The organism is Coleofasciculus sp. FACHB-1120 (genome assembly GCF_014698845.1).
Taxonomy (GTDB): domain Bacteria; phylum Cyanobacteriota; class Cyanobacteriia; order Cyanobacteriales; family FACHB-T130; genus FACHB-T130.
The window spans coordinates 173,015-230,685 of sequence record NZ_JACJTV010000005.1 but is presented as its reverse complement, the minus strand read 5'-3'; the positions used below and the strand labels follow the sequence as shown (position 1 = coordinate 230,685).

Here is a 57,671-nt window from a genome sequence, read left to right as displayed (position 1 = left end):
GGAAAACCACTATTCTTGGTTGTACTTGCGGCATCATTGAGTGCTGGTTTCTGCTTGCTCGTATCTCACTGACAGAAACTACCGTCACCTGGTCGGATTTCCAGCAGTTTCATCGGGATTGGTGGACATATAACCTTGGTTCCTTTATTTTCGCTCGCCAGGACTATGAGTTGCAGCTTCGTGGAACCTTCTAACATACGCGAAAATGAAAGTGTCGTTTCCTGCTGAGTCATTATGACCCAGGCCGCAACTAAACGTTTTACACTAGCTGAGTATCATCGCCTGATTGAATTGGATTGTCTAAACGAGGGTGATCGCGTGGAGTTGATTCGGGGAGAGCTAGTGCAAATGCTTGCAAAAGGCACGCTTCACTCTGTTTGCAATACCAAGTTAGTACGGGAGTTAGATAGATTGGTTGGCAACCTTGCAGTGGTACGAGGACAGGAACCAATTACACTACCTGCCGACAGCGAACCAGAAACGGATGTTGCGATCGCACAAGGGCAGCCGGATGATTACTTCTCCAATCATCCCTATCCAAACGATATTCGGCTAGTAATTGAAGTATCAAACTTAACCTTGGAATATGACCGGACTGTAAAGCTATCCCTATATGCAGAGAACCAAATTCAGAATTATTGGATTGTCAATTTGGTTGCTAATCAACTAGAACGTTACAGTCAGCCTTATCAAGACACTCAAGGGAATTTCGGCTATCGCCTCAGAGAGATTGCATTACCCAATGAAACGGTTACACTCCCTAATTTTCCTGACTTGTCGCTCGATCTAAATCGTGTATTTCCTGGTTCGTGAACGCGATCGCATGTGGAAACTTGCCACGGGTTGCAGGCTGTGAATTATCCGTGCAGTTTTTAGATAGCCGCCTCTACATCATCATAATTCAGCATTGACTATTCGGGAATTATGTATGTACAATGTGTATATTATAATATCAGACACTAAGCACTATAGAGAAGGTGAGTCGCTATGGCAGTACTTGATAAAACCGAAAAAATTAAGCGATCCGAGGTTGTCAATATGAGAATTGAGCCAAATCAGCTCGACCTCATAGATAGTGCGGCGAGTCTTTCTGGTAAAACTCGGAGTGCTTTCATGCTAGATGCGGCATATCGAGCGGCAGAAGAGGCTTTGCTCGATCGCAGATTGTTTCGTCTTAGTGATGAACAGTGGAAAGCTTTTAACAAGGCTCTTGACACCTCTCCAACGAAAAATGAAAAGTTAATTGAGTTGCTTCAGGCACCAACCCCTTGGGAATAAAATACACCCCACCAGAAACCCTTCAGCAGACACACGATGTAGAGACATTCGATTGTGGTAAGCCATCTCTAAATGACTGGTTGAGGAAACGCGCTCTTGAAAACGAGGCAACCGGAGCGTCTCGTACATACGTTGTCTGCTGTGGAGATCGGGTAGTGGGGTACTACAGTTTAGCGAATGGTAGTGTCATTCATAGTGAGGCTCCTGGCAAAATCAAAAGGAATATGCCCGATCCAATTCCAGTTATGGTATTGGGCAGACTTGCAGTTGATATTAACCACAGAGGGAAGGGAATCGGTAAAGGTTTGGTCAAGGATGCAATATTGCGTACTTTACAAGCATCAGAGATTGCCGGGATTAGAGCTATTATGGTTCACGCACTTGATGAAGAGGCGAAAAGATTCTATGTGGATAAGTGTGGTTTCATGCCCTCTCCGGTTCATCCCTTGACGCTGATGGTGACACTTGCGGATGTGAAAAAGAATCTTGGATAAAAGAACACAGACACTCTTTGCGTACCTCTGCGCTATCCTTTGCGTACCTCTGCGTTAAAAGTTTACTGAACTAACCTACGAATCTTCCCATAAGCGACATAAGATCCGCCATTCTTTGCCTCTTCCACTTCATCAACAACATAGAGAACGTTTTCTTCTCGAATGTCGCGGGGAAAGCGGATGTTGTAGTTAGGATCGTACCCATCGGACACGACTCTCGCTCTCAATTTACTGCCTTCTTTCACGCACTGCACGAGAACTCCATCACCTACAGTATCAATTGTTTCTAAATCAGCAGCAGAAGCAGGTGCATTCAGCTTTTGTCGTTTTGGACTGGAAGAAGACGTACCATTTTGAGATGATGCGGCGCGTTCCTGTCCGGGTTGCACTAAGCGGCGAATGTTACCGGAGACGCGATAAAAGCTACCGTCAGCAGATAGATTGATTTCATCAACGATGTAGGTGACACCTTCTTCCCGAATATTGCGGGGGAATTGCACGTTGAAATTAGGATTGTAACCGTCAGAAATGACGTGAATCCGCAACTTACCACTAACGCGATCGCATTTCACCAAAACTCCCTCATCCACGCTGGAAACAGCTTGTAAGCTGTTGGCACTCGCAGCAAGTCCGCGCAATTTTAAATCGCCGCGATCGCGTGTAAGAGCCTGGTAAGATTGATCTCGCATCTCCTTACGACTGATACTATCAAACTTTTTGCTTTCCAGCCGTTGTGCATAATAATCCAGTTGTTCCATCTCTTCGGCAACTTCAAAGGATTCATGCAATGCTTTGAGCTTGAGATCCTCAATCGTCTTGCGAAGTTTCTGGGATGCGGCGGTATAATCTCCTTTGTCAGCGAGTGCGATCGCTTCATCTTTTACCTTACCAATCCTCAGCTTACTTGCTTGCTCCACAACCGCTGCATCTGGCTGCACCTTGCTGGCTGATTCAGCATCAGCAACCGTTATACTAATTGGGATTTCGTTAGTGAATTGTTGAATGCTGCCATCGACAACCGCTTGATATTTATAAGCAATGGTGGCAATATTTATCACCCCAATATTTGTTTGCGGAGGAATTGGCAATTCTACGGCTAGCTGCTTATTTTCTACCTCATAAACATCGCCGCAGAAAACTTCCAGGTTGTTGCCAATCAGATTGGATCGGTAATTGTTGAGAATCCCGGTTATTTTTACAGAATCTTCTGGTTGCAGCGTCACCGTCAGATTTTGCGCGACAACAGACGTGAGGCTTTCTAGTTCAATTCTGAATACATCAGTAGCATCGTCAGGTGATTGAATGAAATAGAAGTTTCCCCCGGCAGCATTTGCCATACCGATGAGCAAATCTTCATTAAAATAAGTTCCAAACCCTAAAGTTGTTGTAATGATTCCTTGTTCAGCTTGTTGTCTTGCAGTGTTAATTAATACCTGAGAATTGGTAATCCCAACATTCGCCTGTCCATCTGTTAATAATAAAACGCGATTGATGCGTTCTGTGGACTGCTGAGATTTTACATTGTCGCATCCCATTAGCCAACCGCCACTCAAGTTAGTACATCCGCCAGCTTTCACCCTACCAATTAGCGAACGAATGGCAGATTTATCCTGAACCAGTTGGTGCGGAAGAATTGTTTCCGGCGTATCGTCATATATTACAACTGAAAGAAAATCCTCCGGGGTCAAATATTCCACAAGCCTTTGTGCAGCTTGAATAGCATTCTTAAGCGGCGCTCCCGCCATCGAACCCGATCTATCAATTACTACACTCAAATTAAGCGGAAGACGCGGTACTTTGTTGCGCGTTTCTTCTTCAGCCTGGAAACTAACAATCAAGTCTACAGTGGACGGGGTAGCGGCTGCAATAAGCGATTGACTCAGGGAGGAAGTTGCTTTCATTTGTAGCGTCCTCTAGATATTTTGTGCAGTTTCTAGCGTCGAGTCGAGAATGCCGTTTTGGTGATTTGTGACTTAGATAAACTACAAGAGTAGAGATAGAAATTTCGGATTTTTTATGGAGAAAATTGCATACTTTTGAGATTCCAACAAAATCAAAATTTTTAGGGGCATGGCATTGCCATGCCCCTACAGATATATCGCTAACCCGTGATATTTTTTTTTCAGTATTAGCATCTGTATTTATCTCGAATTCGTCGAATTTGCTCTTGAAACTCAACACCCTTTTGCGGATTAACCATAGCGACAAAATTGGCATAACCCTGAATCGAAGACATCACATTATTAGAATTTCCCCAATGCTTACCTTCCAAGCCATCTTTCTCAATTTGGAACAAAGTAGCACGAAAACGTTTTAGCTCTTTTTTAGAAATATTCGGATAATCATTCACCACAACTCCAGTAACTTCCTGTTGCCGATTTTTCCGCAATATTCTAGTCTTCTGTTCGTTAATCGTAAACCCTTCATGAGCCACGATTGACTGAGTGCGTTTGAGAATGTTGCAGATATTTCGGAGACTGTCACCAGAAGCTGAAAAAGTTAAGTCGTCAGCGTAGCGAGTATAAACAAAACCCAATTCGTCAGCCATACTGGTAAGTCGTCTATCTAAGCGGCGACACATTAGATTCGTAATTGCTGGAGAAGCTGGCGAACCTTGGGGTAAATGTCGCTCTGTGAGGGCTACATAATAAGTTTTGCCGTCTAATTCAACCTCCTCGATATCCGGTTGGGTACACAGCAACCCGAAAATTGTTGCCGCAGCTTCCGAATAACCGAATGAGTGAAAAAGTCCTTTAACTCGCTTATAGGAAATAGAGGGAAAGAAATCTTTCAGGTCAAAGTTGATAATTACGTCACGTTTTACGTGAGGTTGAGCGTTGCTGACGATAGAGCGATCGCGTCTAAAACCATGAGCTGCATCGTGCAGTTCTAGCTTTTCCAAAATATTACCCAAAATCCAATGCTGCGCCTGCTTCAAGCGTGGCATCGGTGCCGAAATCAACCGTTCGCCACCCGTTTTTTTAGGAATCTTGAAGCGGATATAGTGAGAAATTGTCGAAGTCTTGCGGGAAAAAGCGAGAAAGCGCAATTGTCCCACAGTAATTCCCATTGCAGCGGCAATTTCGTAGGGTGTACCGCACAAAGGTAATCCATAACTTCGCAACCTTTCCTCATCGCACTCAGTATAGTTGAGTCCGCCTGAGACATCTTCACCGAGATAAAGGATTTCTCGCTCTTTTCTTTGTCGCCAATCTTCCGCTCGTTCTTGCCTTTCCCGTTCCCGCCGTTCTTTCGTCTCCTGTCGCTTTCGCCGCGACTCGGCGAGGCGTTGCTTGAGTAGCTGCTTGCGGAGTTCCTTTTCGTTGTGAAGACGCGAACTCTGCTGTCGCAGTTCATCAAGTTCTCGCCGGATCTCTCCCATCCGCCGAATGTCATCGGCGGGATCTTGGGGTATCTCGCCTTGTGCAGGCCAGAACCCATAACGTATCATCTCTTCGAGGATGAATTCCTCTTTGCCCATTTGTCGGATGCGATCGTAGAGTTCCTGGCGGGTACGAGGCTGATCTGACATATTTGTAGAAGTAGCGATGCGTTTCCGCAATTATAGTACATATGTACTTTATGTCAACAGCACAATAATCCCTGAAACCTTGAACTAATGGAGGCTGGAGCCTCCAAAAAATCATTCCCACGATCGGCTTGGGAACGAGAGAATATAAAAAAATCACGCGCCGCTATCAGTTGGTTGCCCCTTCGTAAACCCCTCAGGACTAGATTGCTCTACTCAGCGGAGCCACCCCCTAACAATTTTGGAGTCATTAGTTGGTGAAACTCACCCACAATGCTCTGGGTAGGCTAGTATTTCACGGAAACCAAACCGTAATACTCCGGGGTGGCTCCGCTTAGTAAAGAGCAGTCTAGTGATGCGTGTCTAAACTAAACGCAAGGACGACGATCCATCGTCCGGATTGCAAGGCTGTTTACCAATTGAGCTAAGGCGCGCGATCGGATTATTCTACCAGTATTTTTGTAAAAACGCTATTAGTAGTGTAGATGTCGCACTATAACGCTATATGTAGCGACTTAGAAGGTGGTTGAAAAGTTTTAACTACTCAGGCAAGTTCAACTCTTCCACTGAAAAAGGAAATCTTCCGGCTAGATGCTGGATATGGGAAAATAAAAATTTGTGACCCCAAGGGAAAGCCTCGCTCACTATTAGAGTAGGCAAAGATTTTCTTACGAGGTCGGCAACCTTGATTAACAAGCTTACTCCAGAGCAAGAAGCTCTGATTCCGGTTTACATAGAAAAATGGATATCCCTGGCACTTTCCACCGAGCCAATCGCTCGTCAAAAAGCTGCTGAAGCCGTAAATGTTGCCTGCACTGTTTGTTGGAATGAAGAACCTAAAATTCTTTTTTTCGATAGCCTTTATAGCTTTTTGAAGGATATTGATGTTTACTTTCCGGACTGGGAAGAGGAAGACCAGATTGACTGGTTGGCTAAGTTAGAAGACGAATTGTTTGAGCAACTGTCCGACCCTGTTACTAGCCAACTTTGCGACCAACTGCTTGAGCCAATGGATGAGCTGTTGAGTAGGCTGTGGAACCCACTATTGGATCGGTTTTACCAGCAACCGGAAATCTCAAGGAGGGCCGTTACCAACTTTACTCACGACGTGAATCCTCAAGACTGGCTTGTTCAATGTATTTTTATTGACTTCTGTTTTTCTGTCTTAAATTGCTCTCTCAATGAAAGCGAGCAGAGAGAATGGGAAGTGTTGCAGTCGCTCGTCAAAAGTTGCGGCTGGATATATATATTTGTTAAACATACTAGCGAAGATAATTGCGAATTTGTTTGCATTGTGTGCGATCGCCCCACAAAACTGCTCTACGATCATCAGCAACTTCTTCACGCTGAAGAAGAACCAGCAATGGAGTTTGCCGATGGTTTCAGTATTTATGCGTATCACGGCGTGGGATTACCTGAGAACTGAAACATCAATTGAGAAAAAAATCACGCGCAGCTGTCAGTTGGTTGCCCCTTCGTAAACATCTCAGGACTAGATTGCTCAACTCAAGCGGTCTCAGGGCTACCCCCTTCTTACACTTCAGGGAAGTCCCACCGGAAAAGGGGGTAGCCCTGAATGACCGCACAGTTAAGAGCAGGCTAGTGGTGCATGGCTAGGCTAAACGCAAGGACGACGATCCATCGTCCGGATTGCAAGGCTGTTTACCAACTGATTAGGTGCGCGTGATTCGTCAATACTGACGGGCGTGTTGCATTCGCAACGCCAGAATGTGTTCGCAAGGGCCTTTGTACAGCTTATTCTGTTGATGCCAGTTGCAAGTACATTCTGCGGCTATTATACGCTCATCTGCGTCAACTGTCAATGAAGGATTCAAGGTTTTATCTTTGTCTGAAACATTACCTTGCAGACTAAACGCTTTCGTGGCATCGCTGGTAACATTAGTCACCTGCACAGCATTGTAAACCAAGAAACGGGTTGCCTTCTCTTCTCGCTCGTTGGCAAAGCGCAGGCGTTCCATCGGTAAAGGTTCTCGCGTCAGTTCCCGCACTCGATAAACTTGCTTGTTTAAGTCGTAAATTGCACGTCCGGCTTGCGTATAAGCACTTAAAGCACCGAGAACTACGGCACGGTTTAAACCAAGGCGTTCCGCAAGCGAGTCTGGACTTTCTACCCAATTCTTCTTCAGCGCCTCGAAAATTTGTTGCTGCGTCCATTTGTCGATGTCGGCGCGGGGTGCCATCAAGTCAAAGTTACCAGATTGCGCCCAGTCGTTTGCCGTCCATCCCGATAAACCGAGGGTAAAAGACATATCGCCTAAGTCAGCGACATAGAAGGAAGGCATACCCGTACCGAGTAGGTGAACGGTAAACTTTTTGGCGACGGGGATGAGACGTTCGAGGATGTGGAGGCGGCGGCGTCCCCAAACGCGGATTTCTTGTGATTGCGATCCAGTGTAGAGCGATCGCGCACAAACGATTTCAATTCCCCACGGATCGAACGTTATCCGCACGGGTTCCCCAGGTTTAAGATGGTAGCGCATACTGCGAGGCCCTTGTTTTTCCTTGTGGCGACGCAGCACAAAGCACATATTGTAAATATCCATCGGATGCAAATCAACTCGCGTTGCTGGTAAAGACATTGCAGAACTAACTTGCAAAAAACCTCTTACCCAACTGTCGGGTAAATCGATTTTGACTTCTTTAAAAGTTTCTTCGTGCGTAGTTTGAACTTCAAAACCCGATGGATCTATTTCAAATTTGGTATTTTTGTAACTGCGGATTTTCTGAAACTCGTCGTAAAGTGCCGCTGAATAATCAATATTAGTCGTACCGCAGGCAAACTCGTTGATGTTTTTAAAAACTTCGTAGCTGGCACCGAGACGACCATAACTTGATTCATCCTGGCTGAAACATTCAAAAAATACTTCATCGGGATGAACTGTAATCACCGGATCGAGAACAAACCAAGCATCGCGGTCTTTTTGAAAAAGGTAATTAAAATAGCGGCGTTGTGCTTTGTAGAAAGATTCCCGCCGCTGGTAACTATGCTGGCTTAATTGATTGAGTTCATCCTGCAAGGGCTTGATTTGATTCGCAACTTCTTGGTGTTGCGCGGCGATGAGTTGCCAGTCTAGATCCTGTTGTTTTGCTGCCCATTCTTTATATGCCGTTTTGTCTTTGGGTTTGAACCGCATATCAGAGACGACAACATCGTGTAAGGCGCTAATCGCTTCCCGAAAAGCGACATTCTGACGCAATTCTCCAATAAAGTACGTGGGTTCGCGTTTAATATCGGGAGAAAAGGACATCTGGGTGTTTGCACCGCTTTCATTAACAGATGTACTTCCGTTGTAGGCGTAGTTAAATTCCATAAGGTTTGACTTCTAGGAAATGGGAGAAAGTAGATTTAAAGAACCGCAGAGGCGCTGAGGGCGCTGAGAGAAGAGATAAGATACTTAATGGTTTTTAGGGATGAGGAATGAAGCGCAAAGACCCGAAGAGAAGAAAGAGAGGAAAAGGTTTGATGGTTAGCTTTAGTTTCTGATTTGGGAGATGGCTTTTACCTGAATCGGTAAGGATATCTGAGGGTAAGCTTTTTGAATTTTCAGCATTATCTGAATTGCTGTGGCTTTGTCGCCGATTGCCATTGTGACAGATTGTCGGGTGAGAATTTCAGTGACAATTTGTGCAGCTTCCTCGCTTTTTTGGGCTTCGGTATCTAGAAAAGCAAATATTCTTTGTTTGGAAACTCTTCCCCGATTGACACCGGACAGGACGCTGATAAAGTATGGCGTTAGGTCTCGCAACCGTTGGGAATTATTTACAGCATGGTTTTCTAGATAGTTAGTAGCAAAGGTCTGCATATCTGTTGAGGGATGTTCGCTGAATTTGAGTAGGTATTCTTGTCCATCGGTTTCTTTGAAGTTGCGAGTTACTAAATCGCGCCCAAAAGAACGAACATCTTCGCGAATGCTGTCACAGACGCTAACCATTACTTCTGGTGTCCAATCTTCATTAGTGAAATCTGTGCTAAAAATTCTAGATGCAAATTCTCGCGAATCATCCCACTTTGACTCTAGTAGCCGCACTGCTGATAACATTTCTTGGGAGTTGGTGCGGATACGGTTTAAGGTTTTTAAAAACATTTCTCTTGCTGCTTCACGCACTGATAAAATTTCGTGATTTGCCAGCTTGACAATCTCACTTGTCTCGAAGTCAGGGAGAAAGCGATCGCTATTTTCTCTCAATACCAAACCACCTAATTCCTGTGCGACTGAAGATTTAGCACGAAGGAGCTGCATCGCGCGTTCTTTGCTGATATTAGACATCCATCCTGGTATGTCTTCTCGCATCAGTTGTACTACATCCTTGTGGACACCTTCGTGTCTCTCTGGCGTAATTAAGACATCAATAAAATCAGATGCTAACTCGGTAGCAAAATTTGGATTATTAGCTGCCAAACGTCGAATCACTGGACGGATTGCGTTACGAATATCAGCGACAGCGTTAATTGCCATTGAGACGATGAGGATGCGATCGCTTAATAATCTCTCATCAGGTAGTTGTCCAAAAATCCTCACCCCAATCCCCCGCACCGACTCATAAGGAGAGGAAAGAAGTAATTCAATTAAATCTGGCGGTAGATCAACAGCACGAATATCATGATTTAATAGAATTCTTGCGCCTAATTCTTGAATCTCCGGCATCGGGTGATTAAGTAAATCAAGGATTACACCCAACCCCAAATTACACAGTTGCGGCGCAAAACAGAGCAACAAAGTTTCACTAATTTCTCTTGACATATCTGTTTGCGTAGGTTCTAGTACCAACACAGCAGCAATGATTCTTCCGATGAGTACCCTGGCGGTTGTATCGGTTAAAATTGATGAACTTAGTAACCTTCGCGCAAAAGAACGGGTATCAGCTTGTTGACTGGTCACTAAACCCGCGATAAAGTCACTGGATTCAAAAAAGAATTCTCGTTGCTGTTCGATCCAGCGATAGGCTTGTGTACGTGCTTCTTGGAATGCACAATTAGCAAGAGCCAAAACTAACTCGCTGTTGGGTTGGGCGGGGTTGTAGCGATCGCGTGCCAGTAAAAATCCGAATTCAGCAGTTATTGCGTAGGGTTTATTCAGGAATTTGATTAATGTGTCTGTGTCAAGGCGATCGCAAAATTCTTTGCAGACGCGCAACGCCTTAACTGCAAAATGATGCACCGGACGGCAATCACTTTCTATTAATAACTGTACAAGTGCTGCTGGGTTTTGCTGCCAAAGTTCGGGAAAAGCTTCTTCTCTAACTTTCGGTTCTGGATCTCCTGGTTTGTAACCGTCTCGACAACGCCACGCTTTATGATGAGAGGCATAGCGGGGACTGTTTTCGTAGAGAATATGATTAAAAATTACATAGCCCGCATAAGTATCCCAACCTCTAGTAAAGCTTTCATAGGAACGGCGTTGTCCGTTCCATCTCCTGAAAGTTGACTGCTTGGCTGGTTGAGCGTCATCATCCGAATACTGTAGGAGAATATTGACTGCAAGATTGATATAGTTAGAATCGCTTTCTTCACCCAAAGTTTTAAGAGTACGCCAAACTCGCCGCCGCAGATATTCACGAGTTTGTTGGCTGTAAACTTTATTTGACTGCGGACTCTTGAGTTCTTCAGTGTAACGACGTTGCCCGGTCCTATAATATTCGCGTCTTGCCGAGTCCCATTGCCAACCTGTACGTTTATTATTAAACGTCCCCGGTTCTTTCTCAAAGGCATAAGCAAGGATGCCAAAAACTTCTGCATCATGGCGATATTCAGCCATTTTGAAAATATGGCGAATTCGCTGGAAGTAGTTAGATTTAAAAGGTGTTTCGCATAAAATATCAAGTAGTGCTGGACGCACGTACTCGTTATCGATTTGATAAATAGTATCGAGGACGGCAAAACGCCTGTAGTCGCTGCTATTTAAATAATCGCGAAGTGTAGTTGCAAATGCTTCTGCTGTTCCATTTCGGGCTAAATCCCGCAACTCTAAGGGCAGTTGTTCTATCTTCTCAGAACGCATCTGCCCTTGTGTCTGTTCATCTGATAATTTAAATAGTGCTTCCCAGGCGATGCGGCGGACGAATTCAGCAACCGATTTATGCTGGGAAAGTTCTCTGACAAAGGGAATGGCACTTTCATCCCCACACCAACCCAACGCCCAAGCGATGCAGTAATCTCTCAAAGGTTCGCCAGTTCTAATGAGTTGAATTAACAACGGCGTAGCTTCCCCGATTTTAAGTTCGCCAGCCCGCCAAATCGCCCGTTCCAGAGGCCATTTTCGATTGTCCCGGTTCGCCAAACGGTTGAGGATGGCTTGGTGGCGTGGGTCGCTGGTGACTGGTACATTACTTGCAGTTTGGACTGGTGCGGGTGCAGCCGCCTCGCTAACTGCCCCAGCGGTGACATCCCGATAGCCCTTCTGAATTTGGGAGTCAATCAGCTTATCGAACACTCGCTGCGCTTGGGCTAAAGGTACAGCCTGAACCGTCTTTGTACCTTCCTTGAGCGTTGTGCCGCGTCGTCCGTAGCGAAAGTTAACGAGGTAGCGGTTTTCACCTGTCTTGCAGAGATCGACTTCGTAGACTTTATCTGAACTCCCGGCTTGGTAGAGAAGCGTAGTCCGTTGGATGAGTTCCATACGAGTGTCTCAAGGCTTGCTGTGTAAATAGTATAAATGTACTATATAATTGCCAAAAGCGATCGCCTTTTTTGGAGAACTCGTCAACGCTGTTTTCGCTGTTCTCGGTTGACGCAAATACAAAACCCAACTCAAGTTGGAGGTATGCAGAAATTAGGCGGGTGCGTAGGCGCAGAATGGGAAAATCGCTTAAGCGATCGCAAGTATCAAAGTGCCGAAAGAGCGATTCTCCCCCAACTTTAGCCTCACTGCATAGCCTCACCGCACAACCTTAGCGACGGTGGAACTCGACGACATCGCGTTTAATTGTGACATCGTAATTGCCAAAGAAGTCGTGTCCTAACAATCCCATATCTTGTTCTGGGCCAGCGATCGCTACTAGCACTTTGCTGGCGACAGCACCATCTACGGCAATCGATTGCACATAGCCGACGGGAAACTCAACTCCCACCGCACTCGCTGTATCTGCCTTGACAGTCTTCACCGGCACCACTCGCAACGCTGATGCCATCCGGCGGGTAATCATCGTGCCGCTGGCCCCGGTGTCTACAATCATCTCAAAAGTCTGCCCGCCATTAAAGGTTACATCAATGACGGGTGTGCCACCGGCGCGACGTTTGATTCTGGCTTGAAAGACTCGTTTGTTCCCCTCATCGGTGCCGCAGAGGCTCCCCAAATCTATCGTTCTGCCCCCCGGTGCTACCATGAAGCAAGCCGCGTCCTGAGCCTTCGCCGCCTCTGGCACCCCCGCTACAGCTGCGTAGGAAACCAGCCCAGTTAGAGAAACTACCACGCTTAGAAATCGTTTCATCTTGCTTTCCTGTCTCATTAATTGAGCGCCCAGCAGATTGATTATTGCTCAATTTTTTAATTTCTGATGGCTGCTGAATGGTTTTACAAATCTGGCTTATGGCAAGGGCTTTTGTCGAGGGCGAATCGCGCAGCTGATGCGCTTCTAGTCCGCCTCCCCTGTAGAGACGCGATTAATCGCATCTCTACTAATCGCTAGAGGATTGCTTCTGCAACTCCACATCGGTGAGACACCCCCGCAACGGTGAGATTTGACTATTCTATTATTTCGGATAAGCTTCGGATAAGCATTGATACCCGCTAGTAAAGCTAATCTGCGAAGAAAAACACCACAAGAACCCCCAGGAGGATCGGAAAGTGCGATCGCCTCCTTTTTACTAGGGTAGCGGCATGTCAGCGCGGGAGTTGGGGAATCTCTTTAAATCTGACATCAGCCAGTACAACCTCTCGTTTTAGACTCGCCTTAGAAAGTATCCTGAAGAAGTGTTTCACCTCGTTGATATATTTCACGAGCATAGTCAGTCCAAGCTCCTTGTCCCCAGTAACGAAAACAGCTTGTTTGAAGCAAAAGATTATTCATCAGTGCCTCTCGATAGCTGGATTGTTGGGTAACAGATTCCCCAGCAGAATAGCTTGATTCTGCTTCCCCTTGGAGCAATCGGTCGATTTTATCGTGAAATAAAGCACTGAGTTTATTCATCGGAGTCAAGACATTTTCATATCCCTTCACCCAACTCAGGTGATTCGTCCAAGAAGCGCCATCCATGTGAAAGTTTGGATTAATCTGCTTCAATTCTGCAATCGCATTGGCAACCGCTTCTGGGGTACAATTTTCGACACTTACTCGCTCCCAAATTTGGTGTTGACCAATTGCTTGACAAGTTGGATAATCTTCAGGCGTGCAACCTGCGGCTTCTATGAGTTCTAAGTATTCTGTACCTGTCATTCCGACAACCCCTGTTTTTCCTCCGCCTTCATTTGCCATTTGATACCAGGCTTGGTTGAAAGCGCTAGGAAATTCATTCATCATCACGCCGCCATTTTCACCATCTCCAATCTGGGTAACGATGGGGGGTACCGAAACTTTACCTAATTGCTGCCGAGATAGGGTTTTAGCTTCGTAGTAAGGCTGCATTTGCGCCACTAATTTTGTATCGGAACCTTGAGTCTTAATCAGTGCCGTAATACTAATCGTTTCGCCATTAGAATTTCGCGCAACCAAGCGGTGAGGCAAATGCTTATAGGGCAAAGATTGACCCGTTAGCGTTTCAACAGAATGCTCTTGAACCATTACCCAACGGTATCCACATTCTTTCAGTGCTTTTACAAATTCAAACAGGGTATCTGGGTGGTTGGGAAGGTGCATTTCTGGAGGAGAAAATCCTTTCACTCGCGCCAGTGCATCCCATCCAAAAATGGCAGCAAAATGATGTTGCCATGCTTGAATATGTAATTTGATATCGGGAATCGGGGTAGAAGGAATAACCGCATGACTCCACATCGTCCCCAGCCATTCTACATAAGGCTGGTAAGTAGGGTTACAGGTGATGCGCTTGAGATTTTCTAAGATGTCTCCTCGTCCCATTTGCCGCAGTCCCCAGAAGAGATTGCCGGAGAAATCTAGCATGACGCGGGGATTACAACCATTCGCAACCAGTTCGGGAATAAAATCCGCTATACGGCTATAACAATAGGCAAATGGCCCTGCATTATGGTTGTCTCCTTCGTAGGGATGCTCAAACATATATTGCAGGTTGTTCTGGAGTTCGCCATTCGCACCAGTGGGGATGGTAGGTTGGTGCATATGGAGCGCGATCGCAAATCCAGCCGTTACTTCTTCTAACCGAATATTTGTGGTAGGCAAAAATACAGGGTCATCCTGGTTTACGACCGAACTAACTTCTTTTTCCCATCCAGAAATGTTAGGCAATCCATCAATTATTTCGGATAAAACAGGAAGCGTCGTTTTAGGAGATGAGGAAAGCATTACAGATTACTCTAATAATAGATGAATTTATTTAATTATTATATAAAGGATTTGTAAAATAATTACATTGTCTTTGATACCGTAAATAGCCAGAAATAAATTCCTTAACCATTTACAGTACCAAAAACTATCCAAAAATCGCACTAAGATAATGTGCTGGGATAACGCACTGGGATTAAAACGATGCTACAAGCGATCGCTTTCAGATTGCCTTAACCTTTGGTTCGGCGAACATGATCGGCAATTCGCTGCTTACGTTCCTCTGAGTTTTGAGGAGATGCCTTGATAAACTGTCCCGAACTCCGAGATAAATGCTCCATAATTCGCTTCTTGCGGTCATCTGCACTTGCCATAATTTACCTACTAAGTAAAAGTGTGATTCTGGGCTTTATTCTCTATTATTACTAATAAGTTTAAAATTTGCATCCCACTAAAGGGTTAAACCCTTGTTAACTATTTGTATTTTGTTTAACTGAATTTTAATGTAAAATTGGCTACTTAGTTTTCAGTAATATTTTGCATGAAGTACAATCTCTCGCTGTTGCTCAAACTCCTTGCAACATCACATTAATCTCCAGTTAGTTTTAAAGGATTTCTGAAAAGTTTCTATTACTACGTTGCGGCACTTTAGGTTCACCTAAATCCCCCTTCAAAAGGGAGACTCATGAGTTGATTCTCCCCCCTCTTTACAAGCGTAGCGGCGCTCTCTTCGCGGGGGCTGGCGGATATCAAAACGACTTTCGACACTTCTCAGACCTTCTCTTAGCTAACTTTAGCTTTAGAGATTAGCGCGTTCGCGTTAGCGTTCCCGAAGGTAGGGTAATTTATGTCAGGGCGGAGTTGGTCATTTAATAGATGATTCTAACATCCGAATTGTATTTTTATTGGCATCAATTTCTACTTGCACACCGACTGGCAAGGTAAATTTATCTTTGACATGACCAATCGGTGAACCATACCAAGCTGGGATTCCTAAAGGTTGAATGTGTTCTCTCAATACTTGAGATAAAGTTAGGGAAGGCTGATTATCTTTGGGTTGGCAATCAGTACATTGCCCAAAAATAAACCCAGAAATTTGGTTGAGAATACCCGCTAATTTTAGCTGAGTCAGCATCCGGTCGATCCGGTAAGCTTCCTCGCCAATTTCTTCTACAAATAAGATACTTTGTTTCCAATCTGGCAGATAAGATGACCCCACCATTGCCGCCAGTACCGATAAATTACCCCCGGCTAATTTTCCCCTAGCCTTTCCAGGCGTAATTATTTCCACTTTAATGCCAGCATTCGGGGGATTTTGCATGGTGACGGCTTCCCCATTAAAGAGAATGCGTTTAACGTAATCGACTGTAAATGGATTCCAAGTGGATGTGCCGACAGGACCATGAAAAGTGACAACGCCACTTTTGGCATAAATTGCTAACAGCAGCGAAGTAATATCGCTGTAACCGATGATGATTTTGGGAGAAGCTTGGATTAGAGGATAATTCAAGAGTGGCAAAATCCGATTGCAGCCCCAACCGCCACGCACAGCAACAATCGCTTTTACAGAAGCATCGGCAAACATGGCATTTACATCAGATGCGCGATCGCGATCGCTTCCTGCCAAATAACCGTAACGATCGAGAAGATGCTTCCCTAATTTGACCTTTAACCCCAAACTTGCCAGGGTTTTCTGTACCTGTGCAATGTCTTTCGGTTCAATGGGACTGGCGGGATTAATTAATCCCACCGTATCGCCGACTTTGAGGCGGGGTGGTTTTACGGCGGTTTTTAAAAATGGATTTGCGATCGCGATCTGTGGCAACTCAGTTGCGATCGCGGAAAGTGCAACGGTTTTAAGAAACTGGCGGCGATTAATCAGGGATGACAAATGACGATTAACAAATCACGATTGGCTATTGACAGTTTCCCACAGGGTCTTGAGAATTAGATAAGTAGAGGTGGCAGCATCTCCTCATCGGTCAGTTCTGACTTGCCTGCGACTGCCGTACTAGCTCGTAGGAACATCGTGCCATACAACGGCCCGCTGGCACCCCCGACACTGGAAATGAGAGTCATGCTGACAGTTTTGAGACTGAGTATTTTAACAGGTCAATTCAGTAGTCCAAGATTATAGATAATTACCTCATTTTTTCAGAGGTTTTGCTGCAAAATCAACTTACATTCGATTACGTTCCAACCCACTGTCCATCATTATCATAGTTGAGCGAGCGGGTGTATCCAGCCGCGTTCCAGACAGCATCAAAGATAGGTTTCATGACTTGAGCAGGAGCGAAATTGAAGTCTTCAACTACAACTTCCGGAACCAAAAGGTTATCTCGGTCAATGGGACTACCAGATGACCGGCCAAATTCTGGATTAACCTCCATGATGTAATCCTTCACTCCTAAGAAGCTCAGTATGATGAAAAGAGGCGGTTCAACACCAAGATTTTGCTGAAGGGGTAAGAACCTGTAGATTGCCTGAAGAATCTCTTGTTCGTACTCTTTAAAGATAACGCCTCTGCCGTTGTAGACAGTAACTGTTACAGCATCAACAGCTTCGATAATCCCATTTCTAAAAGTCTGTAGATAAGAATAAGCAAAATTCTCATTGGGAGCCTTGCTAAACGTCAGGTGTCCATCAAAGTTATGCCTCTGCTGCCAACCATCGCTGGTTAATGGCTTAAAAAGCTGAGAGTATTTATTGTAAAGAGAAGCGACATCAAAGCTGGATGCCGGATCAAACGCGCCAATGGGGATAATGTGCAGCACCAACTTAGCTCCTGCATTCATAAGAACCGGAGTTTCTTGCGCCACAATATTGCTAAGACGCTCTTGGCGGAAGTGTCGGATGCGATCGGTAAGGCTTTGCGATAGAGTAAAAGCTGTCCTTAATTCCCCTACATCGAGCTGATACTTACCTGCTGAGTTACGGGAATAGAATCTTGATGCATTTTTAAATTTCACCATGTGAGGCAGCGAGAAACTTCTGGGTATGTTGAAGACAATAACTATTCGCGTGTTATGCAAACGAATAGCCTTAACCCTCAACCCTGGTATTCGTGGTGCTATGCCGTCTTGGATGCTGCTCTCAAGTCTCAAGAGTACAGCGTCTACATCGCTGATATCTAAACCACAAATCTCTGTAGGGATACCCGCATCTTCTTTAATCCCGTAAATTAAATAACCCCCGGATGCATTAGCAAACGATGAAATATCATAGAGGAATTCTTTCTTATCTGGGTCACTATTACCAGGTAATTCTTGCTTATATTCTAGTGCCTTTCCCTCAGCGATCTGGTTGAATAATAGCTCCTGAAGGTCGGCTTCGTCGATAGATTCTAATAATTTATTACTGAGTGACATATTAAAAATGCAGCTTAAGACAAGAACTTACAGGCAACCTGAGCTTTATTACGGTCTAAGGGCGTTTGTGTACTTTAAAGCTAACACTTAAATCAGAAAATATCTAACCAATAATTCTAAATCCGATAAAGCGATTTTCCAACCTTCGATATCTAACAACATTCACAATGTTGACATTGCCCTCTGACTTATTTAGGTTCTACCTTTGAGTTCCATGTCGTAGCACTAACTACGCACTACACGATCATCGGAGTTGTTGATTAGCTCTTTGATGAGCGATCGCATGTTATCTTCAGCATCGGTCAGCTATCTTATTTTTCTCAACTCGCCTCAGTTTTAGGCAAGTGGGATCTTGCGATTCGGTGATGTCTCAATGTTATGCCAGACTGCAACTTCGACTCACCAGGCAACTGCGGGGTTTGCCGTTGTTGAAATCTAGAATCCTTGTATTACTGGCAATTCAAGGATAATTTTCGCAAAGATATTGATAAATAATCGCAATAAGTCTAAAGTAATTTCTAGTTTACTGGTTGAGCGCACCAAAGCGGCGGTTTCCCATCGTTCCGAGGCGCTTGACGTTAAGACAGCATATTTAGGGTTGCAATAGCAAGAAACACAAGGCAGAAGGCATCGATAGATTTGGCACCAATCCAGAAAATAGTAAAAAATCGGTTAATCGGGGAAGTCTTAGGATTTATACAGCCACGGCCCTCTCTGCTTGTTGGCTTAATTCTGAGCCTCTTGATTCTCCTCATTTGCCTGGTAGTCAGTATTGGCTATGGTGCAGCCGACATTTCTGCAAGCACCATTTATGAAGCGTTGACAGCGTTTGATGGGTCTGCGGATCACTTGATTATTCGGACGATCAGGATACCGCGATCGCTCATCGCCATCCTGGTTGGTGCCGCAATGGCGATCGCGGGTGCGATTATGCAAGGCATCACCCGCAACCCCTTAGCTGACCCCGGAATCCTGGGAATCAACGCCGGTGCCGCAATGGCGGTGGTCATCGCCGTATTTGCTTTCGGAACAACCGATCCAAGTTTTTATGCTTGGTATGCCTTTCTGGGTGCCGGTGCCGCTGCGATCGCTGTCTATTTCCTCGGTTCCTTGGGTCGCGGTGGACTCACCCCACTCAACCTCACCATCGCCGGTGCAGCGATTAGTACCTTCCTGTCTTCAGTGACAACCGGCATCCTGATTTTCAGCCAACGCACCCTTGATGAAATCCGTTTTTGGATGGCTGGATCGATTGCGGGTCGTGACTTCACGATTGTCTGGCAAGTGCTGCCCTATATTACCCTCGGACTGATATTAGCCTTCGCTTTAGGTAAACAAATCACTACCTTGAATCTCGGTGAAGATGTCGCTAAAGGCTTAGGTCAACGAACCGCATGGGTAAAAGTTGCCGCTGCTTTCAGTGTCATCTTACTGGCAGGCAGTGCCGTTGCTGCCGCTGGCCCGATTGGATTTATCGGTTTAGTCATCCCCCACGTTGTCCGCTTGCTGGTTGGCGTTGATTACCGCTGGATTATGCCCTATTCTGCGGTTTTTGGAGCCATCTTACTGTTAACCGCAGATATCGGTGCCAGATTGCTGATTAAGCCGCAAGAACTCCCAGTCGGAGTCATGACTGCTTTAGTTGGTGCGCCCTTGTTCGTTTATCTTGCCCGCTTCAAGGTGAAAAAATGAACAAAAGCTGGTTGGTCGTTCGTTCTAGGGCGCTTCCGGTCTCCTTCCGGATCGATCGTCGTATCCCAACGATTCTAAGTATCCTGCTGTTCGTTACCCTGACGGCGATGGTTGTCAGTGTTTCGTATGGGGAATATCCAATTCCCATCATCTCCGTCATCAAAACCTTACTCGGACTGGAAACCGGAAACCCTGACTATCCCTTCATTATCAATACCCTGCGACTGCCGAGAACCTTAGTCGCGGCTCTTGTGGGAGTGGCATTGGCGGTTTCCGGTACGATCTTGCAAGGCATTACCCGCAATCCCCTAGCTGACCCAGGCATCATCGGGATTAACGCGGGTGCAAGTCTGGCAGCAGTTAGTCTGATTGTTTTGTTTCCCAACGTCCCGATTGCAATCTTGCCGGTGTCTGCCTTTGGGGGAGCATTGGCGGTCGCTTTCCTGATTTACTTTTTGGCATGGGATAAGGGGAGTTCTCCGGTTCGCCTGATTTTGATTGGTGTCGGGATTGCCGCAGTCATCGGCGCTTTGACTAGCTTGATGGTGACATTCGGTGAGATTAATAGTGTGAGTCAGGCGTTGGTGTGGTTGGCGGGGAGTGTCTACGGTCGCAGTTGGGAGGAGGTATGGTCGGTTGCGCCCTGGTTCGCGGTGTTGGTGCCATTGGCTTTGGGGAAAGCGCGACAGCTGAATGCTTTAAATTTGGGAGATGATGTTGCCAAAGGGCTGGGTAGTTCGCTGGAATGGGAACGCGGCTGGTTACTTGCGATCGCTACTGCGTTGACGGGGGCGGCGGTTGCTACCGCTGGTACGATTAGCTTTGTTGGGTTAATGGCACCGCACATCGCCCGTCAATTGGTGGGTTCAACTCATGAGGGGTTAATTCCTGTCTCGGCAACGATTGGGGCAATGATTGTGGTGGTTGCTGATTTGCTAGGGCGATCGCTATTTGCTCCGACTGAACTTCCCTGTGGTGTAATTACAGCCGTGATTGGCGCTCCTTACTTTATCTATCTGTTGGTGCAAAACCGCAAACGATGAACCCAAAGATGAACCGACTCTCCACCCGCAAGCTCACCTTGGCTTATGAAGGTGTGCCAATTATCAAAAACCTTGATTTGGCGATTCCCGAAGGGAAAATAACCGCTTTAGTGGGTGCCAACGGTTGCGGTAAGTCTACGTTGCTGCGGGGTTTGGCAAGATTGCTCAAACCCCGGAACGGGACGGTTTATCTGGATGCGGCTGATTTGTTCAAGTTATCCACAAAAGAGGTCGCCAAGCAATTGGGGATTCTTCCCCAAGGGCCAGTGGCACCCGAAGGGTTAACCGTGCGAGATTTAGTGGCGCTGGGGCGTTATCCTTATCAGAACTGGTTGCAACAGTGGTCAAAAGAAGATGAGCGGTTGGTCGCGTTAGCGCTGGCGACGACTGGGATGACCGAATTGGCAGAGCGATCGCTCGATACTCTTTCGGGCGGACAGCGACAACGCGCTTGGATTGCAATGGCGCTAGCTCAGGATACAGAGATTTTACTCTTAGATGAACCCACCACTTTCTTAGACTTGGCGCACCAAATCGAGGTGTTGGATTTGCTTTTGGAGTTAAATCAAACGCAAGGACGAACACTGGTAATGGTGTTGCACGATTTGAACCAGGCTTGTCGCTATGCAGATTACCTAGTAGCGGTGAAAGAAGGTTGCGTTTATGCCCACGGAACCCCGATGCAAGTGATGACAGAAGAAATGGTGCGCGAAGTATTTGGGCTGGGTTGTCGCATTGTGGAAGATCCCGTAGCCGGGACACCGATGTGTATTCCGCTGGGGCGGAAACTGAAGATCGGTCAAGAAGCTGCCTTGAAGGGCGATCGCATTTCTCCTTGAAACTTTGGCGAATCCCAATTATTCACATCTTGATTGAGGCAAGAAGTCTATTATCAATTCGCAAAAAATGTAATGTTTAATTCTTAGAGGATGTCTAGAGAAGTGTCAAAAGTTGCTTCGCTCCCCCCAGCCCTCTTTAAAAAGCCTACCGTGTACACACAAGTCTTCTTAAACTGGCAAGTCCCGTTTTGATCCCCCCAACCCCCCTTGAAAAGGGGGGCGAATTAAGTCAAAGTCCCCCTTGAAAAGGGGGATTTAGGGGGATCTCTACCATTTAAGCGTCTCGATTATGGCTTTTCAGACATCTAATAGCAGCAGGTTTTTATTAGAGATTCTTTGCCTTTCATTCATCAGTTTAAAAAGGGTAGCATGCGCCATCAAATCGGATATTTGAAAAGAAAATTTTCCCGAATTTTACCGTTAATATTAGGTTTCATCTTTACTTTATTTTTGGGCAGCCAAAGTCTAAGCTTACCGGCTTCCTCGACTGAAATCCTCTGGGACACCTACGGCATCCCGCATATTTACGGCAAGGATGCAGGAAGTGCATTTCGCGCCTTTGGTTGGGCGCAGATGCAAAGTCATGGCAACCTGCTGTTGCGCCTCTACGGTCAGGCACGGGGACAAAGTGCCCAATACTGGGGAGAAGAGTACCTAGACTCCGATCGATGGGTACAAACGATGGGAATTCCCGAACGTGCCAGCGAGTGGTATAAAGCGCAGAATCCCACTTTCCGCAGTTATCTAGATGCCTTTGCCGCTGGAATCAATGCCTATGCTAAGGAACATCCCGACCTGATTGATGATGAAGTGAAGGCAGTGCTACCAGTCCAGCCAGTGGATATTCTGGCTCACGAACAGCGGGTAATGAATTTTACATTTATTGTAAATCCACAGATTGTTCAAGGCCTTGCCGATAACAAATCAATGGGTTCTAATGGATGGGCGATCGCGCCTAAGCATTCTGCAAGCGGGAACGCGATGCTACTGGCAAACCCGCACCTGCCTTGGTCAGATTTATTTGTTTGGTACGAAGCTCAGATTACCGCACCAGGAATTGATGCTTATGGGGCGACACTCGTTGGACTTCCCGTACTCGCGATCGCATTCAACAATAATCTCGGCTGGACTCACACGGTAAACACCCATGACGGGTGGGACGCTTACGAACTGGAACTAAAAGACGGCGGCTATCGCTTCGACGGTAAAGTTCAAGCCTTTGAGACAGAAAAGAAAATCTTGAAGGTGAAGCAGGATGATGGCACACTGCGCTCAGAATCACTTGTGGTGCAACGTTCTCTTCACGGTTCTGTTGTCGCAGGCAAGGAGGGAAAAGCCGTGGCATTGCGGGTTGTGGGGCTTGAGCAACCCGGAGCGTTAGAGCAATGGTACGCGATGGCGCGTGCCACCAAATTGCCTGAGTTTGAGGCTGCCCTAAAGCGGTTGCAGATTCCGATGTTCACCGTGATGTATGCAGACCGCGACGGGCACATTATGCACCTCTTTAACGGTCAGGTGCCAATTCGCCCATCTGGAGACTTTGACTACTGGGAAGATATCGTTCCTGGCGACACCTCGACAACCTTGTGGACGAAAACTCATCCCTACCGCGATCTGCCCCGCGTCCTAGACCCCCCCGGCGGCTGGCTACAAAATGCCAACGATCCACCGTGGACAACGACTTTCCCAGTGGCGTTAAATCCAGCCGACTTCCCGCCCTACATGGCTCCGCAGTTCATGCACTTTCGAGCGCAACGCTCCGCGAGAATGCTGGATGAGGATAAAAAGATTTCTTTCGAGGAAATGATTCAGTACAAGCACTCGACACGCATGGAAGTGGCAGATCGTTTCCTGGATGACCTAATTCCCGCCGCACGGCAGTATGGAGATAAATTAGCACGTCGAGCCGCTGATGTCCTGCAATCTTGGGATCGGAATGCCGATGCAGATAGCCGGGGTGCGGTACTCTTTTACCTCTGGGCGGAAGAGATGGAATTCGATAATGCATTTAGTACCCCCTGGAACGAGAATTCCCCGCGCACCACACCCAACGGCTTAGCAGATCCTCAGAGTGCAGTGAAGGTGCTTTCTACCGCAGCCGCCAAGGTGGAAGAGGCTTATAAAGCCCTAGATGTCCCCTGGGGGGATGTTTTCCGACTGCGCTCTGAGGGTGTGGATCTGCCTGCCAATGGCGGTTCTGGAGACCTTGGCATCTTCCGCGTTCTCGATTTTGCCCCGACGAAAGATGGTCGCTTCCAAGCGGTCGGGGGCGATTCTTACATCGCTGCGGTCGAGTTTTCTAACCCAGTCAAGGCGATGGCACTGATCGGCTACGGGAATGCAACTCAACCGCGATCGCCCCATATTAGCGATCAGTTATCGCTATCCGCCCGCAATCAGTTGCGTCCGGTATGGCGATCGCGTCAGGATATCGTTGCTCATTTGGATGAGCGCAAGGTATTCTGAGGCAGATAACTGGTGTCATTGAAGTCGGACTCAATGACACCAGTTGGCTTTATTACTTGCTTTGTACTTAATAGAAGCTAGAAGCGATCGCTCTTCATTCAAAGCAAATCGTTTTGTTACTTGAATGCCGCCTCATAGGCATTCTTCATTACGGTTGTCTTGTTGAAATCGCCTCGTGTATTCACCAAGACTACAGCATCGATACCGTCTGGAAAATGCATGATTACACCCGTAAATCCTTTCTTCTCAGAGGCGATCCAATCGCCGCCATGCTGGTAGTATGTGCCTCGCGTCCCGCTTGTTTTTTTCCAACCTAATCCCTCGCTCAACATTTGTTCGGTGGTCGGTTTTGAAAGGACTTTGTGGTAACGGATGTAAGCAAGAAACTTTGCCAGGTCTGTGGCGGATGCATACCAGCCAAAGGCGCTACAAGAGTCGCTATAGTCTCCCCATAACTTCCCTGGCGTTTTGCTGGTGTTGTAGTAAAGAGTGGGGTTATTGACATCCGGCTGGCAAGACATATTCGCAATTGTCATCTTGCTCAGGATTTCAGTCTGAACATAACTCACATAATTCTGACCGGAAACCTTCTCAATGACTTCTCGCAACAGACAGAAATTAGAGTTTTCGTAGTCATAAGGGTTTCCCGATGTTCCCTGTGATAACAAACCAGGCAAGTTGCCGCAACCGACCCCGGCTTTCAAACCACTGGTATGAGTCAAAAGCTGCCGAATGGTAACATTCTCAACACCTTTGCCAGCGACAGGAAATTTATTCTTGATCAGCGGATAAAATTTGTCATCCAGCGAGAGCTTCTTCTGTTCAACTAATTTCATCACCGCTACGGCTGTAATCGGCTTGGAAATACTCGCAACAGTCATTCTTTTTGTGGCAGTTAGCCCTACGCTTGGCTGCTTTTGAGCATTTGGATCTGGGTTTAAGGGCTTCCCTTCCCAAGGTGCCCGTGCCCAGCCTTGAGCGCCTGATTTTACTAGCTGTCCCGACTGCACAATGGCGTAAGAAAAACCAACGGCTCCTTTTTTGGTGAGTTCTTGTTTCAAGTAGCTTTCCATCTTTGCGGGGTCAAAAGCTTTGGCGTTAGAGACGATGCGACCGGATGGTTGTTGAGTTTGCCCTGACACGCCAGCTCTGGTTGGCTGCAAACGACTAGCTTCTTGATGGTCTTTTTCCTCTGCTTGCTGGCTCAACTCGATGTATCGGGCTTCATCAGCACTGACGACTCGGCTAGCTCCAGTTCCGATTGGCTTCTGAGCTACAGCCATCCGGCTGATAGGAGCATAAAAATTTGCCAAGCTCCCGACGAGAACGACTAGAGACAAGGATAAACGCTTGCCGTTAAAAGGAAAATTCTTGGCATCTTTTGTAGGGCGCGTAACTTTCATGGGATGTTCCTCAATTTGGGTTAGGCGTTTTGGGTGAAAACGCTTTCACTTGATTGATAGGTTGGCTGTCAATTTTTTATGCACTTCCCTGAAGTCATGCGTCGGAGGGATAGTGTAATTAAGACGTTTTCGCCGTTTCTATCATTTGAGGCGGAGCGCTGCAAAGGTTGGACGATAGACCGCAAACTGCAGTGGGAAAGCAGGCGTTAACCCTACTTTCCCACCGCTCTGCTGATTGATTCCAGTTCTCTAGAAAGAAATTGAAGCAGCAGGGGTTGGGCTGATTGCACAAAGAAATGGTCTCCGGGAAGCATTTGCCGGGAGAAGTCAGCGCTTGTCTGCTGTCGCCAAGCCTCAAGACGCTCAACACTGACTTTGACATCCTGCAAACCACCAAAAGCAGTGATAGGACACTGAAGCGGCGGTTCGGTAGCATAAACATAAGTTTCGAGAACAGCAAAATCTGCCCGAAGGATGGGGAGCAGCAGTTCCATCAATTCGGTATTCTCTAGCACTGCTTCGGGAGTCCCGTTAAGACGACGCAATTCCTCGATAAAAGCGGGTTCTGGCAGGGCGTGGATAGGTAGCTCTTTTGGCGGGATTTGAGGGGCGCTGCGACCGGATACAAACAGATGGACTGGACTCATCCCATACTCTCTGCGGAGTAGACGAGCCACCTCGAAGCTGACGAGTGCGCCCATGCTGTGACCGAAGAAAGCAAATGGCTTGTCTAAGTATGGCAAAAGGGCACGAGCGATCGCCTGCACCAGAGGTAAAGCCTGAGTAAATGGCGCTTCCCAAATCCGCTTTCCTCGTCCGGGGAGTTCGACAGCACAAACTTCGACACTCACAGGTAGAGCCTGAGACCAAGTGCGGAAATTTAGCGCCCCACCACCCGCATAGGGGAAGCAGAACAGGCGCAGACTTGCCTGGGTCTTTGACTTCGGAAAGATTATCCAGGCATCATCAGTTATCATCATTATTTCCGACACACAAAGTAGACTATGCCAGCCTCATCGGGGGGTGCCAATTCAGATTCTGTATTGTAAACACTTACTTTCTCAAAGCCTGCATCATTTAGAGCCGACTGAACTTCTGCAATAGAATACCCTTTCACCAACCAAGTCGTATCTAAACGTTGCCAGTTTATTTCCGCTTTGGAAAAGATAGTCATGTTGATTTGACCTACTTGTTCTTCTGCGTCATAATTGCGTACCATCGCCCAGGCATAATCATCTTTAACATCGCCCAGCATTGAACCGTTCCAACTTGACTGATACCGTTGTTGCAAGCTCAAGTCGAACACAAATAAGCCGTTTTCCAGCAACGCCGCATATACGTTTTTAAAAACGCTAATTAGTTCATCAATGTCGAGGACATGATTAAGTCCATAACTTGTGGAAACAACCGCATGAAAGGTTGATGGTAATTTTAAAAAGCGTACATCGCTCAGAATAAATTTGCTATCCGATGCCTGCTGGCGAGCATAAGTTAACATTGCCTCAGAGCTATCAACTCCAGTTACTTGATAGCCTTTTTTTCGTAGGTATTGTGCCAACTGCCCGGTTCCACAACAAAGGTCGAGGATATGCCCTTCTTCCGGGAGATGTGGTAGCAGCAAATGTTCTAAGTATGGCAGTGCCGTTTTAATGTGATCCGGCCCCCAACTTTCGTTATATATCTGAGCGAAAGGATCGTAATTAGAATAGAACGTTGCTGAAGACATAAAATTCTCTCCTGTTTACAAGAATGGTTTTTAAATCAACTTAGATGACGCTAAATATAAAAATCAAAAACCTCCCTTCCGTAATTCTTCTACACTATCTTTAACTGCCCAAACCATCCGCTCCATATCCTCATTTGTATGGGCTGTGGATAAGAAACCACCCCCGCCTCGGAGCATAATTCCCCTGTCGAGCAAGTGATAGTATAACAAGTCCAAAGCACTTAAAGAACTAGACTCTTCCGAGGAGGAAGCATTACCAGAAGAAGCAGGACCGAACAGAGAACCAAAATGTGCCATTCGGATAGGCATATTCTCCATTTCAAAGTAATTATTGAGTGTTTCAACAAAGTGCGATGTGCGGGAATTTAACTGCTCCTGTAGACTCACTCCTTGAGTTTTAAGATGCTGAAGAACTACTTTCGCAGCAGCCATCGCTAGTGGATGCTTACAAAAAGTACCGGCAAAAAACGTTGTTTTTGCTTGAGGATATGATGAGTCTCCGTAGTTCCAATTACCGCCATCAATGCCATCCATATAGTTGGCTTTGCCAGCAATAATTCCAATTGGCATTCCACCACCGACAATTTTTCCATAAGTTGCGATATCAGCTTCAATGCCAAACCATGCTTGTGCGCCGCCTGGATGAATTCGGAACCCAGTAACCATTTCATCAAAGATTAAGGTTATCCCTAATTCTTGAGTTAATTGCCTTAATTGTTGCAGATATTCTTTAGGTTGTAAATCAAGTCTGCGCGATTGCACGGGTTCAACTAGCACAGCTGCTAATTCTTGACTATGTGATTTTATTACATCTAAAGATTGAGGATTTCCATAATCTAAAATTAAAACATCTTCAACAATATTTTGCGGTATTCCTGGAAAAGCTGGCGCTGTTTGTACCTTTCCTTCTACTTTTTTAGCTTTTGCTAATGCTTCATTAAAATGACCGTGATAAGAGCCTGAAAACATGGCGATTTTGTTACGACCTGTTGCAGCCCTTGCCAAACGGATCGCCGTCATTACGGCTTCTGTGCCTGTATTGCTAAAAGTAACTCGCTCCATTCCTGTCAGTTCAGAAATTAGTTGGGCAACCTCACCGGCACACTCGGCTTGAGGGCCAACTTGGATTCCTTGCTCAAGTTGCTCTTGCAAAGCTTCTTTGATAAAGAGTGGATTGTGACCAAAAAGATTGACCCCGAATCCCATCGTTACATCTATATATTCGTTTCCATCAACATCCCAAATTTTAGAGCCTTGGGAGCGCTTAGCAACAATTGGATAAAACATTTCCTTTAAGGGGAAACTGAAACCTACTAAGGTTTTGTTGTCAGCTAGAACTGGACGATACGTTTGAGCGAATTCTTTTGAAGTTTTTGTGCGATTGATATGGCGTTCAATTAGGTTTTCTAAATGCTTTTGCTGAGGGGAGATTGGGCTATTTGTAGATTCTGATTGAATGGTTTGCATGATGAAGTTTCCTTTGGTTAAAACTAACGTTTCTTTCGGGTTTGGGCAGTTATTGGGAATGAGTTGCTAGCAATCCTAAATGAACTATAAAATTCTCTTTCTTCTCTCTACGTTCTTCACTTATTTAGGATGTCTGTATTCCAATCATTTCTGGAGCCTTTAGAAATCCGCTGCGAATGAGATATGAGAAGTAGGTACTGAGCAATTCCCTATTTACTGGCGGACACACAATAGAAGTTCCTTCCAGTCCAGTGCGTGTATTCTGGCAGTCAATGTGGCGAATTACTGACTCACTACTGCTAGTTTGATGAGATTCGCTTTCCGAAAAAGTTGGCAGTAGCGGATATAGGGCATTATCAGGCGATCGCTCAGCCAAATTTCCTAATTCTCCTCGCCACTGTTCATCAGAAATTTGCCGGAGTGGATAGCCAAATGAGCGAATCAAATTAACCAGTTCGTTCCACTGGATAGGGCGGGGATTGACAATATGAAAAACCTTGCCCAAAGAAGCTTTCTGTCTTGATAAATGAACGATAGCTTGACTTGCATAGTCCCCGGAAATTAAATTCACCATTGTGCTACGCTTTGGGGCACTTCCGATCTGAATGCAACCTTTAATCATTCTGAAAGTATGATCGTCGGGATTGCAGGCACCTGTTTGGCTGTGTCCTGAGATACGTCCGGGTCTGTAAATAGATATCGGAAGTCCTCTTTCGCTAGCAATCGTGACTAACTTTTCGGCAACCCATTTACTCTGGGTGTAGCCGCTATTTATTCCTTCCCAATCATCAATTCTGTCCTGTTCCCGAACGATTTGCAAACCCGAATCAGCCGCCGAGATGACGCCAATTGTAGAAATAAAATGCACTGGCTTGATTTTGAGTAGACTTGCCAATCTCAAAACTTCCTGAGTTCCCAGCACATTGGCAGGTTTCAGGGCAGAGTAAGGGAAAGTAAAATTAACTAAGGCACCATTGTGATAGATAACATCGATTTGACTACCCATTTCTCGGAATTTATCATTGGAAAGCCCTAAAAGCGGTTGAGATAAATCTCCTAAAATGGGTATAATTCGTGAGTTAAACCTTTCCTCCCAAAGTAAGTAAGATTCCAGGCTATTTTGTAGCCGTTCTTTCCCGGACTCTGTATTGGTAGCCCGTACCAGACAATAGATATCTGCTTGGGTTTGTTGCAAAAGTTCGGAGAGTAAAAATGCTCCTAAAAATCCGGTTGCTCCAGTTAAAAAGATGCAATTTGGTTCAGTAACTAACTCAATAGGTATAGAGTCAGGGCGAATTGTCGGATCTAGGACAGCTTCAGCGTTTAGATTTAACTTCGAGGCGGGAGAAACAAAAGGAATGACTCCCTGTTTCATTTCGATGCTTTTCCCTAAATCGGCAATGGTAAGAGCATCAAAAAAATCCCGTAAGGACAGTTCTATCTGGAAAGTTTCTCGCACCTTAGCAAGTAACTGCGGGATGAGTAAAGAGTGTCCCCCTAGGTCGAAGAAATTGTCATAAATCCCGACCTTTTGAAGTTTGAGAAGTTGAACCCAAATTCCAGCTAGTACCTCCTCAACGCTGTTGCGAGGAGCTACAAACGTATCTGCTACGGGTTTTATTGTCTCCGGTGCTGGCAATGCCGAACGGTCTATTTTGCCATTTGGAGTGAGTGGCAACGCTTTCAGCATCACGAAAGCAGAAGGCACCATGTAATCAGGTAATTTCTCCTTGAGGAAGGAACGCAAATCGTTATCGTTAATGAGTGCTGAATTTGAAACGATATAAGCCACTAAACGCTGTCCCACATTTTCTCGCAGCAAAACAATACTCTGGCGTACAGATGGATGTTGCGACAGTACCGCTTCAATTTCCCCTAACTCAACACGGAAACCCCGAATCTTCACCTGGTCGTCAATTCGTCCGAGAAACTCGATGTTTCCGTCGGGTAAATAACGAGCCAAGTCTCCGGTTTTGTAAAGGCGGGATTCAGACCTCTCCCCCAACCCCTCCCCTAGTAGGGGAGGGGAGCAATTCTCCTCCCCTACTAGGGGAGAGGGTTGAATCGTTAGGTTTTGATTAAGTGGATTCGCAATAAATTTTTTGGCTGTAAGTTCCGGCTGATTTAAATAACCCCGCGCCAAACAAGCACCGCCGATGTATAACTCACCCGGTACGCCAATGGGAACTGGCTGAAGATGAGCATCCAAGATATAAATCTCCGTGTTCGGGATTGGACGACCTAGAGGAACTGTTTCAGAATTCTGCTCCGCTTTCTGACCCGCTACCTGATAAGTAAGTACGCCTACTGTGGCTTCTGTTGGCCCGTAATGATTGAAGATTTGGCAGTCGGAAGCTTGTTTTTGAATTGTCTCAATCAAATTCCAACTTAAAGCTTCACCACCAAGGATTAATCGCTTTCTAGGTAAGATGTGCGCGGGGTTAGAAGCTGTCAGTAAAGCAGATAAGTGAGAAGGAACAATCTTGAGACAATCAACTGGATGTTGTTGAAAGTAATTTGCCAGGGCCTCTGGGTCAGTTGCGCGTTCTTGCGAGATTATATGGAGACATCCACCCGTACACAACGCCGGGAAAACAACTGTATGACCTAAATCGGCGGCGAAGGTGGAAATAATGGCATAACTAGCACCTGCTGGCAAATCTACTCTGTTGATAATACCGTTGACATAATTCAGTAGTTGTTGATGCTCGACGGCAACTCCTTTAGGCGTGCCAGTGGAACCGGAGGTGTAGATTACATAAGCGAGGTTTGAGGGATTTTGGATGGAATTTTGACTTTCGACTTCTATGGTTTCCAATTCTGTATCCAGACATACGACCTTGGCGCTGTGTTGGGGAATTTCTAAAAATTGTTTTTGAGTTAACAACACTGGCACTTGAGCATCTTGCAACATCAAGGAGAGGCGTTCTGTTGGCATTGCCGGATCTAGCGGTAGATATGCACCACCTGCTTTGAGAATGCCAAGCAATCCAATTACTATTTCCAGGGAACGTTCAACGCAAATACCTACCACTACCTCTGGTTGAACTCCCAACTTTTGCAGGTGATGCGCTATTTGGTTGGCACGCGCATTGAGTTCTCGGTAGGTTAATTGTTGATTTTCAAATACAACGGCAATGTTGTCTGGGGTGCGTTCCGCTTGTTCTTCAAATAGTTGGTGGATGCACTTGGATTGGGGGTAATCGACTTGAGTATTGTTGAATTCAACTAATAATTGGTGTCGAGAGCGATCGCTGAGTATATTTAACTCACCAACTGCGGTTTCTGGGTTGTTAGCAGCACTTTCTACTAAGGCATGAAATTGTTCTGCTAAGGATTGAATTGCCTCTACACTGATGATGCTGGCATCATAGTCAAACTTTGCACTCAGCGACTCATCCCGACGCACGCAAGAGAGTTTTACTTTGAAGCGATCGCAGCAGACGTACTGCTGGTAAAGCGAAAATGATAAATCACCAGCAGAATATTTGTTTAGCTGTTCTTCAAACTCGAAACCAAAGGGGAAACCGGATAAGGTTGCAGTGCTAATATCTTCCCGGCAGAAATACTCTTGCCAGTTATCGGCATCGCTTACAGACTGCTGAACTTGCTGTACGATTTCCCTGAATGTAAAGCTGTTTTCTAGATGACTGCGAAGCGGTAAGAATTTGGTAAACAGTCCTAGCGCTGGCTCTAATTCTTCATATTTTCGACCATTAAAACCAGTGCTAACAATAATATTTGGCTCTCTAGTTAGCCGACAAAGTAGAGTTTTCCAGCAAGTGAGTAAAACGGCTGAAATAGAAATATTGTATTTTTGCGCGATCGCTGTAATTTTGGCAACTAAATCCGGCTCAATCTGGCACTCGATAGAGTTTAGTTCAAAATTAGCGGGTAAGCCAAGCAATTTCTTCTCTAAAGGTAGCTTTAAATTAGCCAAGTTAGAGAAATCTTGCTGGTTCCAGTATTCTTTACCTGTTAAATCCTCTTCATCCTTAAGCAATTGATTCTGCCACTCGGAAAATTGCACGTATTGCACAACTTCTTCCTCGGCTATTTCACCTTGAAGATTTGCGACATATCTTTGACTAATTTCTTGGACCAGATTCTTCAATGTCCAACTGTCAGCGCAAAGGGAAGGCAAAGTAACAATTAAAATATGTTTGTCATCCGACAGAGTAATTAAAGATGCACGCAGTAGCGAACCAGTAGGTTCGGAAGTAGAAATTGAACGTCTTTCTTCTTGAAGAATTGCCTCGATTTTTGCTTTTTGTTCCTGGGGATTGCAATTGCTTAGATTGATGGAATGCCAAGAGGTGATGTGGAAGCGATCACTAACTACTTGGATTGGTACTTTTATCCCTGGTTCTCGATGGAAACTTGTCCTGAGGATTTCGTGCCGATTTATGATTTCCTGCACAGCTTCTTTTAAAGCTGTTGTCTTGAGATTGCCCTCTATCAAAATGGCACATTGGGCGCAATAAGCAGCGCTATCTTGTTGCAATAACCAAAGATACCTTTGTTGAGGAGATACCCGAAATCCATTAATTGTTTGCATTGTTAAAATTGCTCGTTTTTAATATGTTTCTTGTTTCCACTCACCCGCCAGGGGTTTAAATTCCTCTCTAATAGCGAAAGTCTACTTAAACCGACCAATATTTAGATTTTTCAGTTCGTTAAAACAGACTTAAGCTATCAGACGGGGAATTTATTCCCCGGCGGGACGGCAACGTTCTTCATCACTCATCATTTCTCCCATCGCTACCACAATCTTCCGCGAACCTACAAATGGGTTACGGCTGTGTGCAGCCAACATATTGTCCAGCATTAATATGTCTCCTTCCTGCCAAGGAAAACTAACAGATGCCTGCCGATAAACTTCTTGAATTTCGGCTATTACAGAATCTTCAATGGTCGTGCCATCTCCGTAATAAACATTCCGGGGCAGGTTTTCTTCTCCAAATACAGATAATAAAGAGGCGCGGACTGCTGGATCTAAGCAGGAGATATGGTGCAAGAAAAGTTGATTAAAAAATACCGTTTCTCCCGTTTTTGGATGCTTGGATATCGCTGGACGAATTTGGCGAGTTCTCAACCCATTGTCTTCTCTCCACTCAAATTCGATTGCAGCTTTTCGGCAATAATCTTCTACCACACTTTTATCGGTCGTTCGAAAAAACTCTTGCCAGCTCACATCTAATCCATCTGTATAGTTGCGGACGTACATAATTTGCTTTTGGGCAAATCTTTCTTGAAGTTGAGAATTGAGTAAATGATAAACTTTGCGGCTGTCAATAATCGGAGTTTCTCCGCCTTGCTGTGCAGCTTTGACGCAGAAAAACCAAATTTTTAAAGGCCAGCGGTGTAAATGCGAACTCTCGTTATGAAACAAGATAGCTTTATCCGCCGGATAAGGAGTAGAACCGTAAACTTGCCCGCTAACTCCTTCACGAGGTAAGTCTCCATATTCTCCGAACAACTGGGGACAAATGGCTTGGGCAAATTGCTCAAAAACGGACACTAAAGGTTCGTTAAAGCCTCGAAACAGAATTCCTCCATGTTGTAATAACTTGGTTTCGATGAAGTCTTGGTTGTTTTTTGCCCAGTCAACGATATCAACCTCGTTTACGGCAGGTTTGAGAACTAAGGGGAATGTTTCTCCGGCTTGTAAATATTCGGTTTTGACTAATTCGCCTTTGGGCAGAGTAACTGCTTTTGGTTTGATGTTTTTGAACTTGCTGAAGTTACTCTTTTCCCGTTTGATCTCTTGCATGGCTTGTTGTTTCTTTTCAGCTTCGGTGAGTATTTCCAAAGGATTGAGGCGCGTATCCGGCTGGGCGACGATGCTGTTGAGGAGGGTTTCAAAATGAGCTGATAGACGAGCGATCGCATCCGCATCAAATAAATCGGCGTTGTACTTCCAACTGCCAACAATGCCATCCTTTGTTTCTGACACGAACAGCACTAAATCAAATTTCGCTGTCCCGCCCTCTACTTCAATTGGGGTTAAAGTTAAACCCGAAACTTCTAAAGTAGGCACGGGCGTATTTTGCATCACGAACAACACTTGAAACAGGGGAGTGCGGCTCAAATTTCTTTCTGGACGCAGTTCCTCGACCAACTTCTCAAAAGGCAAGTCTTGATGGACATAAGCTTTTAAAGTGATGTCGCGCACTCGCTTGAGCAACTCGCGGAAAGTGGGGTTGCCACGCATATCGGTGCGTAAGACCAAAATGTTGACAAAGAAACCAATCAACAATTCAGTTTCAACTTGAGTGCGATTGGCGACATCGGTGCCAACAATGATGTCATCCTGACTAGTATAGCGGTGCAGCAGCGTCTGAAAGGCTGCCAGCAGTGTCATGAAGAGAGTTACACCTTCTTGGCGGCTGAGTACATTTAGTGCCCCAGACAGCTTTGGAGATAGCTCAAAGGATTGAATGCCAGCTTGAAAAGTAGAAGCAGCAGGTTGTTTGGTGGGTAGTTTCATCTGGGGCGGATTGTGACCTAACTGCTGCTTCCAGTAATCAAGTTTGGCTTCCAAAACCTCTCCTTGCAGCCATTGTCGTTGCCAAACTGCATAATCTGCGTACTGTATGGGCAATTCCGGCAGCGGCGAGGGTTTCCTGGCACAAAAAGCTTCGTAGAGTGCCGCCACTTCCCGAATCAGTACCCCCATCGACCAGCCATCAGCGATGATGTGGTGTAGGGTCAGCAGTACCGCATTTTCTGCCTCATCCAGTTGTAATAAAGTGACGCGCAGCAACGGCAATTGAGTGAGGTCAAAAGGTCGTTGCGCTTCCTCGGTGGCAAGTCGCAGCACCTCCGCTTCTCGTTCGGATGGTGGCAACTGTCGCAGGTCGATTACTGGTAGCTTAAAAGTAGCCGATGGGATAATTACCTGCACGGGTTGCCCTTCCACCGTCGCAAAGATTGTCCGCAAAGCTTCGTGACGCTGGATAATCTCTTGAAAGCTTTGCTCTAGCGCTACGATATTCAGCGCACCGACTAGACGCACTGCGGCGGGAATGTTATAGGCAGAATCGCCTGGATTTAATTGGTCGAGAAACCACAGTCGCTGTTGGGCAAAGGAGAGGGGGAATTCTCTATCCCGCACAACTGGCACGAGGGGCGGAGTTTGAAGACCTTGTTGGGCGCGACAAGCTGTTTCGATGCGTTCTGCCAAACCCGCTACTGTCGGCGACTCAAACAGATAGCGCAAGGGGAGTTCAACTTGAAACGCTTCGCGGAGGCGAGACATTACCTGAGTTGCCAGCAGCGAGTGTCCGCCTAAGTCAAAGAAGCGATCGCATACACCGACTTGCTGAAGACCTAAAACTTGAGTCCAAATCCCTGCTACAACTTCCTCCATTGCGGTGCGGGGACTGACAAAAATCCTTTCTAATTCAGGTCTGGTGGTGTCAGGTTCTGGTAATGCGCGACGGTCAATTTTTCCATTAGGCGTTAAAGGAATTGCTTCTAGCAGTACAAAGGCAGAAGGCACCATGTAATCGGGTAGCTTCTCCTTGAGAAATGAGCGCAGTTGTGCGGGTGTTGTTGCAGCTTCCGCTGGCATCGGTACGACATAAGCAAGCAAATTCTTGTCGCTAGAATTAGCCTCTCTAGCAATCACTACCGCTTGCTGCACGGCTGGATGTTGGCTGAGTACCGCTTCAATTTCGCCCAGTTCAATCCGGAAGCCTCGCACTTTAACTTGGTGGTCGATGCGTCCCAAATATTCCAATTCACCATTCGGGAGATATCTCGCTAAATCTCCAGTTTTATACAGTAATTCCGACTTTTCGGATTGGTCTAAAAACGGATTGGCAATGAACTTCTCGGCTGTTAGTTCAGGTCGATTTAGGTAGCCTCTGGATAACCCTTTCCCGCCAATATACAGTTCACCCGTAACACCCACAGGGACAGGCTGTAGAGAGCGGTCTAAGATGTAAACTTGCGTATTAGCAATCGGACGACCGATAGAAATCGCATCCCTACTTTCCACCAGATGGATAGTAGACCAAATGGTAGTTTCCGTAGGGCCGTACAAGTTCCACAAGCGATCGCCCCGCACCAGCAATTGAGCGGCGAGTTGTCGCGGTAAGGCTTCGCCACCACAGAGGATTTTCAAGTTCTTGTTCCCCTGCCATCCTGCTGCCAAAAGCATTCGCCAAGTCGCAGGCGTTGCTTGCATGATGGTCGCCCCAGAATCGGTCAATGTTGTTAACAACTGTGCCCCGTCAGAGGCGATTTCACGGCTGACTACAACAACGCGAGAGCCTACAGTTATGGGGAGGAATATTTCTAGCGCCGCAATATCAAAAGATAAGGAGGTGACAGCTAATAAAATATCTAGCTGATTTATTCCTAATTTCTGGCGCATAGAAATTAGGAAGTTGACGACACAGGCGTGGGAAATTTGTACGCCTTTGGGTCGTCCGGTTGAGCCGGAAGTATAGATAACATAAGCTAAGTTTGAGGGATTTGGGATTGGATTTTGACTGTGGATTTGTTGATTTCCCCAATCGCTGTCCAGGCATACAACCTGAGCATTCTGGGAGGGTAGGAGATTTAACAGGCGTTTTTGGGTTAATAATACCGGAACTTGAGCATCCTCTAACATGAAAGCGAGGCGCTCTGGGGGATAGGCTGGATCTAGGGGAAGGTAGGCTCCCCCTGCTTTGAGAATGCCCAGCAATCCGATTACCATTTCTAGGGAACGCTCTACACAAATCCCTACTAAAACTTCAGGCTTCACACCGAGTTTCTGTAGATGATGTGCGAGTTGATGCGCCTTGGTATTGAGTTCGGCGTAGGTGAGTTGTTGGTTGTCAAAAACAACTGCAATAGCATCGGGTGTTCGTTCCGCTTGTTCTTCAAACAACTCATGCAGACACCGATCCGGCGAGTCGTTTGTGTGAGTATTGTTCCACTCCCATAACAACTGATGTTGTTCGGGTTGCGTCAAAAATGGCAAAGTGGAGATAGCGCGATCGCTATTGGCAACAATACTTTCTAACAAGGTTTGAAAATGTCCTGCCATCCGCTGGATCGTGCTGGCATCAAATAAGTTTTTGTTGTACTCAAATATGCCAGTAAGACCTTCTGATTCCTGGGCTAAGTTGAGTACAAAATCGAATCTTGCCGTTTGGCTCTCCATCTCTTCGAGACTGAGCCTAACTCCCGGCAATTCTAAAGTTTGCGTGGGAACATTACGCAGAGCAAACAACACTTGAAACAGCGGGTTCCGGCTCAAATCCCGATTTGGCTGCAACACTTCTACCAGCTTCTCGAAGGGTAAATCCTGGTGGCTGTATGCTCCCAGCGCCACCTCGCGCACCCGTCCTAACAACTCCTTAAAAGTAGGATTATTTGCTAAGTCAGTACGCAGAACTAAAGTATTCGCAAAAAAGCCAATTAATCCTTCTAGTTCGGCGCGGTTGCGGTTGGCAATTGGCGAACCAACTAAAATATCTTCCTGTCCGGTGTAGCGATAAAGCAGAGTTTTGAACGCCGCCAGCAAAACGATAAATAAAGTCGCTCCTTGCTGCTGACCTACTTTAGTCAGTTCCTCAATCAACGCCTTGGACAAGACAAATTTTTCCTCAGCGCCTTGGAAGGTTTGCACCGCAGGTCGCGGTCGGTCTGTCGGCAAATCTAGTACGGGAAGATTGCCCCCCAATTGCTTTTTCCAATAAGCAATCTGGGCTTCTAAAACTTCTCCTTGTAGCCACTGTCGCTGCCAAACTGCAAAGTCTGCATATTGGATACTTAATTCAGGAAGGAGTGTAGAGACGCAATTAATCTCGTCTCTACAAGCGAAAGCTTTATAAAAAGTGACTAACTCTTGAATAAATATCCCCATTGACCACCCATCTGAGACGATGTGGTGCATAGTAAATAACACCACATACTCGAATTCGTTCAGATGCAGCAACCTAACTCGCAGCAAAGGTGCCTGTGTGAGGTCAAAGGGTTTTTGCGCTTCTGCGGTGGCGAATTGCCGTACTGCTTGCTCTCGTTCGGTGTTGGAGAGTGACCGCAAATCGATGAGTGGAAGCGTGAATTTAAAATCAGGCGTAATGACTTGGACAGGTTGCCCATTCACTGTTGTGAAAGCAGTTCGTAGGACTTCGTGACGCTGGATAATTGCGTTGAGACTTTGCTCCAGAGCGATCGCATCCAGCGTTCCCTTAACGCGCACAGCCGCAGAAATGTTATAGCTGGTATTTCCCGGGTCTAGTTGGTCAAAAAACCACAACCGCTGTTGAGCAAATGACAAGGGAAACGAGTTAGAGTCCCGGTTTTGGCGGGGGATTTGGGTTGGTGCTATCGGCTCTTTTTTCTGATTAAGCCGTTTTAGCAGCAACTCGCGTTTTTCTGGAGAAAGTCCGGCGATGCGCTCGCTTAAATTACTCATTTGCCTACTCCTTCCTTAGCCAAAACTTCTCGAACTTCTTCCTCCGATATTTCATCTAGCTCTGCTAACATTTGAGCCATCATTTCCTCATCGGTCTGTTCAGCGAGTTTTTGCGCGATCGCGACTGCTAAATCCGCAACAGTAGGAAAGTCGAAAAACTGCCGCAAAGGCAACTCCACATTAAAGGCGTCACGCAATCGGGAAATCACCTGAGTTGCTAGCAGCGAATGCCCTCCTAGCTCAAAAAAGTTGTCGTAAATGCCCACTTGTTCAATCCCGATTGCTTCAGCCCAAATTCCAGCTAATATCTCCTCAACATTGGTGCGGGGAGCAACAAACGTTCCTGCTAACTCTGGTCGAATTTGCTCAGGTGCTGGCAGTTTTTCCCGATCCACTTTCCCATTAGCAGTTAAAGGCAGAGTCTTTAAAATCACAAAAGCAGAAGGTATCATGTATTCCGGCAACTTCGCTTTTACAAAAGAACGTAAGTCACCCATTAGATTTGATTGAGTGGATTCTTCTCTACTCCCCTGCTGCTGACTCAAAATCGAATAAACGACTAAACGCTTGTCACCAGGCACATCCTCGCGAACTACAACCACAGCCTGTTCTACGGCGGGATGCTGCTTTAGCACCGCCTCAATTTCCCCTAGTTCGATGCGGAAGCCCCGGATTTTTACCTGATGGTCAATTCGTCCCAGAAACTCAATGTTTCCATCCGGTAAATAGCGAGCTAAGTCGCCAGTTTTGTATAAGAATTTAGAATGTTTTATTCTGAATTCTGAATTTTCCTCTGACTCCTGACTCTGGATATCAAATCCAGTTAATTCCTCATAGAACCCCACCCCCAACCCCTCCCCGCCTGCGGGGAGGGGAGCCGGAGCCGCAGGCTGTGGCGGGGTGGGGTTCAGAGGGAATGCTGGTTCATGAAGCGGACTTGATATGACTCCTGAATTCTTTAAAAATGGGTTGGAAATAAATTTCTTGGCTGTTAGTTCCGGCTGATTTAAATAACCACGCGCCAGATTATCTCCCCCAATATAAACTTCACCAGACACACCAATAGGCACAGGCTGAAGATGATTATCCAGGATATAAATCTGGGTATTTGCTAGGGGACGACCGAGTGGAACGGTCTTTGAAACATTAGCTAAGTTCCCACTTTCTACCTGATAGGTAAGTACGCCGACCGTTGTTTCTGTTGGCCCATAGTGATTGAGAATGCGACAGGATGGAGCCAAATTCTGGATTTTCTCAATCAAAGTCCAACTAGAGGCTTCTCCACCCAAAATTAATCGCTGACGAGGCAAAATAAATTCTGGGTGAGAGGATGCCAGTAAAGCCGATAAATGAGAAGGAACTATCTTGAGGCAATCAATTGGATGCTGTTGAAAATATTGCGATAGCGCTTCAGCATCAGCGGCGCGATCTTGGGAGATGATATGCAGACATCCTCCCGTACACAAAGAGGGGAATAAAACTGTATTTCCCAAGTCGGCAGCAAAGGTAGAAACCATTGCAAAACTGGCACCATCGGGAAGATCCAATCTTTCCAAAATGCCATTGAGATAGTTGAGAATTTGTCGATGTTCTACCGCAACGCCTTTGGGTGTTCCGGTAGAACCGGAGGTGTAAATGACATAGGCAAGATTTGCTTGCCCTCCCCCAGCTTCCGATTCCCCCGCCTGCGGCGACCCCCTTTTTAAGGGGGTTGGGGGGACATAGCCTCCCTTTTTAGGAGGGGTTGGGGGAACATAGCCCCCCTTTGTAAGGGGGGTTGGGGGGATCTTTGAAGGGTGAATATCACTAGCCGAAATGTATTGAGTCTCTAAGTTGCGATCCGAAGGCTGCGCGGTAGCGCAATCGCTCTCTTGTTGCAGTTCCGACTCGGAATCTAAGCAGAAAACGGTAGCTGTCGAGCCAGGAAGGTTGGTAACTAAATGTTGTTGCGTTAACAGCACCTTTGCCTGAGTATCTTGCAGGATGAACGCTAGACGCTCCAGCGGTAAGGCTGGGTCTAAGGGGACATAAGCTCCCCCAGCTTTCAGCACTCCCAACAGTCCAACAACCATCTCTAGAGAGCGTTCTAGATAAAGACCGACTAAAACTTCTGGTGCGACACCCAGCTTTCGCAAGGAATGAGCGAGTTGGTTAGCGCGTTGATTTAACTGCTGATAAGTGAGTTGTTCGCCTTCGTAAACGAGTGCGTTCGCGGAGCGTGCGCTTAGCGCAATCGCGTCCGGCGTTTTTTCAACCTGTTGCTCAAATCGTTGATGTATTCCCTGAAATTGAGGAAAATCAATCTTGGTATTGTTAAACTCAATCAATTGCTGGCGTTCTACATCGCTAAGAATTTTTAACTCCCTAATCGCAACATTTGGAGTTTCGAGAATACTATCAACTAAAGTGCTAAATTGTCCGGCTAACCGCTGAATATCCGCTGCATCAAATAAGTTTGCGTCGTAGTGAAACTCGATACTCAAAGCGTCTTCCCGCTCAACGCCAGCAAGCTTAATCTTGAAGCGGTCAATACAGATATATTGGCGTTCAATTGAAAAGGTAACGCCAGCAGCAGAACACTTATCAGTCGCTTGATTAAATTCAAAACAAACTGGGAAAAAGGGTGAATCAGCCGAAGCGTTCAAGTCCCAGCTAAAATATTCTTGCCATTGGTAAACTTCTTGTTGCGCTTGATGAATTTTTTGCAGTAATTCACCGAAAGAAAGCTTAGCTTCTAAATGGCTTTCAATTGGCAAATATTTGGAAAATAATCCCAACGCCGATTCTAACTCCTCGTATTTTCGTCCATCGAAAGCTGTCCCAATTACCAAATTTGATTGTTTCGTGAGCCGCCAAAGCAAAATTGTCCAGCAAGTCAGCAGGAATGAAGGCACAGAAGTTTCATACTTACTCACGAATGCGGTTATTTTGGCTACTTTATCGGAATTGATTGTCTGGGTAATCAATTGCGGTTGAAATTTAGCTTGTTTTGAAACTAATATTTCCAGCGGTAGCTCAATATTTAACAGTGCCGAAAAGTCTTGCTTTTCCCAATAGTTCCGTCCCGCTTCCGTATCTTCTCCTTCCAGCAATTCATTCTGCCATTCAGAGATATCGGCATACTGCATTATTTCATCGTCCAGTTCCGTACCAAGACAGCAAGCAGCGTATGTCCGACTAATTTCTTTTGCTAAATGCTGTAAAGTTGCAGTATCGGCACAAAGAGCAGGTAAGTTAATCAGCAAAATATGCTTCTGCTCTGACAGAGTAATTAAGCTTAACTGTAATAGGGAATCTTCCTCGAAATTACAGGGTTGATGACCGATTGAATTAAAAAATGTTTCAAGTTGAAGGCTTTGTTCTTGGCTATTTCTAGCACTTAAATCAATAGATTGCCAGTGAAGAGCGCTACTCTCTGAAATAACTTGCAGGGGAATCGTCATTCCCGGTAGGCAGCGAAAATGGGTACGAAGGATTTCATGTCGCTCGACAATTTCTTGCAGGGACGTTTTCAACATCTCTATATTGAGACACCCTTCTATTAAGAGATAACACCTAGCTTGATAATCTTGATTTGAATCAAGTTGTTGCAATCCCCAAAGGCGTTTTTGCTGGGGAGAGATTTGGAATCCCTGAATAGTATCGTTTGGCATTTTTAAAACTTTATTTTCCATTTTTAAACTTCATCTAGGCTGTATTAAATATGGCTGCTGCTAAAAGGTTCAGCCATGCCTACAACAACTTGGCGCGAACCGGCGAAGGGTGTTCTTCCGTGAGCCGTTAACATATTGTCGAGCATCAAAATATCTCCGGCTTGCCAAGGAAACATCACAGTTTCTTGGCGATAAGCGGAACGAATTTCCTCTAAAACTTCGGGTTCAATGGGGGAACCATCTCCGTAATAAGTGTTATAGGGAAGCTCAATTTCCGAAAAGGCTGACAATGCTTGGCGAATTTTTGCTTCTAGCGTTGATACGTGAAAGAAAGCTGCATGATTAAACCAAACTGTTTCGCCAGTTTTCGGGTGGTTAACTACCGCCGGACGAATTTGACGAGTTCGCAGCTTGTCGCCTTCTTTCCACTCCATCTCAATGCCGTTCTCATGACAGTATGCTTCGACAACGGTTTTATCTGAAGTTTGAAACGCTTTTTGCCAGGGAAGTCCGAGTCCACCGCTAAAGTTGCGAACATACATCACTTGTTTTTGGAGAAAGCGATCGCGTGTTTTGGGGGAAATGTGATCGCAGACTTTCCGAATATCCGCAATTGGCGTTTCTCCACCTTGTTCCGCAGCCTTTACACAATGAAAATAAATCTTTAAAGGCCATATATTGGCGTAGGAAAGTTCGCTGTGAAGAAAGATAGTTTGATCGGCTGGATAGTCGGTGGAAGTATAAACATTGTCCTTCACCAGAGTACGCGGTGATGAACCTTCTTGATACGGTAAAAGTTTACCATCAGAACTGGCTTTAACGAACTGCTCAAATACTTCAATCCCATTAATTTTGAAGTTGCGGAAGAGTATTCCTCCAGAATTGGGAAGTTGAGTCTCAATAAATAAACGATTATTTCGCATCCAACTAATTAAGTCTAAGCCGTCTACTATTGGTTCGATAACGAGCGGCAAAGGTTGGTTAGGTTGTAGGGGTGCTACTTTAATCAATTCACCTTCTGAGACAGTAATTGATTTTCTCTGGGCGGTCCCTACTTTTTTAAGGCTGAGTTTGGGCGATTTTGGGATGTTCATTGTCATACTTAGTTTCTTGCAGAAAGCAGAATATTGTGCGTAACTCCCGATCTGACCTATCCCTAACCCCTATCCTCGTAGTAGAGGATCTTCCGCCTCCCCCTTCCCTGCAAGGGAAGGGCTTGGGGGGTTAGGTTCTATCCATGCAGTGCCTTACGTTTAACTCGCTTTAACTTTTGCAGGCTAGTTTGTGCGAGTTCTTTTTCTTGGGCGATTTGCTGTTGTTGTTCGGCTTGCGTAATTATTGCTGCAAGTTGTTCTAATTTAATCTCTGGTTGTGCCACGGCTTGGCGCACAATAGCTTCTAAATGTTCGACGATTCGAGCAATCGTTGCAGCATCGAATAACTCAGTTTTGTACTCTAATGAGCCTCTTAAACCTGCGCCTGTCTCCGTTAATCCCAGTCTTAAGTCGTATCGTGCGATACCGCTGTAAAATTCAACTGAACTAAGCGTTAATTTCGGCAGTTTTACATCTGGAATTGGAGCATTTTCCAGCGCGAACCATACCTTAAACAAGGGAAATTCACTTTGTTTACGATTGGGTTGTAGCGCCTCTACTAACTTCTCAAATGGCAAATCTTGGTGAGCATAAGCGCCTAAAGTGACTTCGCGCACCCGTGCTAATAATTCTCGAAAGCTGGGATTTCCAGATAAATCAGTGCGAAGAACTAAGGTATTGACAAAGAATCCAATGAGTGGCTCTAGTTCAACGCGATCGCGATTGGCAATCGGCGATCCGATGAGGATATCTTGCTGTCCCGTGTAGGCATAGAGCAAGGTTTTAAACGCTGCCGAAAGCGTCATAAATAAGGTAGCTCCTTCCCGCTGGCTGAAAGCTTGAATTGCATCGCTCAAATCCTTGGGAAAGGCAAAACAATGGATAGCACCTCGATTTGACTGAACGGCGGATCTAGAGCGATCGCTTGGGAATTCTAATAGTAAATTACCGCTTAATTGCTGTTTCCAATAACTCAAATGCTTTTCCAGCACCTCTCCTTGGAGATATTGCCGCTGCCAAACCGCAAAATCAGCATATTGGATTGGTAATTCAGGCAGCAAAGAAATTTCCCCAGTCGTAAAAGCTTTGTAGAGTTCAGTCACTTCTTGCAACAGCACCCCAATTGACCACAAATCGAAGATGATATGGTGCAGGACGAGAACTAAAATATGCTCTTCCTCACCGAGTTGCAGCAGTTTAATCCGAAACAGGGGTGCTTGAGTTAAATCGAAGGGTTTTAATGCTTCTTGGGCAATTAGTTGTTTAATTTTTCCTTCTCGATCCGCCTCTGGAAATGCTTGCAAGTCGATAACAGGAAATGTCACTTTCATACTAGGAGCAATTTCTTGAATCGGTTGCCCTTCCATCACGAAACGGGTGCGAAATATTTCGTGTCGCCGCACAATTTCGTTAAAGCTTTGCTCTAGTGCCGCAACGTCTAATTGCCCTATTAGGCGAACTGGTGCAGGAATATTATAGTCAGGCAAACCGGGTTCTAAATTATCGAGAAACCACAATCGTTGTTGAGCAAAAGATAGGGGTAGTGGCTGATTGCGGGAAACCCGTGCAATAGAACTAGAATTTAAAGTTTGTTTTGCTTTCTGAGTTGAGGAAATTACTTCAGCTAATTCCGCAACAGTTGGTGACTCAAATAAAGTCCGTAGCGGTAATTCGACTTGGAAAGTTTCCCGCAGCCGGGAAGTTACTTGCATAGCGAGTAGCGAGTGACCGCCTAATTCAAAGAAGTTATCAGAGCATCCTACCTGCTGTAAATTTAGAATTTGAGCATAAATATCGGCAACTGCTTGTTCAATGGGTGTACGTGGCGCAACAAAGTTTTTTTCAAGGTAGGGGTTTATTTTGCCAAGGGTATTTAATAAGCGTCGATCGATTTTTCCGTTGGGTGTTAAAGGAATTGCCTCTAGCAGTACAAAGGCAGAAGGTACCATGTAATCGGGTAGCTTCTCCTTGAGGAATGAGCGCAGTTGTAAGGGTGTTGTTGCAGCTTCCGCTGGCATCGGTACGACATAAGCAACTAAATTCTTATAGCTAGAATTATCCTCTCTGGCAATCACTACCGTTTGCTGCACGGCTGGATGTTGGCTGAGTACCGCTTCAATTTCGCCCAGTTCAATCCGGAAGCCCCGCACTTTAACTTGGTGGTCGATGCGTCCCAAATATTCCAATTCACCATTCGGGAGATATCTCGCTAAATCTCCAGTTTTGTACAGTAATTCCGACTTTTCTGACTGCTGTAAAAATGGATTGGGAATGAACTTTTCTGCTGTCAGTTCAGGGCGATTCAGATAACCCCGCGCTAAACCCGCACCCCCGACATACATCTCACCCGGAACGCCAATAGGCAGAAGATTTTGGTGTGCATCTAGTACATAAACCTGCAAATTAGGGATGGGAATGCCAATTACACTTCCTGCATCTTCGCGCAAATCGGCTGTTGTTATTGGGCGAAAAGTGACGTGTACGGTGGTTTCCGTAATCCCGTACATATTCACCAATTGAGGAAATCGATCTCCGTGGCGCTCGCACCAGGGTTTTAAGCTTTGAAGTTCTAGTGCTTCCCCTCCAAAAATAACCCAACGCAAAGCCAAGTTTCTAGGAGTTGTTAAAGATTGCTCTACTTGAATTAGTTGTCGAAAAGCTGAAGGAGTTTGGTTGAGAACTGTAACTCGTTCTTTGCACAACAATTCATAAAAAGCTTCCGGCGAACGGCTAACCCAGTAAGGCACTACTACTAACCGTCCGCCGTAAATTAAGGCTCCCCAAATTTCCCAAACCGAGAAGTCAAAGGCATAAGAGTGAAACAGCGTCCAAACTTCTTGTTGGTTGAAATGAAACCGCGATTCGGTAGCGGCAAATAGGCGAACAATATTTGAGTGATTAATTAATACGCCTTTGGGTTTACCTGTGGAACCCGATGTATAAATTACATAAGCCAGGTTTTCGCCTGTCGTTTCACCCTTAACATTGTCTTGGCTTTCTTGGGCGATAAGTTCCCACTCACAATCAAGACAAACGACTTTAGCTGACGTTTTAGGAAGCGAGGCTACTAGCTGTTGTTGAGTTAACAACACTTGGACTTGAGCATCTGACAATATGAAAGCCAAGCGCTCTGGAGGATAAGCAGGATCTAAGGGTACATAAGCGCCACCCGCTTTGAGAATTCCTAAAATTCCAATAACCATTTCTAGGGAACGCTCTACAAAAATCCCTACTAAAACTTCTGGCTTCACGCCGAGTTTCTGTAGATGATGTGCGAGTTGATTCGCTCGATTGTTGAGTTCGGCGTAGGTGAGTTGTTGGTTTTCAAAAACTACTGCAACAGCGTCTGGTGTTCGTTCTACTTGTTTTTCAAATAACTGATGAATGCACTGCCTAATTGGGGATTGAGCCGAGTAGCTATACTCTTGGGTTAACCTCTCCCTCTGCCACTCTCCTGCAAGGAGAGGGGAGTCATGCTCCCCCTTCCCTGCGAGGGAAGGGGGCTGGGGGGTTGGGTTTGCCAAACAATATTGAGTTTGGTTAAACTCCACCAACAACTGATACCGTTCTGACGCGGTCAAAATTGGCAAGTCAGCAAGACGCTGATTAGGATTAGCCGCAATGCTTTCCAACAATATTTGGAAATGCCCTAGCATCCGAGTAATTGTGGCGGCATCAAAACGGCGATCGTCGTACAAAATTTTGAGCAACAACTGGGTTCCCGTTCCTGCCATGATCGTTAGGGGATAGTTTGTCTTCTCAAAAACCTGCAAATTGTATATCTTTAGGTTCTGATTTTCTTCCCATTGTTCGGGTTCAACGGGATAGTTCTCTAAGGTAACGATGCTTTCAAAGAAAGATATGTTGGCAGGAATTTCACTCCATCCCTGAATTTTGACAAGCGGACTGTACTCGTACTGACGCATCTCCGCTTGTTGAGCTTGGAAACGATTTAACCAGGGCAAAAGCTCGGCTTCAGGATTGACATCTACCCGCATTGGCAAGGTGTTGACAAACATCCCGACAATGGATTCTACTCCCACCAAATCGGTTGGACGCCCAGAAGAAATTGCCCCAAAGACGACATCCTGTTCGCCGCTGTAGCGACTCAGCAGAATCGCCCAAGCGCCTTGCACTAAGGTGTTAATCGTTAAGCGATGCTGCCGTGCTAAGGATTCGAGAGCCGCGCTGACAGACTGCGATAGCTTGATTTGCTGCTCGTTCTCGTTCTTTTCTAGACTCGCCTGGTTGTGCATCCGGTCTAGCCCTAGAGGAGTCGGTGCGGTAAAGCCTTGCAGTGTCTTTCTCCAGAACGCTTCCGCTTTCGATAAGTCTTGCTGTTGGAGCCAGGTAATGTATTCCCGGAACGGACGGGGGCGTTGTAGGTGTAATTCTTGACCTTGGCAGAAGGCTTGATAAAAGGCGTAAACTTCCTTAAATACCAAGGGACCCGACCAACCATCTAAAAGGATGTGGTGATGGCTCCAAACCACTTGATAGGCATCATTTGCCAATTGGATCAAGGCGAGACGCATCAAGGGGGCTTGGGAAAGGTCGAAATCGCGATCGCGATCTGCTTGCAAAAACATTTCTAACCATTCTGCTTGCAAATCCCGCGACATTTGCCGCCAATCTTGTTCCTCCCAAATCAGTTCAGCTTGGCGGTACACCACTTGATAAGGCTTTTCCAAATCTTCCCAAAAGAAGGCAGTCCGCAAAATCGGATGTCTGTCGATTACTTGTTGCCAAGCTTGCTTAAACGCCAAGGTATTAAAATCTCCTTGCACCGTCCAGCTATACTGCTCGAAATACATTCCCGATTCCGGGGCATACAGCGTATGAAACAGCAACCCCTGCTGCATCGGTGAAAGTTCGTAAATGTCTTCTAAATTTTCAACTTTCATGGCGGCTGCCTTTGGTAGATTGACTAATTTGGGCAAGCAACTTATCAAAGTCGCTGGTACTAGCTTTGGCGGCGATAAAGTCTGAGGGAGTGTAGCCGCCTGCTTCTGGAGATTGACAGTGGGCAATAAGCGATCGCAACGCTTCTATATATCCCTCAGCCAGTCTCTGCACCGTTTCCCGGCGATGTACGGCTTCGCTAAAACTCCATTCCAGGCGCAGTTGACCGACTGCAACGAATCCATTAATTTCTAATAGATAGGCTCGGCTTCCCCGTGGGCTGTAAAGGTTTCCAGTAGATTCGGAGGCGATTTTAAATAGCGAGGATGGCGGTAAACTTTGGTCAAATTGACCGAGATAGTTGAAAGTTACCTCCGCTTGAGGTAACGCTTTTAGTTTCAAGGCGATTTCTTCGCTGCTGAGGTAGCGCAACACCCCATAGCCAAAGCCACGATTGGGAATCCGGCGCAGTTGTTCTTTAACTGCTTTTAAAGCTTCTCCGGGTTGGCTATTTTTACCCGTCAGCAACACGGGAAAGACTGAAGTAAACCAGCCTACCGTGCGAGATAAATCAATTGATTCAGAGAACGTCTCTCGTCCATGCCCCTCCAGATCCACGAGAACCGAATCCATCCCCGTCCATTGCGAAAAAGCTTGTCCCAAAGCAGTTAGTAACACATCGTTTATTTGGGTGTTATAAACCTTGGGAACCTCTTGTAATAGAGCTTGAGTTTCGTCTTGGCTCAAGCTAACGGATACAGTTTGAGCCGTAGCCATTGTATTGATTCCGTTAGCATCTACGGGTAAGCAAGAAATCGGTTTTTGTAATTCTGCCAACCAATAATTTAGTTCTTGCTTTAATGCGGCTGAATTTGCATACTCTCGTAATTTTTCAGACCACTGTTTAAACGAAGTTGTTTTAGGCGGAAGCTGACTTGATTTGCCTTGACTGATTTGTTCGTAACTTGTCTGTAAATCTTCAAGTAGAACTCGCCAGGAAACACCATCAACCGCTAAGTGATGAATGACAATCAGCAAACGGTTCGGTTGATTGTCGCCAAGCTGAAATAAAGCAACTCGAATCAGCGACCCTTCAGATAAATTTAAGCTAGCTTGAAGTTCATTAGCCGTATCTTCAATTGCTTGTTTTTGTTGGGTTTCTGATAGGTTAGAAAAATCAAGTTTGATGAGTGGTATTACTTCATCAACATTAGCGTGAAACTGTTGCCAACCGGATGCATCTTTGACAAAACGCAATCGCAGTGCATCGTGATGTCTCAGTAGTGCCTGTACCGACTTCTCCAACCAAGTAATATCTAATTTTTGCCTGGTTTCTAGCAAAACTGCCTGATTCCAGTGGTGAGCATCGAGTAAATTTTGTTCAAAGAACCATTGCTGAATTGGTGTCAGAAGCACTGATCCAGTCACGATACCTTGTTCAGCTTCAATTATCGTTTGGGTGGTACCCGCTACCGCCGCTAACTCTGCAATTGTCTGATATTGAAAAATTTGTTTTGGACTTAGCTGAAGTCCTGCATCACGCGCTTTAGAGATTATCTGAAGACTCAAGATAGAATCTCCACCTAACTCAAAGAAGTTATCGTGAATGCCAATTTTATCAACTCCCAGAGCCTGCGACCAAACTCTCGCCAGAACTTCTTCCCTTGTGGTTTGAGGTGCGGTGTAAGCTGCTTCAGTTGGGGAACGAGTGAGATCTGGAACTGGAAGCGATCGCCTATCTAATTTACCATTCGGTGTTAGTGGTAAAGCCTCCAACAACACAAAAGCCGATGGCACCATATAATGCGGTAGTTTTTCCTTCAAGAAGCTACGCAATTCTTTGAGAAATTCTGCATCTTGTAAGGACGTATCTCCGTGCGCCTGTCCTAATTCAACCTTGCCAAGATGGCTGACTATATAAGCAATCAAGCGTTGGTTTCCGGATTCATTTTCGTCCGCTAAAACCACAGCCTCACGCACTTCTGGATGTTGACTTAACACCCCCTCAATTTCTCCTAGCTCAATCCGGTAGCCGCGAATTTTTACTTGATAGTCAATTCTGCCAATAAACTCAACATTTCCATCAGGTAGAAACCGCGCCAAATCCCCAGTTTTATAGAGGCGGGACTCTGGCTCATTACAGATTTCTTTTCCCCCCACTCTGCTTGCGAAGAGGGGGCTAGGGGATGAGTTTCTTACTCTAAAAGGATTAAAAATAAACTTCTCTTGTGTCAACTCATGACGGTTGAGATAACCCCGCGCCAAGCCAGCACCGCCAACATAAAGTTCGCCAGGAACGCCGACAGGTAGTGGCTGTAAATGGGAGTCTAAGATGTAAAGCTGAGTGTTGGCAAAGGGACGCCCAATCGGTACTAACTGCTCACTCGATAAATTAGACGTTCCTTCAAAATAAGAACTATCAATCGTGGCTTCCGTTAAGCCAAAAGAGTTAATCAGTCGCGTCTGACTTCCACAAAATTGGCGGATTTTTTCATACTCTCGTACATACCAACTATCAGAGCCACAAATTAGCATCCGCATAAAGTCGAGGCGCTTATTGTTTTCTTCTAAATATTGAACTAAGCACCTCAAAACAGCCGGGACAAATTCAGCACAATTTACCTTTTTCCGGAGCATCAATTCATAAAGTTTTGGCGGCTCTAGCAATAATTCGCGGGGGCACAGAACCAACTTTCCACCAGAACATAATGCCCGAATTAAGTCTCCTGTAAATACATCAAAGGAAAAATTCGCCATCTGAAGGTGACAACTTTGGGCAGCGCGAAGTTGATAAGTGTCCTCCCAAGCTAGATAGATACTAACCAGGCTGCTATGCTGAATCATCACTCCTTTCGCTTTGCCAGTAGAACCGGAGGTATAGATGATATATGCCAGGTTATCAGCAGTCACTTTGGTAAGTGGATTCTTGGTACTATTTTGTGAAATTACCTCCCAGTCTGCATCCAGACACACAACTTTTGCTTTGTGTTGAGGCAAACTCTTTAACAGCAGATGTTGAGTCAGCAACACGGGCACTTGGGTATCTGACAACATGAAAGCCAAGCGCTCTGAAGGATAGGCAGGGTCTAGCGGTACATAAGCACCACCCGCTTTGAGAATGCCTAAAATTCCGACAATCATCTCTAGGGAGCGTTCTACACAGATACCCACCAAAACTTCTGGTTTTACCCCTAGTTTTTGCAAGTGATGCGCTAGTTGATTCGCTTTGGCATTGAGTTCTACATAGGTTAGTTGCTGGTTCTCAAATACGACAGAGATCGCATTAGGTGTCTTCTCTACTTGCGCTTCAAATAACTGATGAATACAGAGATTTATCGGGGAACTCTCTTGGGTGTCATTCCATTGGACTAGCAACTGATGTCGTTCGGCTTCTGTCAGGAGTGGCAAATGTGATAGGTGGCGATCGCAATCAGCAACAATGCCTTCGAGCAAGGTTTGGAAATGCCCCACCATGCGAGTAATCGTGGTCGCGTCGAACAAATCGGTGTTGTACTCAAACGAGCCAATCAATTCTTCTCCCCGTTCGACCATATCCAGGCTCAAATCGAACTGTGCCGTACCACTGTCCACTTCCAAGGGAGTTACGGTTAGTCCCGATGCTAGCTGCATCGCTGGCATGGGAGCATTGTTTAAAGCAAACCACACCTGAAACAGAGGATTTTGGCTCAAATCCCGCTCTGGTTGTAGTTCTTCGACAAGCTTTTCAAAGGGCAAATCCTGGTGAGCATAAGCACCTAACGTTACTTCCCGAACCCGATTTAGTAACTCTTTGAAAGTGGGATTGCCACTTAAATCTGTTCGCAGCACCAAGGTATTGACAAATAACCCGATTAATCCCTCAACTTCCGCTCGGTTGCGATTAGCGATCGCGCTCCCCACAATCAGGTCATCTTGGTTTGTGTAACGGTGTGCTAGCGTCTTGAATGCCGCCAGCAGTGTCATAAACAAAGTCACACCCGTTTGCTGACTTAGCGATTTGAGGGCTGCTGTCAAGGTTTTGGATAGGACAAAAAATTGCTTTTTCCCCGTGTAAGACTGAATCGCCGGTCGAGGGCGATCGCTTGGCAGTTGCAGCACTGGCAAAGAACCGCTCAATTGTTGTTTCCAGTAATTGAGCTGAGTTTCCAAAACTTTCCCCTGAAGCCAGTCACGCTGCCAAACAGCAAAGTCTGCATACTGAATTGGAAGTTCCGGAAGGGGTGACGGGTTGCTATTAGAAAAGGCTTCGTAAAGTGCTGCCATTTCTCGCAGAAATACCGCCAAAGACCAACCATCAGAGATGATATGGTGCATGGTCAGTAGCAACACATGATCTGCTTCATCCATTCGTAACAGCGTGACTCGCCACAGAGGAATTTGCGTTAAATCAAAAGGTTGTTGAATCTCTGCATTTGCTCTTGCATAAATCTCAGCTTCTCGCTCAGTTATTGGTAGCGCTGTTAAATCTAAAATCAGCAAGTTTAGAGTTATGTTGGTTCTGATAACTTGCACTGGCTGACCATCTTCAACCGCAAACGTCGTCCGCAAAGCTTCATGACGTTGCACCATTTCATTGAGACTTTGCTCCAAAGCGACAACATTCAGCTTCCCTGTAAGACGGACAGCGGCAGGAATGTTGTAGAAAGGGCTGCCTGGTTCAAATTGATCCAGAAACCACAATCTTGCTTGTGCAAAAGAAGTCGGAAGAACAAAAATATCGTCTTCTTGAATGTCTGTTTCTTGAATGTCTGTTGTAGCGTCCCAGGAAGAATGCAATGTCATCGTTTACTCTCCCTTTTTTGATTGATTATGGGAACCGCGCCGAGCCGTTCTGGAAATTGGCTGAATCGCCGCTTCCTGAGCATCAACGTTACTTTCTTTAGTATGGGAAATGCTTTCAGCAAGTCCAGCAATTGTTGGCAATTCAAATAGATTTCGCAAAGGAATTTCTACTTGAAATGTGCGACGAACCTTAGAAATCAGTTGAGTTGCTACTAAAGAATTACCGCCTAACTCAAAGAAGTTGTCGTGAATGCCTACCCGCTCAAGGTCGAGAACTTCAGTCCAAAGTTGCGCTAGCTTTTCTTCAACCGGATTCCGGGGAGCTATATAAGCAACTGCCGATGAAGATAGATTTTCCGGTGCAGGTAATGCTCGACGCTCGATTTTGCCATTTGCAGTTAAAGGTAAAGCCTCTAAAAACATGAAGGCAGATGGCACCATATAACTCGGCAGTTTCTGCTTCAAGAAGTCGCGTAGATCGTGAATGCCGGGTGCTTGTTCTTTCGGCACAATGTAAGCGACTAAACGCTTGTCACCTGAGTTATCCTCCCGCAACAAAACCACTGTTTCTCGAATAGCCGGGTGCTGCATCAGCGCTGCTTCAATTTCTCCCAGTTCGATGCGAAAACCCCGCAGTTTTATCTGATTGTCAATTCTGCCGAGAAACTCAATATTGCCATCAGGTAGATAACGCGCCAAATCTCCAGTTTTGTATAGGCGACTCTCCCCCAAAGAGTCCCCTGCTAAGGAAGGGGGCTGAATCGTTAGGTTTTTAAACGGATTAGGAATAAACTTCTCTTGTGTCAAATCAGGACGATTGAGATAGCCTCGCGCTAAGCCAACGCCGCCGATGTGGAGTTCCCCAGCCACACTTACGGGGACAGGTTGCAGGCGGCGATCGAGGATATAAAGTTGAGTATTGGCGATCGCGCGACCAATCGGAACGATAGGGAGTTCGCTGTCCCGTTGACAAGCCCAATACGTGACATCAATGGCTGCTTCCGTTGGGCCATAAAGATTGTGTAATTGAGCGTCCAACCGCTCAAAAAAGCGTTGCTGGAGTTCGTATGGTAGAGCCTCACCGCTACAAATCACTCGTTTGAGACATTGACATTTTTCTAATTCCGGTTCTTCTAGGAAAACCTGAAGCATTGGCGGCACAAAATGAATGGTAGTGATTTGCTCTTGGGCAATCAGCTCCACTAAATAAGCGCTATCTTGATGTCCTCCTGGTTTAGCGACAACCAGACGAGAACCAGTTATCAAAGGCCAAAAGAATTCCCATACAGAAACATCAAAGCTGAAGGGCGTTTTCTGTAAAACTCGGTCAGTTTGTGTTAGTTGATAAGTATCTTGCATCCACAGTAAGCGATTGCAGATACCGCGATGGGTATTCATGGCCCCTTTAGGAGTTCCTGTTGAACCAGAGGTGTAAATAACGTAGGCTAAATTTTCCGCACTCACGCTGCTTGAAGGATTTTCTAAGCTTTCTTGGGAAATAATTTCCCAATCTGCATCCAGACACACAATTTTTGTTTTGTGTTTGGGAAGATTTTCAACTAAATGCTGTTGAGTTAACAGCACGGTTACTTGAGAATCTGACAGCATGAAAGCTAGACGTTCTGGAGGATAGGATGGATCGAGAGGAACATAAGCTCCACCCGCTTTCAGAATGCCAAGTAATCCCACCACCATTTCTAGGGAACGTTCCATACAAATACCAACCAAAACTTCTGGTTTTACGCCTAGCTTTTGCAAGCGATGCGCTACTTGGTTGGCTTGTTGATTTAATTCTTGATAAGTTAATTGTTTGCCTTCAAAGACAACAGCAACAGCATCTGGTGTTTTCTCTACCTGAGCAGCAATTAATTGATGGAGACACGCCTCTTTCGGGTAATAAACCTGAGTGTCGTTCCATTCTACGAGTAACTGATGTTGTTCTGGTTCAGAAAGTAGAGTGGATAACTCATAACGTGCTGAAGGTTGGCTTGCCATGACTTCAAGAGTCTTAGCGTAATATCCCCTAATCGCCTCTCTTTCTTGTAGAGAAAATGATGCTTGATATTCCAGTTTGACTTGAACGCGATCGCTTACTGGATTCAAAACAAAATTAGCAATTAAAGCAAAATTTGTCTCTTCAAAGAACGCTGCATCTACTATGTCAATATTTTCCAACCCCAAAACACTTTCATAAATATGAAAATGAGTGAAGTTAAAAGCCGTTTCAAAAAGCAATTCTCTATTTAGAACAGTCTGCAATTCTGGCAGAGGATAGCGACGGAAAGGGAGCAACTCCCGCTCAGAGGCAAAGGTTTGTTTTACCAAATCTATCCAGGTTCCTCCTGGCAATTCTTGGCAAAATGGTAGCGTGTTCAAGAAAAGTCCTAGAACCTTTTCCCCATCTTTTTTTTCTAGTCTGCCATTGGAGACTAATCCAGTTAAAACGGCTGATTGACCGCTCAACAAACTTAATACTCGCAGATGTGCTGCAAGTAGAATACTTTTTAGGGGAACGCCTGCGGATTCAGCGAGTTGCTTTAAACTTGCGGAAGTCTCAGAAGAGAGGAAAATTTCCTCCGCGCAAGATTTCTTTCGATGCGTTTCTTCAGCGGAAGGAAACCAGCGAGGCAGTTTAGTAATCGTGCTGTCTTTTAACTTTTCGCTCCAAAAGTGGCGACATTCCTCGGACGCGATCGCTTCCCGTTCTAAAGATACAAAGTCTCGAAAATGACTAACGGGTGATGGCAAAACTGCCAGCGTTTCTTTGCCTTCCAGCAAAGCAGAATACTGTTGAAACAACTCAGAGAATAACGAAGCGACACTCCAACCATCGAGAATAGCATGGTGGAAGCTGAGAGTAAGTTGAAAGGTTGCCTCACTGCGGCGATGTACGTGAAATTTCAGTAGCGGCGGACGAGTCCAATCAAAGTTTCGGCTTTTTTCGATTTCAAACCAGTGAGTGAGTGCATCTGCTTGTTCAGAATGACGCCAATCCTCTACTTGCAGAGGAACTTCAACTGTCTGATGAACAAGTTGCAGAGGTTCTTTGAAAGTAGTTAAGTCGAAGCAGGTGCGTAACACTGCATGACGACTGATTAGATATTTAATAGCTGTTCTTAATGCTTCGAGGTTAAAAGTTGCTTGCACCTGGAAGCTTACAATGTCGTGATAAACTGATGTTTCTGGGCTGTATTCGGTATGGAACAGCATCCCCGCTTGCAACTTGGTGAGGGGATAGGCGTCCTCGATTTCATTGGGTAATTTTTGACGATCTGCTTCGGGAATTAAGCTAAAGGGTGCGACAGGTGCAGTCTTTTCAATTTCACTTGCTTCTAGATGTGGTGCGAGTTCGGAAATCGTCTGATATTGAAAGAGTTGTTGTAGCGAGAAATTTAAGCCTCGGTTTTGCACAAGCGATCGCACTTGTATACTCCGAATCGAATCACCACCCAAAGCAAAGAAGTTGTCGTGGATGCCAACTTGCTCCAGGTTGAGAACTTCGCGCCAAATTTCCGCTAACACCTGCTCTGCGGGCGTTCTAGGTGCCACAAACGCATCGTCTAAGTTGGGTCTGGATACCCCCGGAGAAGGCAATCCTTGCCGATCTACCTTGCCGTTGGGAGTAAGCGGTAAAGACTCCAAAGTCACAAAGGCAGATGGGATCGAATACTCTGGCAGTTTCTGTTGTAAGTAAGAGCGCAATTCGCTAACGGTGGGGATTGCTGCTGAGTTGGGAACCAGATAAGCCACCAATTTAGCTCCCTCATCTTCCCGAATTAGCACCACCACGTCTCGAATTTGCGGGTGCTGTGCTAGCACCGACTCTATTTCTTCTAGTTCAATCCGAAAGCCTCTGAGCTTGATTTGGCGATCGCATCTTCCCAGATATTCAATCGTTCCATCAGCTCGGTAACGCGCTAAATCCCCCGTTTTATAGAGGCGAGACCTCTCCCCCAACCCCTCTCCTGCTAGGAGAGGGGAGCCGGACTCCCCCTTCCCTCGCAGGGAAGGGGGTTGGGGGGTTAGGTTCTCAAACGGATTGGGAATAAACTTCTCTGCTGTCAATTCTGGACGATTTAAATACCCTCGCGCCACTCCCGC

Annotated in this window: 30 protein-coding genes and 1 pseudogene (2 of these 31 running past the window's edge); 10 read left to right on the top strand and 21 right to left on the bottom strand. The window is 45.8% G+C overall.

What is annotated here, in order from left to right; all coding sequences use genetic code 11:
- The 4 genes from H6H02_RS07815 to H6H02_RS07800 form a co-directional block, all read left to right on the top strand.
- Positions 1-194 carry the 3' portion of a hypothetical protein gene (locus tag H6H02_RS07815; protein ID WP_190816290.1) on the top strand. The gene continues 283 nt to the left of window position 1, outside the view, so the window shows 194 of its 477 coding nt (coding positions 284-477); the start codon falls outside the window, past its left edge; the stop codon is at positions 192-194.
- A 40-nt stretch (positions 195-234) separates the two neighbouring features.
- Positions 235-813 (top strand): Uma2 family endonuclease, encoded by a 579-nt coding sequence (locus tag H6H02_RS07810; protein ID WP_190816288.1) that lies wholly within the window; start codon positions 235-237, stop codon positions 811-813.
- A 174-nt stretch (positions 814-987) separates the two neighbouring features.
- Positions 988-1,278 carry a DUF1778 domain-containing protein gene (locus tag H6H02_RS07805; RefSeq protein WP_190426177.1) on the top strand — a complete coding sequence of 97 codons (291 nt, stop codon included), beginning with the start codon at positions 988-990 and terminating at the stop codon, positions 1,276-1,278.
- Entirely contained in the window at positions 1,275-1,772 is a 498-nt protein-coding gene (locus tag H6H02_RS07800) for a GNAT family N-acetyltransferase (RefSeq protein ID WP_190816400.1), read from the top strand. The genes H6H02_RS07805 and H6H02_RS07800 overlap by 4 nt, the downstream gene beginning before the upstream one ends.
- A gap of 62 nt (positions 1,773-1,834) precedes the next feature.
- Here the strand turns inward: H6H02_RS07800 and H6H02_RS07795 are convergent, their stop codons facing one another.
- Positions 1,835-3,673 carry a VWA domain-containing protein gene (locus H6H02_RS07795; protein WP_190816286.1) on the bottom strand — a complete coding sequence of 613 codons (1,839 nt, stop codon included), beginning with the start codon at positions 3,671-3,673 and terminating at the stop codon, positions 1,835-1,837.
- A gap of 227 nt (positions 3,674-3,900) precedes the next feature.
- Positions 3,901-5,304 carry a reverse transcriptase family protein gene (locus H6H02_RS07790; protein ID WP_190816284.1) on the bottom strand — a complete coding sequence of 468 codons (1,404 nt, stop codon included), beginning with the start codon at positions 5,302-5,304 and terminating at the stop codon, positions 3,901-3,903.
- Positions 5,305-5,986: 682 nt separating this feature from the next.
- Here H6H02_RS07790 and H6H02_RS07785 point away from each other — a divergent pair.
- Positions 5,987-6,727: a DUF6745 domain-containing protein gene (locus tag H6H02_RS07785; RefSeq protein WP_190816282.1), complete on the top strand. Its 741-nt coding sequence runs from the start codon at positions 5,987-5,989 to the stop codon at positions 6,725-6,727.
- A gap of 265 nt (positions 6,728-6,992) precedes the next feature.
- Here H6H02_RS07785 and H6H02_RS07780 read toward each other — a convergent pair whose 3' ends face one another.
- Together H6H02_RS07780 and H6H02_RS07775 are read right to left on the bottom strand one after the other, a co-directional pair.
- Positions 6,993-8,633, bottom strand: coding sequence for an SWIM zinc finger family protein (locus tag H6H02_RS07780; RefSeq protein WP_190816279.1), 1,641 nt, complete (start codon positions 8,631-8,633; stop codon positions 6,993-6,995).
- A 162-nt stretch (positions 8,634-8,795) separates the two neighbouring features.
- Positions 8,796-11,939 carry a HEAT repeat domain-containing protein gene (locus tag H6H02_RS07775; RefSeq protein ID WP_190816277.1) on the bottom strand — a complete coding sequence of 1,048 codons (3,144 nt, stop codon included), beginning with the start codon at positions 11,937-11,939 and terminating at the stop codon, positions 8,796-8,798.
- Positions 11,940-11,975: 36 nt separating this feature from the next.
- On the opposite strand from H6H02_RS07775, the gene H6H02_RS07770 reads away from it, so the two are divergent.
- Positions 11,976-12,182 carry a hypothetical protein gene (locus H6H02_RS07770; protein ID WP_190816275.1) on the top strand — a complete coding sequence of 69 codons (207 nt, stop codon included), beginning with the start codon at positions 11,976-11,978 and terminating at the stop codon, positions 12,180-12,182.
- A gap of 28 nt (positions 12,183-12,210) precedes the next feature.
- Here H6H02_RS07770 and H6H02_RS07765 read toward each other — a convergent pair whose 3' ends face one another.
- The 6 genes and pseudogenes from H6H02_RS07765 to H6H02_RS07740 all read right to left on the bottom strand — a co-directional run bounded on the left by H6H02_RS07765 (position 12,211) and on the right by H6H02_RS07740 (position 18,083).
- Positions 12,211-12,750 carry a retropepsin-like aspartic protease gene (locus H6H02_RS07765; protein ID WP_190816273.1) on the bottom strand — a complete coding sequence of 180 codons (540 nt, stop codon included), beginning with the start codon at positions 12,748-12,750 and terminating at the stop codon, positions 12,211-12,213.
- A gap of 462 nt (positions 12,751-13,212) precedes the next feature.
- Positions 13,213-14,736: a glycosyl hydrolase family 57 gene (locus H6H02_RS07760; protein WP_190816271.1), complete on the bottom strand. Its 1,524-nt coding sequence runs from the start codon at positions 14,734-14,736 to the stop codon at positions 13,213-13,215.
- Positions 14,737-14,948: 212 nt separating this feature from the next.
- A complete protein-coding gene (locus tag H6H02_RS07755; RefSeq protein WP_190816269.1) occupies positions 14,949-15,089 on the bottom strand; it encodes a hypothetical protein in 141 nt (46 codons plus the stop codon).
- 491 nt (positions 15,090-15,580) lie between these two features.
- The gene (locus H6H02_RS07750; protein ID WP_190816267.1) at positions 15,581-16,606 is read right to left on the bottom strand and encodes an LD-carboxypeptidase; all 1,026 of its coding nucleotides are present in this window, start codon (positions 16,604-16,606) and stop codon (positions 15,581-15,583) included.
- Positions 16,607-16,680: 74 nt separating this feature from the next.
- Positions 16,681-16,809, bottom strand: a pseudogene (locus tag H6H02_RS07745) (DAK2 domain-containing protein); the annotation flags it as partial.
- 95 nt (positions 16,810-16,904) lie between these two features.
- Positions 16,905-18,083, bottom strand: coding sequence for an ATP-binding protein (locus H6H02_RS07740; protein WP_190816265.1), 1,179 nt, complete (start codon positions 18,081-18,083; stop codon positions 16,905-16,907).
- 696 nt (positions 18,084-18,779) lie between these two features.
- On the opposite strand from H6H02_RS07740, the gene H6H02_RS07735 reads away from it, so the two are divergent.
- The 4 genes from H6H02_RS07735 to H6H02_RS07720 all read left to right on the top strand — a co-directional run bounded on the left by H6H02_RS07735 (position 18,780) and on the right by H6H02_RS07720 (position 24,123).
- Entirely contained in the window at positions 18,780-19,775 is a 996-nt protein-coding gene (locus tag H6H02_RS07735; RefSeq protein WP_347342584.1) for an iron ABC transporter permease, read from the top strand.
- Positions 19,772-20,818, top strand: coding sequence for an iron ABC transporter permease (locus H6H02_RS07730; RefSeq protein WP_190816263.1), 1,047 nt, complete (start codon positions 19,772-19,774; stop codon positions 20,816-20,818). The genes H6H02_RS07735 and H6H02_RS07730 overlap by 4 nt, the downstream gene beginning before the upstream one ends.
- A gap of 8 nt (positions 20,819-20,826) precedes the next feature.
- Entirely contained in the window at positions 20,827-21,657 is an 831-nt protein-coding gene (locus tag H6H02_RS07725) for an ABC transporter ATP-binding protein (protein ID WP_190816396.1), read from the top strand.
- Between the two features lie 369 nt (positions 21,658-22,026).
- The gene (locus H6H02_RS07720) at positions 22,027-24,123 is read left to right on the top strand and encodes an acylase (RefSeq protein ID WP_190816261.1); all 2,097 of its coding nucleotides are present in this window, start codon (positions 22,027-22,029) and stop codon (positions 24,121-24,123) included.
- 116 nt (positions 24,124-24,239) lie between these two features.
- Here H6H02_RS07720 and H6H02_RS07715 read toward each other — a convergent pair whose 3' ends face one another.
- The 11 genes from H6H02_RS07715 to H6H02_RS07665 all read right to left on the bottom strand — a co-directional run.
- Complete coding sequence (locus H6H02_RS07715) at positions 24,240-25,526, bottom strand: serine hydrolase domain-containing protein (protein ID WP_190816259.1); 1,287 nt, start codon at positions 25,524-25,526, stop codon at positions 24,240-24,242.
- Between the two features lie 212 nt (positions 25,527-25,738).
- On the bottom strand, positions 25,739-26,503 hold the full coding sequence (locus H6H02_RS07710; protein WP_190816394.1) for a thioesterase II family protein: 765 nt from the start codon (positions 26,501-26,503) through the stop codon (positions 25,739-25,741).
- Between the two features lie 2 nt (positions 26,504-26,505).
- Positions 26,506-27,252: a class I SAM-dependent methyltransferase gene (locus tag H6H02_RS07705; RefSeq protein ID WP_190816256.1), complete on the bottom strand. Its 747-nt coding sequence runs from the start codon at positions 27,250-27,252 to the stop codon at positions 26,506-26,508.
- 63 nt (positions 27,253-27,315) lie between these two features.
- Complete coding sequence (locus H6H02_RS07700; protein WP_190816254.1) at positions 27,316-28,719, bottom strand: aspartate aminotransferase family protein; 1,404 nt, start codon at positions 28,717-28,719, stop codon at positions 27,316-27,318.
- Positions 28,720-28,843: 124 nt separating this feature from the next.
- Positions 28,844-33,277 carry a non-ribosomal peptide synthetase gene (locus H6H02_RS07695; RefSeq protein WP_190816252.1) on the bottom strand — a complete coding sequence of 1,478 codons (4,434 nt, stop codon included), beginning with the start codon at positions 33,275-33,277 and terminating at the stop codon, positions 28,844-28,846.
- Between the two features lie 150 nt (positions 33,278-33,427).
- The gene (locus tag H6H02_RS07690; RefSeq protein ID WP_190816250.1) at positions 33,428-39,139 is read right to left on the bottom strand and encodes a non-ribosomal peptide synthetase; all 5,712 of its coding nucleotides are present in this window, start codon (positions 39,137-39,139) and stop codon (positions 33,428-33,430) included.
- Positions 39,136-42,792, bottom strand: a complete 3,657-nt coding sequence (locus H6H02_RS07685) for a non-ribosomal peptide synthetase (protein ID WP_190816248.1) — start codon at positions 42,790-42,792, stop codon at positions 39,136-39,138. The genes H6H02_RS07690 and H6H02_RS07685 overlap by 4 nt, the downstream gene beginning before the upstream one ends.
- 44 nt (positions 42,793-42,836) lie before the next feature.
- Complete coding sequence (locus H6H02_RS07680; protein ID WP_190816246.1) at positions 42,837-43,886, bottom strand: TauD/TfdA family dioxygenase; 1,050 nt, start codon at positions 43,884-43,886, stop codon at positions 42,837-42,839.
- 137 nt (positions 43,887-44,023) lie between these two features.
- On the bottom strand, positions 44,024-48,790 hold the full coding sequence (locus tag H6H02_RS07675) for a non-ribosomal peptide synthetase (RefSeq protein WP_190816243.1): 4,767 nt from the start codon (positions 48,788-48,790) through the stop codon (positions 44,024-44,026).
- Positions 48,780-53,570 (bottom strand): non-ribosomal peptide synthetase, encoded by a 4,791-nt coding sequence (locus H6H02_RS07670; protein ID WP_190816241.1) that lies wholly within the window; start codon positions 53,568-53,570, stop codon positions 48,780-48,782. Before H6H02_RS07670 ends, H6H02_RS07675 begins: the two co-directional genes overlap by 11 nt.
- A gap of 3 nt (positions 53,571-53,573) precedes the next feature.
- Positions 53,574-57,671 carry the 3' portion of a non-ribosomal peptide synthetase gene (locus H6H02_RS07665; RefSeq protein ID WP_190816239.1) on the bottom strand. 2,556 nt of this gene lie beyond the right edge of the window, so 4,098 of the gene's 6,654 nt are visible here — the last part of the coding sequence; its start codon lies beyond the right edge, outside the window — the gene reads right to left on this strand; its stop codon occupies positions 53,574-53,576.

Bases quoted from the DNA above. Each gene is read 5' to 3' on its own strand.
- H6H02_RS07685 (WP_190816248.1), bottom strand. From the start codon at position 42,792: ATGCCAAACGATACTATTCAGGGATTCCAAATCTCTCCCCAGCAAAAA.
- H6H02_RS07690 (WP_190816250.1), bottom strand. From the start codon at position 39,139: ATGAGTAATTTAAGCGAGCGCATCGCCGGACTTTCTCCAGAAAAACGC.
- H6H02_RS07810 (WP_190816288.1), top strand. From the start codon at position 235: ATGACCCAGGCCGCAACTAAACGTTTTACACTAGCTGAGTATCATCGC.
- H6H02_RS07740 (WP_190816265.1), bottom strand. From the start codon at position 18,083: ATGTCACTCAGTAATAAATTATTAGAATCTATCGACGAAGCCGACCTT.
- H6H02_RS07765 (WP_190816273.1), bottom strand. From the start codon at position 12,750: ATGAAACGATTTCTAAGCGTGGTAGTTTCTCTAACTGGGCTGGTTTCC.
- H6H02_RS07775 (WP_190816277.1), bottom strand. From the start codon at position 11,939: ATGGAACTCATCCAACGGACTACGCTTCTCTACCAAGCCGGGAGTTCA.
- H6H02_RS07675 (WP_190816243.1), bottom strand. From the start codon at position 48,790: ATGAAAGTTGAAAATTTAGAAGACATTTACGAACTTTCACCGATGCAG.
- H6H02_RS07720 (WP_190816261.1), top strand. From the start codon at position 22,027: ATGCGCCATCAAATCGGATATTTGAAAAGAAAATTTTCCCGAATTTTA.
- H6H02_RS07790 (WP_190816284.1), bottom strand. From the start codon at position 5,304: ATGTCAGATCAGCCTCGTACCCGCCAGGAACTCTACGATCGCATCCGA.
- H6H02_RS07755 (WP_190816269.1), bottom strand. From the start codon at position 15,089: ATGGCAAGTGCAGATGACCGCAAGAAGCGAATTATGGAGCATTTATCT.
- H6H02_RS07710 (WP_190816394.1), bottom strand. From the start codon at position 26,503: ATGATAACTGATGATGCCTGGATAATCTTTCCGAAGTCAAAGACCCAG.
- H6H02_RS07670 (WP_190816241.1), bottom strand. From the start codon at position 53,570: ATGACATTGCATTCTTCCTGGGACGCTACAACAGACATTCAAGAAACA.
- H6H02_RS07715 (WP_190816259.1), bottom strand. From the start codon at position 25,526: ATGAAAGTTACGCGCCCTACAAAAGATGCCAAGAATTTTCCTTTTAAC.
- H6H02_RS07770 (WP_190816275.1), top strand. From the start codon at position 11,976: ATGTACTATATAATTGCCAAAAGCGATCGCCTTTTTTGGAGAACTCGT.
- H6H02_RS07730 (WP_190816263.1), top strand. From the start codon at position 19,772: ATGAACAAAAGCTGGTTGGTCGTTCGTTCTAGGGCGCTTCCGGTCTCC.
- H6H02_RS07705 (WP_190816256.1), bottom strand. From the start codon at position 27,252: ATGTCTTCAGCAACGTTCTATTCTAATTACGATCCTTTCGCTCAGATA.
- H6H02_RS07725 (WP_190816396.1), top strand. From the start codon at position 20,827: ATGAACCGACTCTCCACCCGCAAGCTCACCTTGGCTTATGAAGGTGTG.
- H6H02_RS07760 (WP_190816271.1), bottom strand. From the start codon at position 14,736: ATGCTTTCCTCATCTCCTAAAACGACGCTTCCTGTTTTATCCGAAATA.
- H6H02_RS07700 (WP_190816254.1), bottom strand. From the start codon at position 28,719: ATGCAAACCATTCAATCAGAATCTACAAATAGCCCAATCTCCCCTCAG.
- H6H02_RS07805 (WP_190426177.1), top strand. From the start codon at position 988: ATGGCAGTACTTGATAAAACCGAAAAAATTAAGCGATCCGAGGTTGTC.
- H6H02_RS07795 (WP_190816286.1), bottom strand. From the start codon at position 3,673: ATGAAAGCAACTTCCTCCCTGAGTCAATCGCTTATTGCAGCCGCTACC.
- H6H02_RS07695 (WP_190816252.1), bottom strand. From the start codon at position 33,277: ATGCAAACAATTAATGGATTTCGGGTATCTCCTCAACAAAGGTATCTT.
- H6H02_RS07780 (WP_190816279.1), bottom strand. From the start codon at position 8,633: ATGGAATTTAACTACGCCTACAACGGAAGTACATCTGTTAATGAAAGC.
- H6H02_RS07680 (WP_190816246.1), bottom strand. From the start codon at position 43,886: ATGAACATCCCAAAATCGCCCAAACTCAGCCTTAAAAAAGTAGGGACC.